The organism is Pseudomonas sp. Pmew2, from assembly GCF_058129885.1.
This window is the reverse complement of the sequence record NZ_CM176702.1, coordinates 689,354-745,929: the sequence shown is the minus strand read 5'-3', so window position 1 is coordinate 745,929 and position 56,576 is coordinate 689,354. Positions and strand designations below refer to the sequence as shown.

Sequence of the window (56,576 nt, the reverse complement as noted above, 5' to 3'; positions counted from 1 at the left end):
CGAATTGGCCAGACACACCAGCTTCAGCGCAGGGTCGATGCGCAGCAGCGCCTGAATGACCGCCGCTGCCTGGCGCTGATCGCCAGCGATGGTGTTGTACAGCGCGCCGTGGGGTTTGACGTATGTCACGCTGGTACCAGCGCTGCGCGCCAGCCCCTGAAGCGCGCCGATCTGGTAAATGACGTCGGCCGTCAGTTGGTCGCTTGGGATGTCCATGTTGCGGCGACCAAACCCGACGAGGTCCGGGTAAGCCACATGCGCACCAATGGCCACGCCCCGGGCCGCAGCGGCCTCGAGGGTGCGCAGGATGCCGACTGGATCACCAGCATGAAAACCGCAGGCCACATTGGCGCTGCTGACCACATCGAGAATCGCCTCGTCGTCGCCCATGCTCCAGGCGCCGAAGCTTTCACCGAGATCACTGTTGAGGTCTATTGCAGGCATTTTTATTCTCCGAAATCAGGCTGCATTGATGAAGGCAAAGATGGCTCCCGCCGATTTGAACGCCATGTACCACGACAGCAGACAGGTCAGCACGCCCAGCACCAATAGCCAGCGCGGGTAGTGGTAGCCGTCCATCATGTCGGACCGACGCCAGCCCACGTACATGAAAATGCTCAGGCCCAGTGGCAGAATCAAGCCGTTGAAGCCACCGGCAAACACCAGCAGCGCAGCCGGTGGTTTGCCCCACATGACGTATACGACCACGGTGATCAGGATAAAGCCGACAGTTGCCAGGTTACGCACGCGCTCGGTGATGCGTTTGGAAAATACCGTGATGAACGACATCGAAGTATAGGACGCGCCGATCACGCTGCTGATGCCAGCCGCCCAGAGCACCAGGCCGAACATGATCAGGCCGAAGTTGCCAGCGGCAGCGGTGAACGCCTGGGCCGCAGGGTTTGCGCCCTGGCCGGATACATCGATGACAACGCCGCTGGCGACCACGCCGAGGATTGCCAGAAAAAGTATGTAACGGACAACCCCTGTGACCAGAATACCGGTCAGCGCCGCCTTGGACACTACATCGATGTTCTCGACCCCGACGGTGCCGCGATCCAGCAAGCGGTGAGCACCGGCGTAAGTGATATAGCCACCGACCGTGCCGCCGACGATGGTGGTGATGGCGGCGAAATCGACCATGTCCGGCAGGATGGTCTGGCGCAGAGCCTCGCCCAGCGGCGGGTGCGAGGCAAAGGCGGCGAAGAGAATCAGGCAGACCTTCAAGGTGCCCAGCACCATCATGATGCGATCCATCGCAATACCCGCACGGTGCGACGAGAAGATCGCAATGGCGATCAGCGCACTCAAGGCGCCCCCCCATTTGGGGTCAAGACCGGTCAACGCATTCAAGCCCAGGCCCGCACCGGCGATGTTGCCCAGACTGAACACCAGGCCGCCGAAGATGACCAGTACCGCGAGCAGATAACCACTGCCCGGGATCGCTGCGTTGGCCAGATCGGCCGCGCGCATTCTGGTCAGCGTCACGATGCGCCAGACATTCAACTGCACCACGAAGTCGATCAGGATCGACGCCAGAATGCCGAAGGCAAACGCCGCCCCCAGGGTCGCGGTGAACGTGGCTGTCTGGGTCAGAAATCCTGGGCCGATGGCAGAGGTCGCCATCATGAAGATCGCGGCGATCAATGAGGCGCGACGCGCCTTGGTGAACTCATTGGCAGTCTGTGTCACGGCGGCATTCCTGAGATGAGAGGTAACCTGCCAGAGCAATGAGCATGCCAAAGGGCATTAAACAGCGCCAAGCTGTAGATATATAAAGATAATATTGTTGAACAATCCATATGTTATGGATCAACAATGCGCACCATATTGTTACGCTTGAACTCAAGTGTGCTACCTGATGAAGCATCGGATGGCCTTCGTCCTTGCCAGCCAATGAGCTGTCGTGGAATATCGACTCGGCTTTTCCTTATCCGGACCCTTTATGAACGACGCTGCTTCTCTCCTCCCTCGTACGCTTGGAGAATCCATCACCACAGAGCTTCGCAGAATGCTGGTCGAGGGTGAGCTGGTTCCCGGTCAACGCCTTTCGGAAGCGGCGCTGGCCGAAAGCCTGCAGATTTCCCGCAATACCTTGAGAGAAGCTTTCAGAATTCTGACCCGCGAGGGTTTGCTCACTCATGAACCCAACCGCGGCGTGACTGTGGCCAAGCCTGACATGGCTTCGATCATCGATATTTATCGCATCCGGCGCTTTATCGAATGCAGGGCGATTGCCCAGGCTTATCCACAGCATCCCGGTGTGCTGCACATGCGCAATGCGGTCGAGGCCGGCGTGCAGGCGCGTGAGGCCAAGGACTGGATTGCCGTGGGCACCGCCAACATGATGTTTCACAAGGCCATCGTCGAGCTGTCCGACAGCCCGCGACTGGCGGCGTTTTATGCGCAGATATCAGCAGAGTTGCGCCTGGCCTTCGGGCTGCTCAACGACCCGGAGCTTCTGCATTCGCCCTATCTGGACATGAATGCAGCGGTACTCGGGCGCCTTGACGCGGGCAAGACCGATGAGGCGACGCGCATGCTCGAGGATTATCTGGTGCAATCGGAACGAACGATTCTGGCCGCCTTCGAGCGAAGCCGGAACCGATAGTCCGGGCGCAGCCCCGATCACCAGAACTACCACCCAGGGACCCGGTCTACGGGTTCTGACCGTTGTAACACGCCCGACGAGCCAGGCAGGCCGCCGCTTCGTTGAAAGCCTGAAATTCCCCTCTGGAGGCGATACGCTTTGAAAGCACTCGACGAACTCACTTTCGACAACCGCTTTGCCCGACTGGGCGATGCGTTCTCCACTTCCGTGCTGCCTGAGCCCATCGATGCGCCGCGGCTTGTGGTTGCCAGCGAATCCGCGCTGGCGCTGCTGGACCTGGCCCCTGAACAAGCCGATCTGCCGCTGTTCGCGGAAATCTTCAGCGGCCACAAGCTGTGGTCAGAGGCCGAGCCGCGAGCGATGGTTTATTCCGGCCATCAGTTTGGTTCCTACAACCCGCGCCTGGGCGACGGCCGCGGGCTGTTGCTGGGCGAGGTGTATAACGACACAGGCGAACACTGGGACCTGCACCTCAAGGGCGCGGGCCGCACGCCGTACTCGCGGATGGGTGACGGGCGCGCCGTGCTGCGTTCGTCGATCCGCGAGTTTCTGGCTTCCGAAGCGTTGCACGCGCTGGGTATCCCCAGCAGCCGTGCAGGGTGCGTAGTCAGCTCCAGCACGCCGGTATGGCGCGAAACCCAGGAACACGCAGCGATGGTGCTGCGTCTGGCGCAGAGCCATGTGCGCTTCGGCAGTCTTGAATACTTCTTCTACACCAAACAGCCAGAGCAATTGAAGACACTGGCCGAACATGTACTGACGATGCATTACCCGCATTGTCAGGAGCAGCCAGAGCCGTATCTGGCGATGTTCCGCGAAATCGTCGAGCGCAACGCCGAGCTGATTGCCAAGTGGCAGGCCTACGGTTTCTGCCACGGCGTGATGAACACCGACAACATGTCGATTCTGGGCATTACCTTCGATTTCGGTCCGTTTGCGTTTCTGGATGATTTCGACGAGCACTTCATCTGCAATCACTCCGATCACGAGGGACGCTACTCCTTCAGCAATCAGGTGCCCATCGCGCAATGGAACCTGAGCGCACTGGCGCAGGCGCTGACGCCGTTCATCAGCGTGGAAGCGTTACGCGAGACTATCGGCTTGTTCCTGCCGCTTTATCAAGCGCACTACCTTGACCTGATGCGTCGTCGACTGGGCCTGACCATTGCCGAAGATCAGGACGAACAACTGGTCAGCCAATTGCTGAAGCTGATGCAGAACAGCGGCGTGGATTACACCCTGTTTTTCCGTCGTCTGGGCGATCAGCCCGCCGTAGAAGCGCTGCGCACATTGCGCGACGACTTTGTCGACATCAAGGGCTTCGATGGCTGGGCAGAAGCGTATCTGGCGCGTATTGCCGGCGAGGACAAAGGCACCGAGCAGGAGCGTCAAACCCGCATGCACGCGGTCAATCCGCTGTACATCCTGCGCAACTACCTGGCCCAGAACGCCATCGCCGCAGCGGAAAAAGGTGACTACGCAGAAGTCCGCCGCCTGCACCAAGTGCTCTGCACGCCCTTCACCGAACAACCCGGAATGGAAGGCTACGCCCAGCGACCACCGGACTGGGGCAAGCATCTGGAAATCAGCTGTTCGTCGTGAGGCTTTTGGTCCCCTATCGTGCCCATCCTCAGCGTGGGCGATAACCTCAACTATCGTGCTACGCGGCGCGGCGCAGATTTGTGACGCGGAGCGTCACGCACGGCATTCCCACGCTGGAGCGTGCGGAACGATAACCCTGTAACTATCGTGCGGCGCTCCGCGTCGCATGCAGTTCTGGACGCTCCGCGTCCTATCCGGAATGTGCGGTGCGGCACAGATCTGTGACGCGGAGCGTCACGCACGGCATTCCCACGCTGGAGCGTGCGGAACGATAACCTGACTATCGTGCCACGCTCCGCGTCGCATGCCGTTCTGGACGCTCCGCGTCCTATCCTGACTGTGCGACGCGGCGCAGATTTGTGACGCGGAGCATCACACCCGGCATTCCCACGCTGGAGCGTGCGGAACGATAACCTCAACTATGACTATCGTGCGACGCTCCGCGTCGCATGCCGTTCTGGACGCTCTGCGTCCTCTTTACCTATGACAGCCCTGCATCCACCAGCCACTGCTCCAGCCCTTCCAGGTCGGGGATGCGCGCGACGGTTTCGCCGATCTGTACGGCAGCCAGCTCCAGTTCGGCCAGTGGGACGTCGACGTAGCTCAACTGGCTGTCGACTTTGCACGAGCGCGGAATGCCTTGGGTGAGCAACGCGATGAACCTGACGTCGTTACGCCCGCCCAGTGCATTGAGCACTACAATCCGGGCCCGGCCACCCACGCGGGTGCGGCCTCCGCAGGCGGCTTCGAAACTGAGCAGCGGCAAGGTCAGCTCGCGCCAGCTGATCGGTCCCAGATACCACTCGGGAGCGCCCGGCTCCGCGCTGCAGTCCTGGTAGTCGATCAACTCGGCGACCGCGACGTTGGGCAGCAGCAAATGCCGGTCACTCAACGGCAGCAGCAGGCCGGTCAGGCGACTGGTCTGGAACGTACCTTCAGACATGGATCTGGCTCCAGTAAGCAATACTCTCCAGCAACACGGTTTCCTGATAAGGCTTGCTCAGGTACTCGTTGACGCCCACCGCCATGGCCCGATCCCGGTGCTTCTGGCCCGAGCGGGAAGTGATCATGATGATCGGCAGTTCCTTGAGCTGTTCGTCCTGGCGGATCTGGCTGGCCACTTCAAAGCCGTCCATGCGCGGCATTTCGATATCCAGCAGCATGATGTCAGGCGTGTGCTCCTGCAACAGGGTCATGGCGTCAATCCCGTCCTTGGCGGTCAGCACATGCATGCCGTGGCGCTCAAGCAACCGGCTGGTGACTTTGCGTACCGTCACCGAATCGTCCACCACCATCACCAGCAACGGCCTGGCGTGCTCGGCTTCGTGGTAGACAGGCGCCAACCCTCTGAAAGGCAAGCCCTGCAAGGTACGAATCTGCGCCATCAAGTCGAGAATCAGCACCACACGCCCATCACCCAGAATGGTCGCACCGGAAATGCCCTGCACCCTTGAGAACTGCGTACCAAGGCTCTTGACCACAATTTCGCGTGAACCTGCCAGCGCATCGACCTGCACCGCCACCCACTGATCCTGCAAATGCACCAGCAATACCGGCAGCGGCTGCAATTGCCCGGCAAGCCTGGGTGGACTGCTGCCCAGCAACTCGCCCAGATAACGCAGCTCGTAGCTGCGTCCGCCGTATTGATAGCGCGGCGGGCTGGTCTGGTAATAGCCGTCCAGCTCATTGGCCATGACGCGCACGATGCCATCAACGGTATTGAGCGGCACGGCGTATTGCTCTTCGCCGCAGGTCACCATCAACGCACGGTTAACCGACACCGAAATAGGCAGGCGAATACGGAAGCGCGTGCCCTTGCCAGGCACCGAGTCGATGACCATCGAGCCGCCCAGTTGTTTGACCTCGGCATGCACCACATCCATGCCGACGCCACGTCCGGAAATCTGGGTGATGATCTCGCTGGTGGAAAACCCCGCCTGCAGAATGAACGGCAAAACCTCATGGTCGGACAGATCGGCATCCGGATGGATCATGCCGCGTTTGATGGCCTTGCGGCGCACCGCTGCCAGGTCGACACCCGAGCCGTCATCGCTCAACTCGATCACCATATCGCCGCCTTCGTACATCAGCTCAAGGCTGATATGGCCCTGCTCCGGCTTACCGGCAGCGATGCGTTTTTCGGTGCTTTCCAAGCCATGATCAACAGCGTTGCGCAGCATGTGTTCCAGCGGCGCGACCATCCTTTCCAACACATTGCGGTCCATTTCACCGTCGGCATTACCGACCTCGAAATGGACCTTCTTGTGCAGCTCCGAGGCAACCTGGCGTACCACGCGACGCAAACGCGGCACCAGGCGCTCGAACGGCACCATGCGCGTACGCATCAGGCCTTCCTGCAACTGGGTGTTGACCCTGGCCTGTTGCGACAGCAGCGTTTCAGCGTCGCGGGCCCGCGCACCGAGGGTTTCCTTGAGGTCCATCAGGTCGGAGGCAGACTCGAAAAGCGCACGCGACAACTGTTGCAACTGCGAATGACGGTCCATTTCCAGCGGGTCGAATTCCTCATAACCCAGCCGCTCGGCCTGAACCTGCTCGCGACTGAGAATACGGCCTTGGGTTTCCATATCCAGGCGACGCAATTGATCGCGCATCCGCTCGATAGTGGTTTCAACTTCCAGCAGCGCGACCTGCGAATCCAGAATCTGCTGTTCGATCCGCCCACGGAAAATAGACGTTTCACCGGCCAGGTTGACCAGGTCTTCCAGTTGCTCGGCGGGCACCTTGACCATTTCCGGCCCACTGCGCTCGACCTCGCCGTCAGCAGCAGGCGCGACGGCCACCACCGATTCCGGGCCGGTTTCAAAGGCTTGCGCAACCACCGGCTCGCCCACCGGTTCATCGCTGGCCAGTCTGCGGATGCTTTCAATCAGCAGCGAGGCATCAGGCAGCGGCTTTTCGTTACGCACTGCGTCGAGCATATCGGCCAGCACATCGTGACCGCTCTGCAACAGGCTGATCGTCAATGGCGCAGGCTGCAGGTTGCCGGCAGAAAGCCCTTCGTAAAGCGTTTCCAGCTCGTGGGCGAGGTCGCCTATCGGGGCGATTTCGACCATCCGCGCACCGCCCTTGAGGGTGTGCAGGTCGCGCAACAGGTTTTCGACTTCCAGCAGGTTGTGCGGATCGGCCTGCCAGCGGGCCAGCGCAGCGCCCGAGCTTTCGATGATATCGAAACCCTCCTCAAGGAAGACTTCACGCAGCTCGGTGTCATGTTCGGGAAGATCTTCGCTGGCCGCTGGCGGTGCCTGCACATCAGACCCTGAGCTCTCGAGCGTACGACAGCGGCCCAGCGCTTCGATCAAGGCCGAGGGATCACTGAGCGCTTCCTGCCGATACAACTGCTCCAGCAGAATCGCCAGATGGTCGTGACTCTCGTGCAGCAGTTCGGCCAGCGCTGGCGAATGGTTGAAGCGCCGGTCGATCAAGCCTTCGTAGAGGTTTTCCAGTTCGTGGGCAAGGTCGCCCACCTCGGCCACCTCGGCCATCCGCGCGCCGCCCTTGAGGGTGTGCAGGTCGCGCTGCAGTGAGGCCAGCGGCGCAGAGTTTTCCGGATCAGCCAGCCAGCGCTGTAAGGCCTGACCGGCGCTGTCGAGGATATCGACGGCCTCTTCCAGAAATATCTCGACGATCTCGTCGTCCGGGCCGGCAGTTTCAGTGTGCTCGGCCTCACTGGCCAATTGCTCGGTGGCCGCGTTGAGCTCGGTAACGCTCAGGGTCCGGTGGCCATCGCTCTTGACCAGTCCGGTCGCTGAAGGGTCCAGCGCCTGATCCAGCAACTGGTTCAAGGCTCGCACGCACTCGGGACGTGGTTCGACGTCCTGACCGGCAGCCACCTGATCAAGCATATTGATCAACGCTTCGTGGGCGCTCTCTGCTGCATCGAAAAAGCGTTCGCTGACCGCCAGGCTGCTTTCCTCGACCGCCCCGTATAGGTCGAGCAAGGCTTCGCAGAGCTCATCGACCTGCGGCAGATCGGCCAGATGCGCGCCATGCCCCAGCGTGGTCAGTTCATCGAGCAACGCGCTCAGTTCCTGACGTTCGCCGGGGTGCTGACGCCAGCGCCGCAACAGGTTTTCCGCGTCCAGGACGATGTCCATGCCTTCGGCCAGAAAGCCGGCAAGCAGCGTGGGATTGCGCTTGATCCGCAGGCCACTGTCCGACTCGCGCAGCACCACGGTGAGGCGCTCGTTGAGCAGCGCCAGAGCCGCTTCGATCAGCTGCGCAGCACCCGCAATGGCTGCCAGCGGGGTTGTGTCGAGTTGCTTGAGCCCGCTGTGCAACAACGGTTCTGCGCTGCGCAGCAGGGCGAGTTCGGGCGCGCCGATGTCGATAAGGTTGGCTTTGTATTCACGCACCAACTGGTCGAGCGGGCTGGCCAGCTCGGCAATCGGCAACACGCCGGCCATGTGTGCGCTGCCTTTGAGGGTGTGCAGCGCACGCAGCACAGCGTCGCTGATCGAAGGCGATGCCGATTGTTCCGCGTTGTCGAGGAAGCGACCCAGGGTATTCAGATGCCCGAGCGCTTCCTGACGGAAAATTTCCAGCAATTGTGGATCAAGCGCTTCGCCTGGTACTGGGTCAGGGGCTGCAGGCAGTACCGGCAGCTCAAGCCCATTGGCCAGCGCATGGGCACGGGCCGCCAGCAGGTCGACATCGTTACGCTGGCGCTGCGCATCCTCGGCGAAATCGCGAATCACCGACGGCAGCAGCGTCAGCACTTCGCTCATCAATTGCTGAACTTCAAGGCCCGGCAGCACATCGCCTTCCAGCACCCGGTTGAGCAGGTTCTCCACCGACCAGGCCAGTTCGCTGAGAATCAGCGCACGCACCATCCGGCCGCTGCCCTTGAGGGTATGAAACGCCCGGCGCACTTCGGTCAGTGCGGTGCTGTCCCAATGGCCGCCGCTGCCCAGTGAAGCAAACCAGCGCGGCAGATACTCGCGCAATGCGTCGAGCACCTCGTCTGCCTCTTCCAGAAAGACTTCGCGCAACTCGTCGTCCACCGCCTCTTCGTCTGCCGAGGGCGGCAACAGGCTGGTGGGTACGTTGCGGGCAGGCGGATTGACTGCCGACACCGGGCTGGCAAGGACCTGAGCAATGGTTTGCGCAGGGCTGACCAGCGCCTTGCGATCATCCAGTTCCAGCAACTCATCCTGGGTGATGATTTCTTCCAGCAGCGGCACTTCAAGTGTGTCGGCAGCGGGCGTATAGCCCAGCCGCGCCAGGCTTTGCTGAGCCATGTCGAGGACCTGATCACCCGGCGCTTCATGGTCTTCGAGCATGCGCTCCAGGTAATACTCGATGCCAGTAATTGTATCGGCCAGGCAATCGAGCTGAACCCAGCTGGGACGGGTTTCGTCCACCAGCAGGTGTTCCTGAATGTATTCGTTGCAGGCGGCCAGCAGGCTGGCAGCACGGGCCAGCGGGATCATCGCCAGCGCACCGCGAACCTGCACGATCAGCGCGCAAAGCGGGTCGAGCCGCTGGCGGTCCCACTCACCGTCGATGTAATCGAGGATCACGTCCTTGGCCTGCTGCAACACCGTGCGGGCTTCGCGAATCACCAGTTGATGAATTTGCGTCAGGTCAGTGGTCGGCAGGCGGCTTTCTTCACGACTGGCCTGTTCGTTGCTCCCGGCCATGCCCGCAAGGGTCGATTCGACGTAGAGCAAGGCGCCCGCAACATCCATCAGCGCGCCGTCGCTGGGCTCGCGCTGCCCCTGCGCCAGCCCCAGAACGACAGAAAGCTGATCGATGATCACCTTGCGCGGCTGGCCGAAGCCAAGCACTGCAAGGGTATCGGCGATCTGCCGCAGCGGCGGCAGCAGCGCGTTGAGTTCACTGACATGCTGGCGGTCACCGCGCACGAACACATCGAGCCGTTCCTTGACCCGGACCAGCCCTTCGCACAGGGCTACGATTACCGAGCGCATGGCGTCGCGGTCCGGCCCGGCCATGCGTGCGCGCTCTTCGTTGACCACATCGTTGCCGGGCAAGGCATCGGCCAGCGCGTACTGGTCTTTGAGGTCGAGCATCTTCGGTGCCAGGCTGTCGGACTTGGCGATGTAGAACAGCAGGCTTTTCAGCAGCTCTTCGGGGGCCGGCTGATTGATGCCGGTCACGCCCTGCTCGGCCAGCCGCTTGAGTTCCTTGTCGGCATCCTTCAGCAGGCTGCGCAGGGCCGGGCTGTTGGTGAAGTTGCCGTTGAGCATGGTTTCGACCAGCGCCGAGGCGATTCGCCAGAGCGGACCGAGCGGCGCGTCCTCGCATAACTGCTCCAGCCGGGCAAACACCTTGGCCATGTAACCGAGCTGGGTCTGAACGCCCTGCTCGCGCATCAGGCCCGCCAGCGCCGCCTGCAAGGTCTGACGCAGCTTGCGCAGCAGGTTGGGCAATTCAGGGGTATTGCGCCGCGCCAGTTCCTGGTCATCGAGCGCAGGAACGACGACCAGTTGCGGGGCGAACAGGCTGGTTTCCGAGAGCAGACTTTCGCCCCGCGCACTGCGCAGGTCATTGAGCAACGGCAACACCACCAACGGCAGGTCCCGGCGCGCAGAGTGGATACGTTCCAGATAAACCGGCAACTGACTCATGGCCTGAATCAGCAGTTGCTCGGACTCCGCCGGATGGCTAACACGGTTCTGCTGGACCGCCAGCGCCAGTTGCTCGATTTCCTCGGCCAGCAACGCCGCGCCGTAAAACTCGATCATCTGCAGGCTGCCGTGAACCTGATGCACCAGGTTCAGACATTCGGCCATCGCCGCGCTGTTGGCCGGGTCTTCGATGAAGGCATCCAGCTCGTTGCGGGCCTGGCGCAGCGTTTCGGCGATTTCGCCCTTAAGCCATTCAAGGGCCACGTAATCGTGACGATCAGCCATGACGAGTACCGCCTGTTACCCAATCAAGGTTGTTCATTGGTTGTACATCATCCGGCTTTCTTCGATGACGGCAGGGCAAAACCCGATACCGAACGACGCATTTCGCTGGCCATTTTTGCCAGATTGCCGATGCTTTCGGCCGTGGCCGAGGTGCCCGAGGTGGTCTGCGAGGTGGTCTGCTGAATGACAGTCATGATCTGTGAAATCTGACCGGCCGACTCGGCCTGCTGGTGAGCGGCATCGGTGATACTTTCGATCAGTTCGGCCAGCACTCGGGAAACCCCTTCGATTTCCCCCAGCGCTACCCCGGCGTCCTGCGCCAGTCGTGCGCCGCGTACCACCTCGCTGGTGGTCTGCTCCATGGAGATGACCGCCTCGTTGGTGTCGTTCTGAATGGCCCGCACTAGCGTTTCGATCTGCTTGGTGGCAGACGACGAGCGCTCGGCCAGCCGCTGTACTTCGTCAGCCACCACGGCAAAGCCACGTCCGGCATCACCGGCCATCGAAGCCTGAATGGCCGCGTTGAGGGCCAGAATATTGGTCTGATCGGCAATATCGTCGATCAGACTGACAATATCGCCGATTTCCTGAGAAGACTCACCCAGGCGCTTAATACGCTTGGACGTGTCCTGAATCTGTTCGCGAATGTTGTCCATGCCGTGGATGGTGTTGTGTACGACCTCGTTGCCCTTGTTGGCAATCGCTACGGAGCGCTCTGCCACCGCCGAGGATTCCGATGCATTGGTCGACACCTGATCGATGGACGCTGCCATGTCGTTGATTGCCGTCGAAGCCGCGCTGATCTGCAGCGCCTGATGCTCGGAGGCGGCAGACAACTGCATGGCCGTGGCCTGAGTTTCGGTAACGGCAGCAGCAACCTGTTCGGCCGTCAGGTTGATGGTCACCACCAGCTCGCGCAACTGGTCGATGGAATAATTAATGGAATCGGCAATCGCGCCGGTGAAATCTTCGGTCACCGAGGCCGTCACCGTCAGATCACCGTCAGCGAGGTTCTCGATCTCGTCCAGCAAACGCATGATCGCCGTCTGGTTACGCTCGCTCTTCTGTGCGGTTTCGCGCAACTGGCGGTTGGTCTCGCGGACCATGACCAGACCGATAAGGATGATCGACATCAGCGCCAGCAAGCCCAGTACATAGCCACCGATGGTATTCACGGTACGGCGCTTGGCCATGTTTTCCAGGCTGTTGGTGAGTACCGAGGTTTCATCCAGCAGGGTCTGTGAGGTGTTGAAAATGTTTCCGGACGCCTCACGCACCTGATACAGCTCGGGCGAGGTTTCAAGAATCTCGTCTACCGAGCCGGACACAAACTCGAATAGCTCGGCAATTTCCGCCAGCCGTGCACGGGCATCGCGGTCTTCGACCTGGGAGATTCGCAGCGTGGCGTTGCCCTCCAGCATGCCGTTGAGCACACGACCAAACTGGCTGGCGTCGCGGCCAAACGCATCGGCTGCCTGCACCGCTGTTTCGTCACCGGCCAGCACGGTATTGACCGAGCCGAGGATTCGTTCTGCGAGCAGCGCCTGACGCTGCGCAACCACCACCTGCGCAGCCGGCGCACGGCTTTGCAGAAGGCTTTCCACGACTTTTTCGTATTCGGCCTGCAACTGCGGGATGGTTTCGGCCAGTGTCGCAGCCACCTGATGCAGAGACAAAACCGTCTGTTCGCTGGCCAGAATCACATCGGTACTTTTGCGCAGCCCTTCCCAGTCGCGCTGAACGGTGCGCAATTCGTCGCGTATCAGATCAGGAGCCGCAGGCAGCCCGGTGGCCGGATCGCCTTTTCTCAGGTAGCCCCAGCGCACGTCGAAATCGTTGCGCGCATCGGCCAGCAGCTTGAACGCCTGGGTTTTACCGGCGGCCGCTTCGGTGGCGTTTTTCGCGATGCGCTGGGATAACACGCGTAGCTCACCAGCATGCCCGATGTACTGTTTGTCGTAGTTCGATTGAGTGTTGAGATAGGCGAAGTTGGCGAACAGCAACATGATGAAAACGATAAGCGCGACAAACAGCAGAATAATCTGCGTCCGGCTGCGCGCGCCTTCCCTTGATCTGCCTGTATTACTCATTAATCAGGCCCCCGCCTGGATCAATTGTGAAACAAAACAAACCAGAGCCTAAGATGCCAGGTCCATGAAGTCTGCAGACTGCACCAGCGCCCACGGACTGAATATCTGCCACGCCTGCTCGCGAATGAACTGCCCGCGCAAGAACGGCGCGATACCTTGATCGATGTCTTGTGATGTCTGGGGTATGAGGCTCAACTGACTGAAACGTTGCATGCCGAACACCTCATCGACCAGCAGACCGGCGAACACATCGTTGTGCTCGACAACCAGCACCCGGCGCTGTTTGCGCGCGGGGGTCAGTTCGTGGCCGAAAAACCCGCATAAATCCATGAGTGGCAACAGTCGGCCGCGCAGATTGGCGATACCCGCCACCCAGAACTTCACGCCCGGCATCACCGCATGATGAGGCTCGTGAAGGATTTCGGCGATTTCGCCGATAGGTGCCACGAAGCGCTGCTCACCCATCCGGAAACCGATGCCGACCCAATCCTGCTGATGAGCTTCCTGCAGCGGCAGGCCCGCCGCCAGCGAACGACAGCGTCGATCCATATCAAGAAGCAGTTCAAAGGCAGTACGTGGCTCGGCCATGGCGATTCCGGCAATCAGCCGGCCAGCACCGCATTCAGGGTTTTCATCAGGGTTTCTTCATCCACCGGTTTGGTCAGGTAATCCCGCGCGCCCTGGCGTTTGCCCCAGACCTTGTCGGTCTCCTGATCCTTGGTGGTGATCATGATCACCGGGATCATGTTGGTGTCGGCATCCTTGGTCAGCTGACGCGTGGCCTGAAAGCCGTTGAGCCCGGGCATGACGATGTCCATCAGCACTGCATCGGGTTTTTCCTGACGGGCCAGAGCCACGCCATCAGCGCCATTTTCGGCCTTGAGCACTTCATGACCGTGCTTTTCCAGCATGCCGGTGAGTTTGTACATTTCAGTCGGCGAGTCATCGACGATCAATATTCGAGCCATGGGTGTTCCCCGTCAGATTACGAGCGCGCCACATCGGGCGTGGGCGTCATGATATGTGTTGTTCTGCTGCAACGAAGCCCGGCACATGAGCCTTGATCGCGCTGAGCAGTTCTTCCTTGCTGAAAGGCTTTGTCAAAAACTGATCGGAACCGACAATCCGCCCCTTGGCCTTGTCGAACAGACCATCCTTGGAGGACAGCATGATGACCGGCGTGGACTTGAATGCGCGGTTGTTCTTGATCAGCGCACACGTCTGATAACCGTCCAGACGCGGCATCATGATATCTACGAATATGATTCGTGGGTGGTTATCGGCAATCTTGGCCAGCGCGTCGAAACCGTCTATCGCAGTGATGACTTCACAACCTGCGTTTTTAAGCAGTGTTTCGGCGGTGCGGCGAATGGTCTTCGAGTCATCGATGACCATGACTTTCAAGGCGGAGGCGTGTTGTTCCATAGCTGCTCTTCCATCGCCGCAGCGAATTTTTGCGCATTCTGCGAGGCACTGGGAGCCTGACGGTATCGCTTCATTGATCCCCAAGGATCGAAAACCGGATGCCGAGCCTTTTTAGCATACTCTCCAGACTCAATCCATAAAGCGCACCGTGGCGGGCCTGCCCCTTGACCCGGAGCAAACGGAACGCCACCCTGATGCCAATTTTACGGCCGTTGCGGCCCTTACCGATCAGAGGATATTGCCCATGAGCGTTCGCCTAGGGATTGTCATGGACCCCATTGAGCGCATTTCCTATAAAAAGGACAGCTCGCTGGCCATGCTCCTTGCCGCACAGGAACGCGGCTGGTCGCTGTTCTATATGGAACAGAAAGACCTGTATCAGGACGCTGGCCAGGCCCGCGCGCGCATGAAGCCGCTCAAGGTGTTTGCCGATCCGGCCAAATGGTTCGAGTTCGAAGCCGAAGTCGACGCAGGTCTCGACGACCTGGACGTGATTCTGATGCGCAAGGACCCGCCGTTCGACATGGAATTCGTCTACGCCACCTATTTGCTGGAACAGGCCGAGCGTGCAGGCGTGCTGGTCGTCAACAAGCCGCAGAGCCTGCGTGACTGCAACGAGAAGCTGTTCGCCACGCTGTTCCCCCAATGCACCCCGCCGACCCTGGTCAGTCGCCGCGCAGATATCATTCGTGAATTCGCCGAAAAGCACGGCGACGTCATCCTCAAGCCGTTGGACGGCATGGGCGGCGCGTCGATCTTCCGCCATCGGGCGGGCGATCCGAACCTGTCGGTGATCCTTGAAACCCTGACCGCCCACGGCACACAGCAAATCATGGCGCAGGGCTACCTGCCCGCCATCAAGGACGGCGACAAGCGCATCCTGATGGTCGATGGCGAACCAGTCCCGTATTGCCTGGCGCGCATCCCTGCCGCAGGTGAAACACGTGGCAACCTGGCCGCAGGCGGGCGTGGCGAAGCCCGTCCGCTGAGCGACAAGGACCGCTGGATCGCCGAGCAGATCGGCCCCACCCTGCGCGAAAAAGGCTTGTTGTTCGTCGGCCTCGACGTGATCGGTGAGCACCTGACCGAAATCAACGTCACCAGCCCGACCTGCATCCGCGAAATCGACAATGCTTTCGGCACCAATATTGGTGGCCTTTTAATGGATGCGATCGATAAGAAGCTGCAGGCGCGCAAGGGCTGATCAACGACTGACGCCGCTGGCCACGGTTCACACCGTGCGCCGCGGCGTCCCTTCGTCTGATCCGCAACAGAGCTTCGCCGTACATTGCGTTATCATGCGCCACCTGTAACACGACACGGATTTTGACATGCAGGCTGACGAGATGCTGAACCGCCAATGACATCCATGGCCAGAAACGACCTTCCCCTGGAACTCGCCAATGGTGTGCGTCCTGCCGATCGCCTGGGCTTCACCATGATGATCGCGGCGCTGATCCACCTCGCGGTGATCCTTGGCGTGGGTTTCACCTATGTAAAGCCGGAGCAGATCTCGCAGACCCTGGAAATCACCCTCGCTACGTTCAAAAGTGAAGAAAAGCCTAAACAGGCGGATTTCCTGGCACAGGACGATCAGCAGGGCAGTGGCACGCTGGACAAGGCCGAAACGCTCAAGACCACCGAACTGGCGCCGTATCAGGACACCAAGGTCAACAAAGTCACCCCGCCTCCGGCCAGCAAGCCGGTGGTCAAGCAGGAAGCGCCAAAGACTGCCGTCGCGACCACCGCGCCCAGCCAGCAGAAAACCGTCGCCAAGCGCGATGAAGTCAAGCCCGAGCCAACCACCAAGGCCGCACCGACCTTTGACAGCTCGGAGCTGAGCAATGAAATTGCCAGCCTGGAAGCCGAACTGTCGACCGAGCAGCAGCTTTACGCCAAGCGTCCGAAGATCCACCGCCTCAATGCGGCCTCGACCATGCGCGACAAAGGTGCCTGGTACAAGGACGACTGGCGCAAGAAGGTCGAGCGGGTCGGAAACCTGAACTATCCTGAAGAAGCACGACGCAAGCAGATCTACGGCAATTTGCGACTTCTTGTGTCAATCAATCGCGACGGCTCGTTGTATGAAGTGCTGGTGCTTGAATCATCAGGGCAACCTTTGCTGGATCAGGCAGCACAACGAATCGTGCGTCTGGCGGCACCTTTTGCGCCGTTCACCGGCGATCTGGCCGACATCGACAGGCTGGAGATCATCCGCACCTGGAAATTTGCACGCGGCGACAAGCTGTCGAGTAATTGAATTTTTTGCAAACTGACACTCGACACGTACAAGTGTCAGTTGTCAGGCGCGCAAGGCAACGCCAAACTAGGACTCATGAAAAAAGTCTCCCCGAGTTATCTAAAGCACCAGTTCCTGATCGCCATGCCCCACATGCACGACGAGAACTTTGCTCAGACCTTGACCTACGTTGTCGAGCACAACGCCAATGGCGCAATGGGGCTGGTGATCAACCGCCCGCAAAGCCTGACCCTGGCAGATGTACTCGAACAACTGCGACCGGAGCTTCCTGCGCCCAAACGCTGCCAGGAAATCGCCATACATTCGGGCGGCCCGGTGCAGACCGATCGCGGCTTTGTCCTGCATCCCAGTGGCCAGACGTTTCAGGCCACAGTCAATCTTCCCGGCGGGATTTCGCTGTCGACCTCGCAGGACGTGCTGTTTTCAATCGCCGATGGCTACGGGCCTGATCAAAATGTGATCACCCTCGGCTACGCGGGGTGGGACGCCGGCCAACTGGATGCGGAAATGGCTGACAACGCCTGGCTGACCTGCTCGTTTGACCCGGCCATCCTGTTCGATGTCGACAGCGAGCAACGCCTGGATGCGGCAGCCAGACGCCTGGGCATCAATCTCAACCTCATATCGACCCAGGCAGGACATGCTTGATGGCCGCTTTACGGCTGCTGCTGGGGATTGATTACGGCACCAAACAGATCGGCGTTGCAGTCGGCCAGGCGATTACCGGCCAGGCACGTGAACTCTGCACGCTCAAGGCGCAGAATGGCGTGCCGGACTGGGACAAGGTCCAGGCGCTGATCAACGAGTGGAAACCTGATGCGATCGTGGTGGGTCTGCCGTTGAACATGGACGGCACGCCCAGCGACATGAGCGCGCGCGCGGAAAAGTTTTCGCGCAAGCTCAACGGACGCTTTGGTGTAACGGTCTACACCCATGATGAACGCCTGACCACCTTCGAAGCCAAGGGCGAGCGCATGGCGCGCGGCGGCCAGAAGGGCAGCTATCGCGACAATCCGGTGGATGCCATTGCCGCTGCGCTATTGCTGCAAGGCTGGCTGGATGAGCACCCCGAACTGTTGAATGTGTGACTTTTTCTGCCTTTATCGCTTCGAGATACCCGGATTCCACGTTATCGCTTGAGCATCGCGCCACGGACCGACGCTGCCCGAGCCTCTAAGGAGCAACCATGAGCCTGCCCGATCCCGCCGAACTGATTCGTCAGATGGCCACTGACCTGAACGCTCACCTGAGCAAGCGCGGCATCAGCGACCCTCGTTTCATTGGTATCCGCACTGGCGGTGTATGGGTTGCCCAGGCGCTGCTAAAGGCACTGAACAACCCCGCTCCGCTCGGCACCCTGGACGTTTCGTTCTATCGCGATGACTTCAGCCAGAACGGCCTGCACCCTCAAGTGCGACCTTCGGACCTGCCGTTCGAAATAGAAGGGCAGCATCTGGTGCTGATCGATGACGTGCTGATGAGTGGTCGTACTGTCCGCGCCGCCCTCAATGAACTGTTCGACTACGGCCGCCCGGCCAGCGTCACGCTGGTCTGCCTGCTGGACCTGGACGCCGGTGAACTGCCGATCCGCCCGAATGTGGTTGGCGCGACTCTGTCGCTGGCACCCGATGAACGCATCAAGCTGTCCGGCCCTGAGCCGCTGGCGCTCGAGCTTCAAGACCTCTCCACCGCCCTTTAAGAGTCCATTGCGATGACGCCTCTCGACGCCAAGCGCCCGCTGCAGCTCAACCACCAGGGCCAGCTGCGCCATTTTCTGTCTCTGGACGGCTTGCCCCGCGAGCTGCTTACCGAAATTCTCGACACCGCCGACTCGTTCCTTGAAGTCGGCGCCCGGGCGGTGAAGAAGGTCCCGCTGTTGCGCGGCAAAACGGTGTGCAACGTGTTCTTCGAGAACTCCACCCGTACCCGCACCACCTTTGAACTGGCTGCGCAGCGGCTGTCGGCCGACGTGATCACGCTGAACGTTTCGACCTCGTCCACCAGCAAAGGCGAAACGCTGTTCGATACCTTGCGCAACCTTGAGGCGATGGCCGCCGACATGTTCGTTGTGCGCCACGCCGACTCGGGTGCGGCGCACTTCATTGCCGAGCACGTATGCCCGGACGTCGCGATCATCAACGGCGGCGACGGACGCCATGCCCACCCGACCCAGGGCATGCTCGACATGCTGACCATCCGCCGTCACAAGGGCGGTTTCGAGAACCTGTCGGTGGCCATCGTCGGTGACATCCTGCATTCCCGGGTCGCACGCTCCAATATGCTTGCGCTCAAGGCGCTGGGCTGCCCGGACATCCGCGTGATAGGGCCGAAAACCCTGCTGCCGGTCGGCGTCGAACAATACGGGGTGAAGGTCTACACCGACCTCAACGAAGGTTTGAAGGACGTGGACGTGGTGATCATGCTGCGCCTGCAACGCGAACGCATGACCGGTGGACTGCTGCCCAGCGAAGGCGAGTTCTACCGTCTGTTCGGCCTGACCACCGCGCGCCTTGCGGCCGCGAAGCCGGATGCGATTGTCATGCACCCCGGCCCGATCAACCGCGGCGTGGAGATCGAATCGGCAGTGGCCGACGGCGCGCATTCGGTGATTCTCAATCAAGTGACCTACGGCATCGCAATCCGCATGGCAGTGCTGTCCATGGCCATGAGCGGGCAAAACGCACAACGTCAATTCGAACAGGAGAACGCCCAGTGAAGCTCAGCATCCTCGGCGCTCGCGTCATCGACCCGGTCAGCGGGATGGATCAGGTTACCGACCTGCATGTTGAAGCAGGCAAGCTCACCGCTATCGGTGCCGCCCCGGAGGGTTTCGAGCCCACCCAGATCATCGATGCTGCCGGACTGGTCGCAGCACCCGGTCTGGTCGACCTCAACGTGTCCCTGCGCGAGCCGGGCTACAGCCGCAAAGGCAGCATCGCCAGCGAAACCCGCGCGGCGGTGGCAGGCGGCGTGACCAGCCTGTGCTGCCCGCCGCAGACCAAACCGGTGCTCGACACCTCGGCGGTGGCCGAACTGATTCTGGACCGGGCCCGTGAAGCCGGTTTCAGCAAGGTGTTTCCTGTCGGCGCACTGAGCAAGGGCCTGGAAGGCGAACAACTGGCGGAGCTGATCGCCCTGCGCGACGCAGGCTGCGTGGCGTTCGGCAACGGCCTGAGCAGCTTCAGCAACACCCGTACGCTGTGCCGGGCGCTGGAATATGCGGCCACATTCGACCTGACGGTGATTTTCAATTCACAGGATCGTGATCTGGCCGAAGGCGGTCTGGCGCACGATGGCGCGACGGCGGCGTTTCTGGGCCTGGCGGGCATTCCCGAGACGGCCGAGACAGTGGCGCTGGCTCGCGACCTGTTGCTGGTCGAGCAAAGCGGTGCGCGCGCGCACTTCAGCCAGTTGACCAGTGCGCGTGGTGCGGCGCTGATTGCCCAGGCGCAGGCACGTGGTCTGCCAGTGACAGCGGATGTGGCGTTGTATCAGTTGATTCTGACTGACGAGGCGCTGATCGACTTCTCCAGCCTCTATCACGTCCAGCCGCCACTGCGCACTCGCGCAGACCGCGATGGTCTGCGTGAAGCGGTGAAGAGCGGTGTCATTCAGGCGATTTCCAGCCATCACCAGCCACATGAGCGTGACGCCAAGCTGGCGCCGTTCGGTGCCACGGAACCGGGAATCAGCAGCGTTGAGCTGCTGCTGCCGCTGGCCATGACGCTGGTGGATGACGGCCTGCTCGACCTGCCGACCCTGATCGCCCGCCTGAGCAGCGGCCCTGCCGCCGCCTTGCGCCTGCCAGCCGGCAAGCTAAGTGCCGGTGCGCCAGCGGATATCGTGCTGTTCGACCCTGCCGCCTCGACGGTTGCGGGCGAGACCTGGCTGTCAAAAGGCGAGAACTGCCCCTTCATCGGCCACTGCCTGCCCGGCTCGGTACGCTATACGCTGGTGGATGGACGGATCAGCTACAGCCGTTGAGGCACTACGCTCAGACCAGCGAAGGAGAGCGAGACCTCTGTAGAAGCGGACCGGGCGACGCTTCGCTTGTCCGCGAAGACAGTGTGTCAGTCGATGTATTCTCGGCGATCATAAAGCCCCCTTCGCGAACAAGTTCGCTCCCACGCCCTTCGGCCAGAGGCTTTAATGATGGGCCTTCTGTAGGAGCAGACTTGTCCGCGAAGACTGTAATTCAATCGATGAACTTTCGGTGAATGTAACGGCCCTTTCGCGAACAAGTTCGCTCCCACGCCTTTCGGCCAGAGGCTTTAATGAGGGGGCTTCTGCAGGAGCGGACTTGTCCGCGAAGACTGTAATTCAATCGGTGAACTTTCGGTGAATGTAACGGCCCTTTCGCGAACAAGTTCGCTCCCACGCCCTTCGGCCAGAGGCTTTAATGATGGGGCTTCTGTAGGAGCGGACTTGTCCGCGAAGACTGTGATTCAATCGATGAACTTTCGGTGAATGTAACGACCCTTTCGCGAACACGTTCGCTCCCACGCCCTGCGGGCAGAAGCCCTGACGCTCTGCGTCCGCCGCTGAGCAAGCCTCACCCGCGCTGGGCGTTCTTCATCGAGATCTGGTCATTCAGGGTCCAGAAGTCATACAGAATCCCCAAGAGAAACAACCCGCCCGTGCACAGGTAGATAATGCCGGTGATCCACTTGCCCTGATACATGCGGTGCACACCAAACAGGCCCAGGAAGGTCAGCAGGATCCACGCCAGGCTGTAATCGGTGGAACCTGAGGTAAAGCGCAGGTCGGCTTCGCGGTCCATCGAAGGGATCAGAAACAGGTCGATCAGCCAGCCGATACCAAACAGACCGAAGGTGAAGAACCAGATGGTCCCGGTCACCGGCTTGCCGTAGTAAAAGCGATGCGCCCCCAGGAACCCGAAAATCCACATCAGGTAGCCCATGACCTTGCTGTGCGTGTCCGAACGATAGGCGTTCATTTTTACCCTCTTTGCGCTGATAGAAAAAAATACATAACAAATTTGTGACTTGGTTTCCCTCTTCCGACGTATGGCACACGAGGCGGTTTTATGCCGCCAAGCCCTTGTCGTTAAAGGGATTAGCAAGAAAAAAGAAAGAGTCTGTCGCATAAAACGCAATGATACCAGTGTGATGCGCTCGACAAATGGGGTCAGATTTTCCGAAAAAGCTGTTATAAAGTTGCGCGCTGACCACTACGAGCCCTGCCGAATGCGTCCTTTTTTCAAGACATGGCTAACCATTTGCCTTTTTATGCCACTGGCCGCCCACGCCACCAATCGTGAGCAACAACTTCCTGCGAGCTTCACGGGCTACACCGCCAAAAGTCACTCTTCACCGGCACTCGCGACTCGCAATGCACCTCAGGAAGCCACACCAGTATCCGTTCACCCCAAAAACGCCCGCGCCTCCAAGCCTGTTTCACGCAAGAACGCCAGCAAGGCCACCTTGCAGGCGTCGGCTGCTGTCCCTGCCAAACAGGGCAATGCCGTCGTAAAACGCGCCCTGCAGGCTGTCGGTACGCCTTACCGCTGGGGCGGCACCACGCCCGGCAAGGGCCTGGACTGCAGCGGGCTGGTCAAATATGCCTACACGGATGTGCGTGAGGTCGACCTGCCACGCACCTCCAATGCCATGGCCCAGGGTCATGGTCAGACGGTGGATCGCAAGGATCTGAAACCCGGTGACCTGCTGTTCTTCAATATCAAGAGCCGCAACATCAACCACGTCGCCATTTACCTGGGCGACAACAAGTTCGTTCATGCGCCGCGCCGTGGCAAGGCGGTAACTGTCGATACGCTGAACAAACCGTATTGGAACAGTCACTACAAGATCGCCAAGCGCGTTCTGCCAAAACAGCCCGGCCAGATGCGCGTGGTTCAGCGCTGATCCTGGCGTGAATCTGCGGTCCGCAAGCCGCATCTGAAAAAAGGGGTCTTGAACGCGTTCAAGACCCCTTTTTCGTTCCTGCAGCATCCCTGCGATCAGAAGTTATCTGGCACCTTGGCCCGCTCACGAGCGCTTTCGCGGGTGATCAGGCCTTTCTTCACCAGATCAGCCAGGCACATATCCAGCGTCTGCATACCCAACGAACCGCCGGTCTGGATCGACGAATACATCTGCGCCACCTTGTCCTCGCGAATCAGGTTACGGATGGCTGGCGTGCCCATCATGATTTCATGCGCGGCCACACGTCCGCCGCCGACCTTCTTGAGCAACGCCTGCGAAACCACGGCGTGCAGCGATTCGGAGAGCATCGAGCGAATCATCGATTTTTCCTGAGCCGGAAACACATCGACGATCCGGTCGATGGTCTTGGCTGCTGACGTGGTGTGCAGCGTGCCGAATACCAGGTGGCCGGTTTCAGCCGCGGTGAGCGCCAGGCGGATGGTCTCCAGGTCACGCATCTCGCCGACCAGAATCACATCCGGGTCTTCGCGCAGGGCCGAGCGCAGTGCTTCCGAGAAGCCCAGCGTGTCGCGATGAACTTCGCGCTGGTTGACCAGGCACTTCTTCGACTCGTGAACGAATTCGATCGGGTCCTCGATGGTCAGGATGTGGTGATGCTTGTTGCAATTGAGGTAGTCAATCATCGCCGCCAGAGTAGTCGACTTGCCTGAGCCGGTCGGCCCGGTGACCAGAATCAGGCCGCGCGCCACATCCGTAATCTTCCGAAACACACTGCCCATCCCCAAGTCTTCCATGCTCAGGATTTTCGAGGGAATGGTACGAAACACCGCGCCTGCGCCGCGGTTCTGGTTGAAAGCGTTGACCCGAAACCGCGCCACGCCCGGCACTTCAAAGGAAAAGTCGGTTTCCAGACGCTCCTCGAAATCCTGCCGCTGCTTGTCGTTCATGATGTCGTAGATCAGCGCCTTGACCTCTTTGGCGTCCAGCGGGGGCAGGTTGATACGCCGCACATCGCCGTCGACGCGGATCATCGGTGGCAGACCTGCAGAGAGGTGCAAGTCCGACGCGCCCTGTTTGGCACTGAAGGCCAGCAGCTCGGTAATATCCATACAGCTCCTCAATCACATAGAATGCCGCAGACTTTAGCCCTGCTGGCGCAAATCAATGTCCACGATAGCAGCGAACATTTCAACGCTCGAACAACGAATTCGCGACGCAGCCCTCGCCGCCAACCGCGAACCGGCGTCCGTCGGCCTGCTGGCGGTGAGCAAAACCAAGCCCGCCGGCGACCTGCGTGAAGCTTACACCGCAGGCTTGCGCAACTTTGGCGAAAATTATTTACAGGAAGCACTGGGCAAACAACTCGAACTGAGCGACCTGCCCTTGTGCTGGCACTTCATCGGCCCCATTCAATCGAACAAGACGCGCGCTATCGCCGAGAACTTCGCCTGGGTACATTCCGTGGACCGCCTGAAAATCGCCCAACGCCTGTCCGAGCAACGCCCCGAGGCGCTTGAGCCACTGAACATCTGCATTCAGGTAAACGTCAGTGGCGAAGCCAGCAAGTCGGGCTGCACGCCTCAGGACCTGCCGGAGCTGGCCGCCGCCATCATCGCCCTGCCGCGACTGAAGCTGCGTGGCCTCATGGCGATCCCCGAGCCCACAGACGATCCTGCGGCTCAGCATGCCTCGTTCGCCGCTGTGCGCACGTTGCAGGAGCAATTGAACCTGGCGCTCGACACACTTTCCATGGGCATGAGCCACGACCTGGAAGCCGCCATTGCACAAGGCGCAACCTGGGTGCGTATCGGCACAGCTCTTTTTGGCGCCCGCGACTATGGCCAGCCATAACCTTCCCCACAAGGACCCCTTCATGAGCAAGACTCGTATTGCCTTCGTCGGTGCCGGAAACATGGCTGCCAGCCTGATCGGCGGCCTGCGCGCCCAAGGCGTGGACGCGGCACTGATCTGTGCCAGCGCGCCAGGTGCCGAAACCCGCGAACGCATCGCCAACGATCATGGCATCCAGGTATTTGCCGACAACGCCGAGGCGATCAAGGGCGCAGATGTCGTGGTGCTGGCGGTCAAGCCGCAGATGATGAAAAACGTCTGCCAGGCGTTGAAGTCCAGCCTTGAAGCCAATCAGTTGATTGTTTCGGTCGCAGCCGGCATTACCTGCGCCAGCCTGACTCAATGGCTTGGCGATCAGCCGGTGGTGCGCTGCATGCCCAATACCCCATCACTGCTGCGTCAGGGTGCCAGCGGGCTGTATGCGACCGACAAGGTCACTGCCGAACAACGCGAGCAGGCCGAGCAACTGCTGTCGGCCGTCGGTGTGGCAGTCTGGGTCGAGCAGGAAAAACACATGGACGCTGTAACGGCCGTGTCTGGCAGTGGCCCTGCGTACTTCTTTTTGATGATGGAAGCGATGACCGCGGCAGGTGTAAAACTGGGCCTGCCGGAAGACATCGCGAAAAAGCTGACTCTGCAAACCGCACTGGGCTCGGCACTGATCGCCACCGGCAGTGATGTGGGCGCGGGCGAGCTGCGTCGTCGTGTCGCCTCGCCAGGCGGGACCACCGAGGCGGCCATCAAGGCATTTCAGGCAGGCGGCTTCGAAGCACTGGTGGAAACGGCACTGACTGCCGCAGATCATCGTGCAGCCGAGCTGGCTGAGCAACTGGGCAAATAATTTTCGGGTTTTCTGGAGCAGATCGATGATCGGATTGAACACCGCTGCAATTTACGTCCTGCAAACGCTTGGCAGTCTTTACCTGCTGATCGTGCTGTTGCGCTTTGTGCTGCAACTGGTGCGGGCCAATTTCTACAACCCGCTGTGCCAGTTCATCGTGCGCGCCACCCAGCCGTTGCTCAAGCCGCTGCGGCGCATCATCCCGAGCCTGGGCGGGCTGGACATGTCTTCGCTGGTACTGGCGATCATCGTGCAGATGGTGCTGATGGCCCTGACCCTGCTGCTGATGTTCGGCACCACGGGCGATCCGCTGCACCTGCTGCTCTGGTCGATCATCGGCGTAACCGCACTGTTTCTGAAGATATTCTTCTTTGCCCTGATCATCAGCGTGATTCTGTCGTGGGTAGCACCGGGTAGCAGCAACCCCGGCGCAGAGCTGGTCAACCAGATCTGTGAACCCGCCCTGGCACCGTTCCGCAAGATCGTTCCGAACCTGGGCGGGCTGGATATCTCGCCGATCCTGGCGTTTCTGGTGCTCAAGCTGCTGGACATGCTGGTCATCAACAACCTCGCCGCCATGAGCAACATGCCGGATGTGCTGCGGTTGCTGATGTAAGCAATCTTGTTCCACGCTGGAGCGTGCGGAACGATCACCTCAACTATCGTGCGACGCTCCGCGTCGCATGCCGTTCTGGACGCTCTGCGTCCTGTCCCGAGGTGCAGCTGATTTGTGCCTCACAACATCGCTTATTGCCGCTGCACCCCGCGGTCTTTAGACTTACGCCTCATTTATGCGAGAGCAGGGTCGATGCCCACGGTATTCCCTCACGATTCTGTCGGACTGGTCACACCACAGACGGCGCACTTCAGCGAGCCTCTGGCGCTGGCCTGCGGTCGTTCGTTGCCGGCCTATGACCTGATTTACGAAACCTACGGTCAGCTCAACGCCGCACGCAGCAATGCCGTGCTGATCTGCCACGCGCTGTCCGGGCATCACCATGCCGCAGGCTTCCACAGCGCCGATGACCGCAAACCGGGCTGGTGGGACAGTTGCATCGGCCCTGGCAAGCCTATCGACACCAACACGTTCTTCGTCGTCAGCCTCAACAACCTGGGCGGCTGCAACGGCTCTACCGGCCCGAGCAGTATCGACCCGGACACCGGAAAGCCGTTCGGCGCCAACTTCCCGGTGGTGACCGTGGAAGACTGGGTCAACAGTCAGGCCCGGCTGGCGGATCTGCTCGGCATCGACACGTGGGCCGCGGTGATTGGCGGCAGTCTGGGTGGCATGCAGGCACTGCAATGGACCATCAGCTACCCGGATCGCGTGCGCCATTGCCTGGCAATCGCCTCGGCCCCCAAGCTGTCGGCACAGAACATCGCGTTCAACGAGGTGGCACGTCAGGCCATTCTCACCGACCCCGAATTCCACGGTGGTTCGTTCCAGGAACGCGGAGTGATCCCCAAACGCGGCCTGATGCTGGCACGGATGGTCGGGCACATCACCTACCTGTCGGATGACTCGATGGGCGAGAAATTCGGCCGTGGTCTGAAGAGCGAAAAACTCAACTACGACTTCCACAGCGTCGAGTTTCAGGTCGAAAGCTATCTGCGCTATCAGGGTGAAGAGTTTTCCGGGCGTTTCGACGCCAATACCTACCTGTTGATGACCAAGGCACTGGATTACTTCGACCCTGCCGCCAACTTCAACGACGATCTGGCCAAGACCTTCGCCAATGCCACCGCCAAATTCTGCGTGATGTCGTTTACTACCGACTGGCGCTTCTCGCCGGCCCGCTCGCGGGAACTGGTTGACGCACTGATGGCCGCGCGCAAGGACGTCTGCTATCTGGAAATCGACGCACCTCAAGGCCACGACGCCTTTCTGATCCCGATTCCGCGCTACTTGCAGGCTTTCGGTAATTACATGAACCGAATTTCGTTGTGAGGACGTCATGAGAGCCGATCTGGAAATCATTCAGGAATGGATTCCCGCGGGCAGCCGCGTGCTCGACCTGGGCTGCGGTGACGGCGAATTGCTGACCTGGCTGCGTGACCACAAGCAGGTCACCGGTTACGGGCTGGAAAACGACGCTGCCAACATCGCCGAGTGTGTCGCCAAGGGCATCAACGTCATCGAGCAGGACCTCGACAAGGGTCTGGGTAACTTTGCAAGCAACAGTTTCGATGTCGTGGTCATGACTCAGGCCCTGCAAGCGGTGCATTACCCGGACCGAATCCTCGACGAGATGCTGCGCGTCGGGCGCCAGTGCATCATCACCTTCCCGAACTTCGGTCACTGGCGCTGCCGCTGGTACCTGGCGAGCAAGGGCCGCATGCCGGTGTCCGAATTTCTGCCGTATACCTGGTACAACACGCCGAACATCCACTTCTGCACCTTCGGCGATTTCGAAGAACTGTGCCGTGAACGCGATGCAAAGGTGCTCGACAGGCTGGCCGTCGATCAACAGCATCGCCACGGCTGGGCCAGCAAACTCTGGCCCAATCTGCTCGGCGAGATCGGCATCTACCGCGTCACCAGCCCAGGGCTGACGGACCACAGGATTGCCGTTTAACCGACCGTTTTCAAGCACCACGACAGGCCAACCATGAACCTCACACAACTCGTACTGGCCAGCCACAATGGCGGCAAACTCAAGGAACTCCAGGCCATGCTCGGCGGCAGCGTAACGCTGCGCTCGGTCAGTGAGTTCAGCCTGGTAGAGCCGGAAGAAACCGGCCTGTCATTCGTCGAGAATGCAATCCTCAAGGCACGCAACGCCGCGCGTCTGTCCGGGCTGCCGGCGCTGGCCGACGACTCTGCGTTGGCGGTGGACTTTCTCGGCGGTGCGCCGGGTATCTATTCCGCGCGCTACGCCGATGGCCAAGGCGATGCCGCCAACAACGCCAAGCTGCTGGAAGCGCTCAAAGACGTGCCGGACGAGCAGCGTGGTGCACAGTTCGTCTGCGTATTGGCGCTGGTACGCCACGCCGACGATCCATTGCCGATCCTCTGTGAAGGGCTGTGGCACGGGCGCATCCTGCACGCCGCCAGCGGTGAACACGGCTTCGGCTATGACCCGCTGTTCTGGGTGCCGGAGCGCAACTGCTCGAGTGCCGAACTGGGCCCGACCGAGAAGAACCAGCTCAGCCACCGCGCCCGCGCCATGGTCCTGTTGCGGCAACGCCTGGGTCTGCAATGACCCACGATTCGCCTGCGCAGCCGCTGTTTCTCGGCGAGAGCGGCTTCTCGTCAGAGAGCCCGCGCCCTGCACTGCCGCACCTGCCGCCGTTGTCGCTGTACATCCATATTCCGTGGTGCGTGCGCAAATGCCCGTACTGCGACTTCAACTCGCACACTGCCAGCCCGGTGCTGCCGGAACAGGAATACGTCGACGCCCTGCTCGCCGACCTGGACCTGGACCTGCCGCACGTCTACGGCCGCGAGCTGCAATCGATCTTCTTTGGTGGCGGTACGCCGAGCCTGTTCAGCGCCGATGCGCTGGGGCGCCTGCTGCAGGGCGTCGAACAGCGCATCCGCTTTGCCAGCGATATCGAGATCACGCTGGAAGCCAACCCGGGCACCTTCGAGCAGGTCAAGTTCAGCGCCTATCGCGGCCTGGGCATCAATCGACTGTCGATCGGCATTCAGAGCTTTCAGGAATCCAAACTCAAGGCGCTGGGCCGCATTCACAACGGCGACGAAGCAATTCGTGCCGCCGATATGGCGCGTCAGGCCGGTTTCGACAACTTCAACCTGGACCTGATGCACGGCCTGCCGGATCAGTCCCAGGACGAGGCGCTGGCCGATCTACGCCAGGCCATTGCCCTCGCGCCGACCCACCTGTCCTGGTATCAACTGACCCTGGAGCCCAACACGGTGTTCTGGAATCAGCCACCGGTGCTGCCCGAAGACGACATTCTTTGGGACATTCAGGAAACCGGACAGCAGTTGCTGGCCACTCATGGCTACGCGCAATACGAAGTGTCGGCTTATGCACAGCCCGGAAAACCGGCGCGGCATAACCTCAACTATTGGGCGTTCGGTGATTTCATCGGCATCGGCGCAGGCGCACACGGCAAGCTGAGCAACCCGGACGGGCGCATCATGCGCACCTGGAAAACCCGGCTGCCCAAGGATTACCTGAACCCGGTCAAGCCGTTTCAGGCCGGTTCCAAGCTGTTGCCGCTGGATGAATTGCCGTTCGAATTCCTGATGAACGCACTGCGACTGACAAATGGTGTGGACGCTGCGTTATTTCGCGAAAGAACCGGTCTAAGCCTCGATTCGCTGGCCGAGGCGCGTCGACAGGCTGAACAAAAAGGGTTGCTGCACCAGGACCCGACACGCCTGATCGCCACGCCACAAGGCCAGCTGTTCCTCAACGACCTGCTGCAATACTTTCTGATCTAAGGACCCTGCATGGATTTCGTACTCGATTTGCTCGCCACCGTCTCGCGCTGGAGCCGCAGCAATCTCTCGGAAATCGCGCTCGCGCTGGTGGGCTGCCTGCTGGTGCTGTTCGGCTCGGACATCAAAGGCTGGCTGGAACAGCGAATCAGCGGCATCACAGGCGCTCTGCGCATCCCGCTCATCGCCCTGCTGTGCGCCGTGGGCAGCGGTGCGGCGCTGATCTATGCCACGCCTTGGGTAGTGCGCGGCCTGAGCCAGTTCAACAACTACAGCTTGGCACCGGTGCTGTTGGTGGTGCTGGTGCTGATCGGGGTAATTGCGGACCGCAAGTAAGCGCTGCTTTTTCAAACGCAGCAAAAAGCCCGGCATCTCTGCCGGGCTTTTTAGTGTTGCCGATGCAGATCAAGGCACCAGTTTGTCCAGCAACGCCTTGTCACGCACCGCGCCCTTGTCAGCGCTGGTCGCCAGCAGGGCGTAGGCCTTGAGGGCGGTGGTCACTTTGCGTGGACGCGACTCGACAGGTTTCCAGCCTTTCTTGTCCTGTTCAGTACGGCGCTCGGCCATCTCGGCATCGTCGATCAGCAGGTTGATCGAGCGGTTGGGGATGTCGATCAGCACTTTGTCGCCATCGCGCACCAGACCGATTGCACCGCCTGCCGCCGCTTCCGGGGAAGCGTGACCGATGGACAGGCCTGACGTACCGCCCGAGAAACGACCGTCGGTGAGCAACGCACAATCCTTGCCCAGCCCTTTGGACTTCAGGTACGACGTCGGGTAGAGCATTTCCTGCATGCCCGGACCGCCTTTCGGGCCTTCGTAACGGATGATGACGATGTCGCCAGCCTTCACTTCGTCAGCAAGAATCCCGCGTACTGCGCTGTCCTGGCTTTCGAAGATTTTGGCGTTGCCTTCGAAGACGTGAATCGACTCGTCGACACCGGCAGTTTTCACTACGCAGCCATCCAGCGCGATGTTGCCGTACAGCACGGCCAGGCCGCCTTCTTGCGAATAGGCGTGCTCTACGCTGCGGATGCAGCCGTTTTCGCGGTCGTCATCCAGGCTTTCCCAACGGGTCGACTGGCTGAACGCGGTCTGCGTCGGGATGCCTGCCGGGCCCGCCTTGAAGAAGGTGTGCACGGCTTCGTCGTCAGTCTGGGTGATGTCCCATTTGGCGATGCCTTCGGCCAGGGTCTTGCTGTGCACGGTCGGCAGGTCGGTGTGCAGCAGGCCGCCACGGGCCAGCTCGCCAAGGATGCTGAAGATCCCGCCCGCGCGGTGCACGTCTTCCATGTGGTACTTCTGGATGTTCGGCGCGACCTTGCACAGCTGCGGCACCTTGCGCGACAGACGGTCGATGTGGCGCAGGTCGAAATCGATCTCGGCTTCCTGAGCGGCGGCCAGCAAGTGCAGGATGGTGTTGGTCGAGCCGCCCATGGCGATGTCCAGCGTCATGGCGTTTTCGAACGCCTTGAAGTTGGCGATGTTGCGCGGCAACACCGAATCGTCGTTTTCCTTGTAGTACTGACGGCACAGGTCAACGATGGTGCGGCCAGCCTGCAGGAACAGTTGCTCGCGGTCGCTGTGGGTGGCGAGTGCGGAACCGTTGCCCGGCAGTGCAAGACCCAGTGCTTCGGTCAGGCAGTTCATCGAGTTGGCGGTGAACATGCCGGAACACGACCCGCAGGTCGGACAGGCGCTGCGCTCGTACTCGGCGACTTTTTCGTCACTGGCGGTCGAGTCAGCAGCGATGACCATCGCATCGACCAGATCCAGGCCGTGGCTGGCCAGTTTGGTCTTGCCCGCTTCCATTGGCCCGCCGGAGACGAAGATCACCGGAATGTTCAGGCGCAACGACGCCATCAGCATGCCCGGGGTGATCTTGTCGCAGTTGGAAATGCACACGATGGCGTCGGCGCAATGCGCATTGACCATGTACTCGACGGAGTCGGCAATGATCTCGCGGCTCGGCAGCGAATAGAGCATACCGTCGTGGCCCATGGCGATACCGTCATCGACCGCAATGGTGTTGAATTCCTTGGCCACGCCACCGGCGCGCTCGACTTCACGCGCGACCAGCTGGCCCATGTCCTTGAGGTGGACGTGGCCGGGTACGAACTGGGTGAAGGAGTTGGCGATGGCGATGATCGGTTTCTTGAAGTCTTCGTCCTTCATGCCCGTGGCGCGCCACAGGGCACGGGCGCCGGCCATGTTGCGGCCGTGGGTGGACGTTTTCGAGCGGTAATCAGGCATTGAAACACTCCGGCAAAAATAAGGCTGATCAGGAAGGGAGTGAGCTTCTATTGACGTCGCGAACGAGCGGCAGTGACCGCAGGCAGCGAAGAAACCGAACACCACGGGATCACCGTGTATTCGGCCTGAGCTCATAAACCCGCCGGGGATGACTGGCGATGAATAGCGCCGATTCTACACCGCCGGGTGGTTTGGTGGGGTCCGAATATCGGTCTTGGCACGGCGTTGCAAATCCCGATGGACAAAAGGCTGTCAGCCCATCTATCTTCCTCGGTAGGCCGCCTCATGTGGCCACGTCGCTCGGACGGTTCCGGGCGCTTACGTTTGCGAGATACTCATGGCTGACCAAGGTTCGCCGCGCCGCTTTGCGCGCATCGATCGACTCCCCCCTTATGTGTTCAACATCACCGCCGAGCTGAAAATGGCTGCTCGTCGTCGCGGTGAGGACATTATCGACCTGAGCATGGGCAACCCCGACGGGGCCACACCGCCGCACATTGTCGAAAAACTGATCACCGTCGCCCAGCGCGAAGACACCCACGGCTACTCCACCTCGCGGGGCATTCCGCGCCTGCGCCGGGCCATTTCCAACTGGTACAAGAAGCGCTACGAGGTCGACATCGACCCTGAAAGCGAAGCGATCGTGACCATTGGTTCCAAGGAAGGCCTGGCCCACCTGATGCTCGCCACGCTGGATCAGGGCGACACGGTGCTGGTGCCCAACCCCAGTTACCCGATTCACATCTACGGTGCCGTGATTGCCGGCGCCCAGGTGCGATCAGTGCCGCTGGTGCCAGGCGTGGACTTCTTCGACGAACTGGAAAAAGCCATTCGCGGCTCGATTCCCAAGTCGAAGATGATGATTCTGGGCTTCCCGTCCAACCCGACGGCGCAATGCGTGGAGCTGGATTTCTTCGAGCGCGTGGTGGCGCTGGCCAAGCAGTATGACGTGCTGGTGGTTCACGATCTGGCGTACGCCGACATCGTCTACGACGGCTGGAAAGCCCCGTCGATCATGCAGGTGCCGGGCGCCAAGGACATTGCAGTCGAGTTCTTCACCCTGTCCAAGAGCTACAACATGGCGGGCTGGCGGATTGGCTTCATGGTCGGCAACCCCGAACTGGTGAATGCACTGGCGCGGATCAAGAGTTACCACGACTACGGTACCTTCACGCCACTGCAGGTGGCGGCGATTGCCGCGCTGGAAGGCGATCAGCAGTGCGTGCTCGACATTGCCGAGCAGTATCGCCAGCGCCGCAACGTGCTGGTCAAAGGCTTGCACGAATTGGGTTGGATGGTCGAAAACCCCAAGGCGTCGATGTACGTCTGGGCGAAGATTCCAGAAGCCTACGCGCATCTGGGCTCGCTGGAGTTCGCCAAGAAGCTGCTGGCCGAAGCCAAGGTGTGTGTCTCGCCGGGCATCGGTTTCGGTGAGTACGGCGACGATCATGTGCGCTTCGCCCTGATCGAGAACCAGGACCGTATCCGCCAGGCCGTGCGCGGCATCCGCAGCATGTTCAGGGCTGACGACAAGCTCAAGTCCTGAGTTCGCCCTTTACGCCATGCCTGCTGACCGAATGCGCTCGGCAGGCATGCGCATCCCCACCGATTACGCCCCGCCCTGACTGACCGACAGTCGCCTCGGCAATTTTTACTTACTGCAAATGGCCGCGGACCGGTATGATCGCGCGCCCCGATACACCCGGAATTCTGAAATAAAATGAAACCCACCTTGATCGCCGCCGCAGAACTCGATCGCATCGACACCTGGGCCAAATACTCCAGCCACATGTGCGGGGGCTGCGTGTCCAGTTGCTGCACGTTGCCGGTAGAAGTGAAGATCAAGGACCTGATCCGCATCGGCATCGTCGATGAGTTCGAGCGCGGCGATCCGGCGAAGAACATCGCCAAACGTCTGCAGAAAGAAGGCATCGTCGAGCGTTACAACCAGAAGTCGGAAATCTTCACGTTGCAGCGCATGAGCAACAACGACTGCCTGTACCTGGACCGTAAAAGCCGCCTGTGCACCATCTATGACAAGCGCCCGGACACCTGCCGCAACCACCCGAAAGTCGGACCGCGTCCCGGTTATTGCGCGTACAAGCCCAAAGAAGTCGTGCGTCAGGAAAGCGGTTCTTTGAGAAACGCCACCAGCGCGCCAGTGCCGAAGTTCTGACCCCTTGAAGGGCTGCGCAACGCGCAGAATATTGGCTCACATCAATCAAGCCCCGCACAGGGGCTTTTTTGTGCGCGATGGAAAAAGCCTATCGATGTTAATTTTTGTGAAAAATAAAAATACTTCACATTATTTACTCATTGACTCACTATCCGATTCACAGATCAGAACAATAACGCTTGAATGCCAGCGACACAGGCATCGGCACTGACTTTGAGGATTACTGCATGACCAGCAAAAACGTTGGCGTTATCGGCCTCGGTGCGATGGGTCTGGGCATTGCCCGCTCGTTGCTGCGTAGCGGCTTCACTGTGCATGCCTGCGATGTGCGCAGCAGCGTGACCGAAGCGTTTGCCCAGGAAGGCGGCGTTGCCTGCCAATCCCCAGCCAGCATGGCCGCTGCCTGCGATGTGATCATTACCGTCGTGGTCAATGCCGAGCAGACCGAAACCGTCCTGTTTGGTGAAAACGGCGCGGTCGCGGCGCTGCGTCCGGGCAGTCTGGTCATCGGTTGCGCCACTGTCGCGCCAACCTTCGCCGTCGAACTGGGCGAGCGTCTGGCCGCACAGAACCTGCTGTACCTCGATGCACCGATCTGCCAAGGCCGCCGCTGGCCAGATGACCATGATGACCTCCGGCCCGGCCGAGACTTACGCCAAGGCCGAAGCCATCCTCAATGGCATGGCCGGCAAGGTCTATCGCCTGGGCGACGTCCACGGGCTGGGCTCGAAAGTCAAAATCATCAATCAGTTGCTCGCTGGCGTACACATCGCAGCCAGCGCCGAAGCCATGGCCCTCGGCCTGCGTGAAGGCGTCGATGCTGACGCGCTGTACGAAGTGATCACCAACAGTGCCGGTAACTCGTGGATGTTCGAGAACCGCGTGCCGCACATCCTCAACGCCGATTACACGCCGCTGTCGGCTGTGGATATCTTCGTCAAGGACCTCGGCCTGGTGCTGGATACCGCGCGCAGCAGCAAATTCCCGCTGCCGCTGTCGGCCACCGCGCACCAGATGTTCATGCAGGCCTCCAGCGCCGGTTTCGGCCGCGAGGATGACTCGGCGGTGATCAAGATTTTCCCGGGCATCGAATTGCCGAAAGCCAAGCCAGAAAAAGCCTGAGGAGCGACTGATGAGCCTGAACAACGCTCGCCCGCTGCTGGGCTGCATTGCCGATGACTTCACCGGCGCGACCGACCTGGCCAACATGCTGGTGCGCGGCGGTATGCGCACCGTGCAGAGCATCGGCATCCCCAGCGCCGAAATGGCTGCCGGCCTGGACGCCGACGCGATTGTCATCGCCCTGAAATCGCGTACCACACCAAGCGCCGACGCGGTGGCTGAATCCCTCGCTGCGCTGGAATGGCTGCGCGAGCGCGGCTGCGAGCAGATCTTCTTCAAATACTGCTCGACCTTCGATTCCACCGCCGCGGGTAACATCGGCCAGGTCAGCGAAGCACTGCTGGAGCAACTGGACAGCGACTTCACCCTCGCCTGCCCGGCCTTCCCGGAAAATGGCCGCACGATTTTCCGTGGCCATCTGTTCGTACAGGACCAGTTACTCAGCGAATCGGGCATGCAGAACCACCCGCTGACGCCCATGACCGACGCCAATCTGGTGCGTGTGCTGCAAGCGCAGACCCGCCACAAGGTCGGCCTATTGCGCTATGACAGCATTGCCCAGGGCGTCGAAGGCGTGCGCAACAGAATTGCCGAGCTGCGCGCCGAAGGTGTGAGCATGGCGATCGCCGATGCCCTGTCGGATGCCGATTTGTACACCCTGGGCGAAGCCTGCGCCGACTTGCCGCTGCTGACCGGTGGCTCGGGTCTGGCGCTGGGCCTGCCGGGTAACTTCCGCAAGGCAGGCAAGCTGCGCGATATCGATGCCGCCAAACAGGTCGCCATCAGTGGCGGCGAAGTGGTGTTGGCGGGCAGCGCTTCGGTTGCCACCAATGGCCAGGTCGCGGCCTGGCTGGAAGACAATCGCCCTGCACTGCGCATCAATCCGCTGGATCTGGCCGCAGGCAAGCCGGTGGTCGAGCAGGCGCTGGCCTTTGCCAGAGACGCCGGGCAAACCGTGTTGATCTACGCCACCAGTACGCCGGATGAAGTCAAAGCCGTGCAGAAAGAGCTGGGTGTTGAACGCTCCGGTGCAATGGTCGAAGCCGCGTTGGGCGAGATCGCCAAAGGGCTGCTGAACGCTGGTGTGCGCCGCTTTGTGGTCGCCGGTGGCGAAACCTCCGGTGCCGTGGTTCAGGCGCTGGGCGTGCAACTGTTGCAGATCGGCGCACAGATCGATCCGGGCGTTCCGGCCACAGTCAGCAGCGGCGTGCAACCGCTGGCACTGGCGCTCAAGTCCGGTAATTTCGGCGCTCGCGACTTCTTCGCCAAAGCCCTCAAGCAACTGGCGGGGGCGGCCTGATGATCGACGAAAACGCATTGCGTCAGGAAATCTGCGACGTCGGCCGTCTGCTGTATGGCCGTGGCTATACGGTGGGCAGCGCCGGCAACATCAGCGCACGACTCGACGACGGCTGGCTGATTACCCCGACCGATGCCTGCCTGGGCCGCATGGACCCGGCCGATATCGCCAAGGTCAATCTGGCCGGTGAATGGGTATCCGGTAGCAAGCCGTCCAAGACCCTGGCCCTGCACCGCGAAGTCTACGACCGCAACCCTGAGGTCGGCGGCGTGGTGCACACCCACTCGACGCATCTGGTGGCGCTGACCCTGGCGGGCGTATGGCGCGAAGACGACATTCTGCCGCCGCTGCCGCCGCTGACGCCGTATCAGGTCATGAAGGTCGGGCATATCCCGCTGATCCCTTACGAGCGTCCGGGCTCGCCGAAAGTCGCCGAGCGCGTGGCGGAACTGGCCAACAGTGTGCGCGGCGTGATGCTCGAGCGGCTCGGCCCGGTGGTCTGGGAAAGCTCGGTGGCCAAGGCCTGCTACGCCCTGGAAGAGCTGGAAGAAACAGCGCGTCTGTGGCTGATGAGCAACCCCAAACCTGCACCGCTGGACCCGACGGCGCTTGAAGAGCTGCGTCAGGTGTTCGGCGCCAGGTGGTAACGAGCACACGGTGATCGGGGGGCGCGCTGCACCTCCCGGTCGAAAAACAATAACAACAGGAATCGAGAGCATGACTCACCCCTCCCCCGCTGTTTCGTTGTCAGTCTTTACCACCATCGACCGGAGTGCACGGGCATGACGCCGCTCATGTTGATGGTCGTGGCCGGTGCGGGCATCGCACTGCTGTTGTTTCTGGTGCTCAAGTACAAATTCCAGCCCTTCGTCGCCCTGATGCTGGTCAGCATTATCGTGGCGCTGGTCGCCGGTGTTAAACCGGCCGATCTGGTTACCACCATTGAAGGCGGCATGGGCAAGACCCTTGGCCACATCGCGATCATCATCGCTTTGGGCGCGATGATCGGACGCATCATCGAGCTGTCGGGCGGGGCCGAGGCGCTGGCCAAAACCCTGATCAACCGCTTCGGCAACAAGCGCACGCCTCTGGCGCTGACCGTTGCGGGTTTCATGGTCGGTATTCCGGTGTTCTTCGAGGTCGGCGTGATCATCCTCATGCCGTTGGCATACGGCGTGGCACGGGCGGCACGCAAGCCGCTGCTGATTTTCGCGCTGCCAATGTGCGCAGCCTTGCTTGCCGTGCACGCGTTCCTGCCGCCGCACCCCGGCGCGGTAGCCGCTGCCAGCCAGTTGGGCGCGGACCTGGGCCGGGTGCTGATGCTGGGCATTCCGATCGTTGCTGTACTGTGCATGATCGGCTATTTCGTCGCGGGGCGCATGACCCGCAAGACCTACCCGATGACCGACGATATTCGCGCCGAAGTCTACGGCCCGCACGTTACCAACGAAGACCTGGAAGCCTGGGCGCGCAACGATTATTCCGCTGTGCGTGAAGCCACTGAAACCAGAACCCTGGGCGCAGAAGAGACCGCCAGCAGCCTGGCGAGCAAACTGCCGCCAGCACCTGCACCGGGTTTCGGGCTGATCATCGCGCTCATTCTGTTGCCGATCGTGCTGATTCTGATGGGCACCCTGGCCACCACCATGCTGCCAGCCACGTCCACGCTGCGTGCAGTGCTGACCGTTCTCGGTGCGCCGCTTGTGGCATTGCTGATAGATACCCTGCTGTGCGCCTGGTTGTTGGGCTCGCGTCGTGGCTGGAGCCGCACTCAGGTGTCCGATGTGATCGGCTCGGCCTTGCCGGGTGTGGCGATGGTGATTCTGATTGCCGGTGCCGGTGGCGTGTTTGGCAAGGTGCTGGTCGACACCGGCATTGGTGCGGTGGTCTCCGAGGCGCTGCGTAACACCGGTCTGCCGGTACTCGCGCTGGGCTTCCTGCTGACCCTGCTGCTGCGCGCTGTTCAGGGTTCGACCACCGTTGCACTGGTGACCACTGCAGGCATTCTCAGCCCGCTGATCGCCACGCTGGACCTGAGCGCCAACCACCTGGCTCTATTGTGCCTGGCGATGGGCGGTGGCGGTCTGGCCATGTCGCACATCAATGATGCCGGTTACTGGATGTTCACCAAGCTGGCAGGCCTCAACGTCGCCGACGGCTTGCGCACCTGGACCGTACTGGTCACGCTGCTGGGCACACTGGGCTTCGTGATCACCCTGCTGCTTTGGCCATTCGTCTGACCCTTTGAAGACTGGAGTTAACATGCCTCGTTTTGCCGCCAACCTCAGCATGCTGTACCCGCAGCATGATTTTCTTGAGCGCTTTGCCGCAGCCGCAGCCGATGGTTTCGGCGCGGTCGAGTACCTGTTCCCCTACGCCTATAGCCCTCAGGAACTCAAGCAGCGCCTGAGCGACAACGGTCTGGTGCAGGCGCTGTTCAACGCCCCGCCAGGCGACTGGGAAGCAGGCGAGCGAGGCATTGCCACGCTGCCGGGTCGTGAAGCGGAATTTCGCAGCGGTATCGAGCGGGCGCTGGAGTACGCACAGGTGCTGGGCAATGACCGAGTGCATGTCATGGCTGGCTTGCTGGCCGATGAAAGCTTGCGTGAGCGTCATCAGGCGGTCTATCTGGAAAACCTCGCGTTCGCGGCTGAGCAAGCCAAGGGCGCAGGCGTCACGATTCTGATCGAGCCGATCAACACCCGCGACATGCCGGGCTTCTTCCTCAATCGTCAGGATCAGGCACAGGAAATCTGCAGACTGGTGGGCGCTGACAATCTGAAGGTGCAGTTCGACTGCTACCACTGCCAGATCGTCGAAGGCGACCTGACCAGCAAACTGCGCCGGGACTTTGCGGGCATTGGCCATATTCAGATTGCAGGCGTCCCGGACCGCTATGAGCCGAACCTTGGCGAGCTGAACTACGAACACCTGTTCAATGTGATCGACGAGTTGGGCTACAGCGGCTGGATCGGCTGCGAATACCGTCCGAAAGGCGACACCAGCGTTGGTCTGGCGTGGTTGCGCGAGCTACAAGCCAAGGGCTGAAACACTCGGGATAGACGACGCGGAGCGTCGTGAACGGCATTCCCACGCGGAGCGTGAGGAACGATCATTCTGTAACTGTCGTGCCCGGGGGAACACTATCGTGCGACGCTCCGCGTCGCATGCCGTTCTGGACGCTCCGCGTCCGATCTTGAAGAGGTATCAATCCTCTACGTCGAACTGGTCCTTTATATAGCGGATTTCAGTCCGGCCATGCGGCGCTGGCTGGCCGTCTTCGTCGAGGTTGACGAAGACGATCTTCTCGACAGTCAAAATGCTTTTGCGGGTGATCTTGTTGCGCACCTGGCACTTGAGGGTGATCGAGGTGCGGCCGAATTCTGTGGCGGTGATGCCTAGCTCAATGATGTCGCCCTGACGCGAGGCGCTGACAAAGTTGATTTCAGAGATGTACTTGGTTACCACCCGCTGATTACCCAGTTGAACGATCGCGTAGATCGCCGCTTCTTCATCGATCCAGCGCAGCAGGCTACCGCCGAACAACGTGCCGTTGGGGTTGAGGTCTTCGGGCTTGACCCACTTGCGGGTGTGGAAATTCATGTTCACTCCTGAGCGTCTGGCCGGTAGAGACGTGCATGATGGCAGAGCCGACGGCCCGCGCCCATGCCTGTGTCATAGCGAATGTGCATCGACTCGATTACAGACAGATGGCAATTGTGTGGCCCTTAAACCGACAGAAAGCCTTGGGAAGAATCGCGAGCGCAGCTATACTGCCCAACGTTTCAAAACGGTCATCCACGCTTGATACCGTTCCCGCCACCTGTCCGAGGGGCGCTGCAGCAGGTTTTCCCTGTCAGGCTCGGATGGGGCGTTGTTTGCCAGGACGATCCTCGACCGGCAAACCTTAAACGCACAACGGCGCCCATTCGCATTTTTATGGAATGGAGACTCTCAATGAGTGCTGTAATCACGCCCGCAGAATTTAATGACTACAAGGTTGCCGACATTTCCCTGGCCGCCTGGGGTCGTCGCGAAACCATCATTGCCGAATCCGAAATGCCTGCCCTGATGGGTCTGCGCCGCAAATACGCCGGTGACCAGCCGCTCAAGGGCGCGAAAATTCTCGGCTGCATCCACATGACCATTCAGACCGCCGTGCTGATCGAAACCCTGGTTGCCCTGGGTGCCGAAGTTCGCTGGTCGTCGTGCAACATTTTCTCCACTCAGGACCAGGCTGCTGCGGCCATTGCCGCTGCCGGCATTCCTGTGTTCGCCTGGAAGGGCGAAACCGAAGAAGAATACGAGTGGTGCATCGAGCAGACCATCCTCAAGGATGGCCAGCCATGGGACGCCAACATGATCCTCGACGACGGCGGCGACCTGACCGAGATCATCCACAAGAAATACCCGGCGATGCTGGACAAGATCCACGGCGTCACCGAAGAAACCACCACGGGTGTTCACCGCCTGCTGGACATGCTGGCCAAGGGCGAGCTGAAAATCCCGGCCATCAACGTCAATGACTCGGTGACCAAGAGCAAGAACGACAACAAGTACGGCTGCCGTCACAGCCTGAACGACGCCATCAAGCGCGGCACCGACCACTTGCTGTCCGGCAAGCAGGCGCTGGTGATCGGCTACGGTGACGTGGGCAAGGGCTCGGCCCAGTCCCTGCATCAGGAAGGCATGATCGTCAAAGTGACCGAAGTCGACCCGATCTGCGCCATGCAGGCCTGCATGGACGGTTTCGAGCTGGTCTCGCCATTCATCGACGGCGAAAACGACGGCACCGAAGCAAGCATCGACAAGGCTCTGTTGGGCAAGATCGACCTGATCGTGACCACCACCGGTAACGTCAACGTTTGTGATTCGAACATGCTCAAAGCGCTGAAAAAACGCGCTGTGGTGTGCAACATCGGTCACTTCGACAACGAAATCGACACCGCTTTCATGCGCAAGAACTGGGCATGGGAAGAAGTGAAGCCACAGGTTCACAAGATCCATCGCACCGGCCCAGGCTCGTTCGACGCACAGAACGACGACTACCTGATCCTGCTGGCCGAAGGCCGTCTGGTCAACCTGGGTAACGCCACTGGCCACCCAAGCCGCATCATGGATGGCTCGTTCGCCAACCAGGTTCTGGCGCAGATCTTCCTCTTCGAGCAGAAATACGCTGACCTGGCTCCCGCCAAAAAGGCCGAGCGTCTGACCGTTGAAGTGCTGCCGAAGAAACTCGACGAAGAAGTGGCCCTGGAAATGGTCCGCGGCTTCGGCGGCGTTGTGACCAAGCTGACCAAGACTCAGGCCGATTACATCGGCGTGACCGTCGAAGGTCCGTTCAAGCCGCACGCGTATCGCTACTGATTGATATTCTGTGAAGAGTGCGCGGCGTTCCTGACGCCTCTCACTCTCTCAGTTGGCAATTATCTGTGGGAGCGGACTTGTCCGCGAAGGGGCCTGTGCATTCAATCAAGATGCAGCGTCTGAAATAAAGCCTTCGCGGACAAGTCCGCTCCTACAAAGTATGTGTTCGTTTCTATATCGAGATCGGCCTCCATGAGCCAAGAACGCCGCTTCAGCTTCGAGTTCTTTCCTACCAAGACCGACGCTGGACATGAAAAGCTGCTGACCGTTGCTCGTCAGCTCGCTACGTACAACCCCGATTTTTTCTCCTGCACCTATGGTGCCGGTGGCTCGACCCGCGACCGCACGCTCAATACCGTGCTGCAGCTGGAAAACGAGATCAAAGTCCCTGCTGCGCCGCATTTGTCCTGCGTGGGCGACAGCAAGGACGACCTGCGCAACCTGTTGGCGCAGTACAAGGATGCGGGCATCAAACGCATCGTGGCACTGCGCGGCGACCTGCCTTCCGGCATGGGCATGGCCAGCGGTGAGTTGCGTCACGCCAATGACCTGGTGAGCTTCATTCGCCAGGAAAGCGGCAGCCATTTCCACATCGAAGTCGCCGCCTACCCGGAAATGCATCCGCAGGCGCGCAATTTCGAGGACGACCTCAAGCACTTCGTCAACAAGGCCAACGCCGGCGCCGACAGTGCGATCACGCAATACTTCTTCAACGCCGACAGCTATTTCAACTTCGTCGAGCGGGTCGAGAAGATGGGCGTAAGCATTCCGATCGTGCCGGGCATCATGCCGATCACCAACTACAGCAAGCTCGCACGCTTTTCGGATGCGTGCGGTGCGGAAATCCCGCGCTGGATCCGCAAACAGCTGGAAGCCTATGGCGATGACGTGCAAAGCATTCAGGCGTTTGGCGAAGAAGTCATCACGCAGATGTGTGAACGACTGCTGCAAGGCGGCGCCCCTGGCCTGCACTTCTACACCCTGAACCAGGCAGAATCGAGCCTGGCCGTGTGGAATAACCTGCAATTGCCACGCTGATACCGCTGTAAAGCCGCGATCTGTCGGGCGAATCCCCGGAGATCGCGGCCTGATACACCGTTGGGCAGCAGGAAAGCGGCGTATTGCGTTCGCTCTGTTATACTCCAGCCTTCCCGCCAGGCTTACGCCCGGAGGCCCGGTCTTGCAATCGTCACTCGTTCACGCCAACAGCGCAATTTTCATCAAGCGCAGACGTCACGAGATGCACTGAAGACCCGGCAGGACCGGACGGGATCGCGTTGTCTTTACACGCCATTCGCGCCAGGCAAGACATCCCTTGAGCTTAAGCTCCAACAGAACAGGATTACTCATGTCCTTTGCTTCCCTCGGTCTCTCCGAGGCTTTAGTCCGCGCCATCGAGGCAGCGGGCTATACCCAGCCTACCCCAGTGCAACAGCGGGCCATTCCCGCCGTGTTGCAAGGTCGCGATCTGATGGTTGCGGCACAGACCGGTACTGGTAAAACCGGCGGTTTCGCCCTCCCTATTCTGGAGCGGCTGTTTCCCAATGGTGTTCCGGACAAATCCCAGCGTCATGGCCCGCGCCAACCGCGCGTTCTGGTCCTGACCCCCACCCGCGAACTGGCCGCACAAGTGCACGAGAGCTTCAAGCTCTATGCCCGCGACCTGAAGTTCGTCAGCGCCTGCATCTTCGGCGGCGTCGGCATGAACCCTCAGGTTCAGGCCATGTCCCGTGGCGTGGACGTCCTGGTGGCCTGCCCCGGCCGCCTGCTCGATCTGGCCGGTCAAGGCAGTGTCGATTTGTCCCACGTCGAAATCCTGGTGCTCGATGAAGCAGACCGGATGCTCGACATGGGCTTCGTCCATGACGTCAAGAAGGTCCTCGCGCGGCTGCCGGCCAAGCGCCAGAACCTGCTGTTCTCGGCTACCTTCTCCAATGACATCACGTCGTTGGCCGGCAAGCTGCTGCACAACCCAGAGCGCATCGAAGTCACGCCGCCGAACACCACGGTCGAACGTATCGAGCAACGGGTTTTCCGCCTTGCCGCCAACCACAAGCGTTCACTGCTGGCGCACCTGATTACCGTCGGTGCCTGGGAACAGGTGCTGGTCTTCACCCGCACCAAGCACGGTGCCAACCGTCTGGCCGAGTACCTGGACAAGCACGGCCTCGCGGCTGTCGCGATCCACGGCAACAAGAGCCAGAACGCCCGTACCAAGGCTCTGGCCGACTTCAAGGCAGGTGATGTACGCATCATGGTTGCGACCGATATCGCCGCACGCGGCCTGGATATCGACCAGCTGCCGCATGTCGTCAACTTCGAGCTGCCCAACGTCGACGAAGACTACGTTCACCGTATCGGTCGTACCGGCCGGGCCGGTCGTTCGGGCGAAGCCATTTCCCTGGTTGCGCCGGACGAAGAGAAGCTGCTCAAAAGCATCGAGCGCATGACTAAACAGAAGATCGCCGATGGCGACCTGATGGGCTTCGACATCACCGCAGTCGAGGCTGAAAAACCGGAAGTGCGTGAGCGTCCGGATGTTCGCAACTCTCGTGGTGCACGTCCTGCCGGCGACAAGAACAACGGCGGTCGTCGCGACAAGGGCAAGGACAAAGGCAAGGAAAAACCTGCCGCTGCAGCCGCCACTGGCGAACGCCCTGCAAGGCAGCCACGCGAAAAAAAACCTCGTGAGGGCACGCCTCGCAGCGAACAGCGTGCATCGCAGCCATCCATACCGCGCCCGGCAGCCGATCGTGCGCCGGACGAGTTCCGCGACGACGAAGTAGACAATTTCGGCAATCGTGCTGACTACGTCAGTCCTTATCAGGGCAAAGGCCAGAACCGTGGTCGTCGCCCTGCGGCCGCGCCCGGTGCAGCACCGGCTGCTGGCGGCGCAGCTCGCCCAGCCAATTCGGGTCGACCTGCGGGCGGCGCTCGTAACGGCTCCGGTACTGGCGCGCCAAAGCGCAACGGTTCGGGTTCGTCGGCTCCGCGTTCGCGTGATGGCCAGCCGCGCGGTCGTCGTCCGGCACGTGAAGACCAGCCTTTGCCACGTGAAGGTCAGGAGCCAGCCGTGCGTGCCCCGCGCGACGGTCAGCCTCAGCCGAAGATCGTGCACAAGGAATCCAAGATCGACCGTTTCCCGTCTGCCGAGCAACTGGACCAGTTGCCAACACGCCCACGCGGTGAAAAACCGGCGCTGCTGACCCGCAATCGCGACAGCTGATAGCCACGCAACACTAAAAACGCCCCGACTCGCTCGGGGCGTTTTTGTTTGTCGTGTCGTTCGTTGTGTCGATGATGATCATCGCTCCCACGCTCCGCGTGGTAGCGCAGTCCTGGACGCTCCGCGTCCGATCTTGAGACGGCAGCGCGGCGCCGATCTGTGACGCAAAGCGTCACGAACTGCATGTCAACGCGGAGCATTGACACGATAGTCATCTCAGGAAGTTTCATCGCACCCACAAAAACGCCGACCCAAGGGTCGGCGTTCTGTCGATCAAGCGTGCAATTACTTCTTCTGTACGCCTTCGAAGCTGATGTCCAGATCCAGCGTCTGCGACGTCGGGCCTGGGCCCTTGATGCCGAAGTCGTTCAGGTTCAGCGTCGAAGTACCGTTGAAGCCGGCACGGTAGCCGCCCCACGGATCCTTGCCTTCGCCGTTGAAGGTTGCCTTGATGACGATTGGCTTGGTCACGCCGTGCAGGGTCAGGTCGCCAGTGACGTCAGCCGTTTTCTCGCCAGTCGATTTGACTGCGGTGGAAACGAATTTGGCTTCCGGGTATTTGGCAACGTCCAGGAAATCCTTGCTGGAGATGTGTTTGTCGCGCTCGGCGTGGTTGGTGAACAGGCTGGCGGTTTTCAGCTCGACATTGATTTTGCTGGCTTCAGGCTTGGCAGCGTCGAAGCTGAACGTGCCGTCCCAGTCCTTGAAGGTACCGTGAATGAAGCTGTAGCCCAGGTGGCTGATCTTGAAGTCAACGAATGCGTGTTGACCTTCCTTGTCGATAACGTAGTCGGCGGCCATGGCCTGGCCAGCAGACAACAGTGCGGTACCCAGAGCCAGAGCGGCGAGAGACTTCTTCAACATGCTTTTATTCCCGTTTTGGTTGAACAATCAATTACGACCCAGCATGCGCTTGAGGGTCACATCGCGATCGATGAAGTGGTGCTTCAATGCAGCAAGACCATGGAGCCCCGCGAATATCACGATGACCCATGCCAGATACAGGTGAATCCAGCCCGCCGTTTCTGCCTGATCAGGAAGGCCCGAAACCAGCGCGGGCACATCGAACAGGCCGAATACCGGAATCCCCACGCCGTCGGCGGTGGAAATGAGATACCCGGCGAACATCACGGCAAACAGTGCGACGTACAAAAACAGATGGCCGAATGCAGCACCGATGCGCGTCAACTTACTGTAGCTGGTCAACGGCGGCGGTGGCGGACTGAGCAGACGCCAGACCACGCGGATCAGCATGATCGCAAACAGCGTGATGCCGATGCTCTTGTGCAGATCAGGGCCCGCCTTGCGCCACGTATCGTAGTAATCCAGCCCGACCATCCACAGCCCCAGCGCAAACATTCCAAACACGACAGCAGCCACACCCCAGTGCAGCACCATGCTGACCAGACCGTAGCGAGAGGATGAATTACGTAGCTGCATTACCAGTACCTTGTCAGAAGTGTTACCAGACTAGCTTTTTATCTATCGAATGAAAGCGCAAAATTTCGCTCGGACGTATCGAACAATACGATAGGTCTGCTTGACCTTTCGTACGCCGGTTCTGCTGGTTACACCAACACCTGACAGGCTTTACAGCATCTCAGGCTGTCCTCGCTGCGGCAGCATCTCGATAATTTGCTGTCAGTAATACTTTGCAATGACCATCGGCCGTTCGATACCGATGAACGGCATGATCCGCTCAGATATCCCCAGCCCACATAGACAGAACGAATTCAGCGCGCATAAAAAAAGGACGCGGTATACACCGCGTCCTCTTTCGCTCAGCTATTGCCCGGTCAGTTGTTAACGTCTGCGGGCGCTGTTTCAGCAGGGGTTTTGGCAGGAGCCGGCTTGCTCTGAGCCTTTTTCGCTGCCTCTTTTTTCGCAGCTTCCTTTTTTGCTGCTTCTTTCTTCGCCGCTTCTTTTTTGGCGGCTTCCTTGCTCTGCGGCTTTTTCGCAGGTTCAGCCTTGGTCGCCGGTTTCTTCGCAGGCTCGGCTTTAACCGGCGGCTTGGCAGGCTGAACAACCGGTGCAACCACGGGCGCCGGAGCAACAGCCGGTGCAGGCGCTGGAGCAAGCTCTACAGCCTTCTCTACCGGAGCAGGTGCCGGGGCCGGTTCTTCAGCACCACCAAACATGCGCGAGAAGAAGCCTGGCTTGTCGGCCTGCGGCTTGGCAGGTTCAGCCGGTTTGTCGGACGAACCGCCAAACATGTTGCTGAAGAAATTGCCTTCGGACTTCTGCGAAGCCGGGGCCGGCGCTTTCGGCGGTGCAACCTTGACCGGTTCGAACGACTTGCCAGCCGCCAGATCCTGGACTTGACCAGCCGCACGCTGACCGCTGCGCAAGGCACCTTCCAGAGTGCCGGGGTACAAGGTGTCGGTGTGCTCGCCAGCGAAGGCTACGCGCAGAATCGGCCGCTCCCACAGACGCCAGTATTTACTGATCTGGCCGGGACCGAATGCCAGGTAGGAACCACCCGTGGACGGGTCGACGCTGTAACGGCGAATTTCATAGCCGGTGTAGGCGCCACGTGCTTCAGGGTAGAACGCATGCAGACGGATCAATACCTGATCAACCATCTGCTTGTCGCCGAAGGCCTGCATGATGCGTGCGTTGTCGCCGGACAGGTTGATCACCACGTTGGCGCCGCCCTTGAGCGCGGGCTCTACCCACAGCATGCCCAGACCGGTGTTGCTGAACACTTCACCGGACATGCGTGCCTTGCTGTCCCAGACCGGAGTCTTGAACTTGAGCATGATCTGGTCGCGCCAGCCGTAGTTGGTGCTCTTGATCGCACCCATGTGCTGAGCGTCCAGCGCAGGTGTCATCTGGATCTTGCCCAGCGAGCGCAGCGGTACGGCCATAACCACGTAATCTGCGGTGTAGCTGGTTGCGCCAGCCTTGACGGTGACCTTGTCCTTTTCCTGAACGACTGCCGTCACCGGCGAGTTGGTCTTGACGGTCTTGAGCTGCTTGACGAACGCCTGGGTCAGCACCGCACTGCCACCGGGCAGGCGCGCAGCACGCAAGTCACGCTCGTCGACCGAGCGATAAACCCGCGATTGCTGGGCGAGGTACAGCAACGACAGGCGCGAAGGCTCGTCGTAGCGGGTACGGATCTGCTGGTTGATCAACTGACGCGCCGTGGCCGGCAGGTTCAGGCGGTCCAGCCAGTTGGCGACGTTGATCTGGTCCAGCGCGAACAAGGTGCTGTTGGACGCCGGGTTTTCCGGGTCGTCAACCGAGCGCGCGAGGTTATCCAGCGTGTCGTTGTAGCGCTTGATGGCTTCGGCGGTCGCAGGCTGTTTGATGGCCAGGTCAGCCTGGGTGAAGTACACACCGTCGATCAGGTAGCCGGGCGTGCGCACGAATTCAGGCGCGGGCACGGTCGTCAGCTTGAAGCTGTCCAGGTAGCGGTTCAGCACCGGCTGAGCCTTGGTGTTGCCGATCCACTCGCTGGGCGCCAGACCGGAACGTCCGCCCAGGCTGGGCTTGGCTTCCAGTAGCGTCACCTGCCAGCCTTTGGCCTGCAGTTCATAGGCAGCGGTCAAGCCTGCCAGACCACCACCGACGACAATGGCGGTTCGTTGTTTTTCATCGGCGAGCGTCGAAACGCTGACCAACCCTGCCACTATCAGCGCACAGGCGCGCAGCCACCCAGAAAGCATTCGGCGAACTCCAGAAAACATAGGGAAGATTGGGCAAGTCAGCCCGGCACATCGACTTGCTGCGCAGGATACGCGAGCCATCAAATAGCCGCCAGCAATGTCCATCAGCCGTTAAAACTGCATCAAAGGTTGTTCCGCAGCCGGGCATTGCATAGGCTTGCGCGATTGTTCGTCCTCGCATCAGGCGAGTCGCTACCCGGAGATTGAAAATGGGCCTCAATGACCAGTGGATGCAACGTGACCTGAAGGTCCTGTGGCACCCCTGCACCCAGATGAAAGACCACGAAAATCTGCCGTTGATACCGATCAAGCGCGGTGAAGGCGTATGGCTTGAAGACTTCGAAGGCAAGCGTTATCTGGACGCTGTCAGTTCCTGGTGGGTCAACGTTTTCGGGCACGCCAACCCGCGCATCAACCAGCGCATCAAGGATCAGGTCGACCAGCTGGAGCACGTGATTCTTGCCGGTTTCAGTCACCAGCCGGTCATCGAGCTGTCCGAGCGGCTGGTTAAACTCACGCCCGAAGGCCTGACCCGCTGCTTCTACGCCGACAATGGCTCATCGTGCATTGAAGTCGCGCTGAAGATGAGCTTTCACTACTGGCTCAATCGCGGCCAGCCGGACAAGAAACGCTTCGTCACCCTGACCAACAGCTACCACGGCGAGACTATGGCGGCGATGTCGGTGGGCGACGTGCCGCTGTTTACCGAAACCTACAAGGCGCTGCTGCTCGACACCATCAAGGTACCGAGCCCCGACTGCTATCACCGCCCGGACGGCATGAGCTGGGAAGAGCATTCGCGCAACATGTTCGCCGCCATGGAACAGACCCTCGCCGAACACCATGCCAGCGTTGCAGCAGTAATCGTCGAACCGCTGATTCAGGGCGCAGGCGGCATGCGCATGTATCACCCGGTCTACCTCAAGCTGCTGCGCGAAGCCTGCGACCGCTACGGCGTGCACCTGATCCACGATGAAATCGCCGTGGGTTTCGGCCGCACCGGCACCATGTTCGCCTGTGAACAAGCGGGTATCCGCCCGGATTTCCTCTGCCTGTCCAAGGCCCTGACCGGTGGTTACCTGCCGCTGGCAGCCTGTCTGACCACCGACGATGTGTACGACGCGTTCTACGACGACTACCCGACCCTGCGCGCGTTTCTGCACTCACACAGTTACACCGGCAACCCGCTGGCCTGTGCTGCGGCGCTGGCGACACTGGATATCTTCGAGCAGGACAACGTCATCGAGAACAACAAGGCCCTGGCGCAGCGTATGGCGACAGCCACGGCGCATCTGGCCGATCATCCGCACGTCGCGGAAGTGCGTCAGACCGGCATGGCCATCGCTATCGAAATGGTTCAGGACAAAGCCACCAAGACCGCCTACCCGTGGCAGGAACGACGTGGCATGAAGGTCTTTCAGCATGCGCTGGAGCGCGGTGCATTGCTGCGACCACTGGGCAGTGTGGTGTATTTTCTGCCGCCGTACGTGATTACCCCGGAGCAGATCGACTTTCTGGCCGAGGTGGCCACCGAGGGCATTGATATCGCTACGCGCAGCAGTGTCAGTGTTGCCGTGCGCGAGAACTTTCATCCGGATTTCAGAGATCCGGGCTAGGGCTGGAATTTGCGGCGCCGCGAAAGGGCCATCACAAAACAACACCGGAACCGAGACACACCATGAGACTCTCCCGCTTTTTTACTGAAGCGCCGCTTAGCCTGGGCGAGCACGAACTGCCTGAGGCCCAGGCGCATTACATCAGCCGCGTGCTGCGCATGACCGAAGGTGACGCGCTGCAACTGTTCGACGGATCGGGCCAGGAGTTTCGCGGCACCTTGCTGGAAGTCGGCAAGAAGCGCGTGCATGTGCAACTGACCGAAAGCTTTGCCGGGCAAGTCGAGTCAGGGCTGCGCATTCATCTGGGCCAGGGCCTGTCGCGTGGTGAACGCATGGACTGGGCTATTCAGAAGGCTACCGAGCTGGGCGTCGGCGAAATTACCCCGATTGTCAGCGAGCGCTGTGAGGTGCGTCTCAAGGACGAGCGCGCCGAGAAGCGCCAGGCGCATTGGCAACAGATCGCAATCAGCGCCTGCGAGCAGTGCGGTCGCTCGGTGGTGCCGGTAATTCATGCGCCGATGCCGCTGGCCGAGTGGATCAAGCATACCGAGGCCGACCTGAAACTGGTCCTGCACCCGGTGGCCGAGCCGCTGACCAGCCATGACAAGCCAGCCAGCCTGGCCTTCCTGATTGGTCCGGAAGGCGGCTTGAACGACGCAGAAGTCGATCAGGCGCAAGCCGCTGGCTTCCACGCCGCGCGCCTCGGCCCGCGCGTTCTGCGCACTGAAACCGCCCCGGTGGTCGCGCTCAGCGTGGCGCAACAGCTGTGGGGCGATTTTTGATCATTTGATGCGTCCTCAAACGCGCTGCACGCTCAGAATCAGACACCGGCTCGCTCCCACAAGGATTTGCATTTACCCAGCCATTGAGGCCTGAACCTGGCCATTTTCACAGCACATAAAAACAAATCGCCACGAAGTGCATCAAACTGCCGCCAATGACGAACAGGTGCCAGATGCCGTGAAAGTGGCGGATCTGGTCGTAGGCGAAGAACAGAATGCCGACGGTGTACAGCACACCGCCGCCGGCCAGCCAGATGAAGCCCGCCAGGCCGAGCGCAGCAATCAGTGGTTTGACCGCCACGAGGACGATCCAGCCCATCACGGCGTAGATCACGATGGACATGATTCGCGCTTCAGAGCGGGGTTTTATCTCCTGCACAATGCCGATCAGCGCCAGCCCCCAGACAATTCCGAACAGGGTCCAGCCCCATGCGCCGCGCAATGTCACTAGACAGAACGGCGTGTAACTGCCCGCAATCATCAGGTAGATCGAAAAGTGATCGACCTTCTGCATGATCGATTTCGAACGGCCCTTGACGCTGTGGTAGATCGTCGAAACGCTGTACAGCGTGACCAGACAGGCGCCATAGATCGCAATGCTGACCACCTTCCAGACATCGCCGTGCAGACTCGCCATCACCAATAGCCAGATTGCGCCGACACCGGCCAGTACTGCGCCCACCAGGTGGGACCAGGCGTTGAATTTTTCTCCGTAATACATCCGCTCAATACCCTCTTGTGGCAAAACACTGGGAGCAGAGGCTCGCGGTTATTGAAACAAATCGCAACACCCTGTTTCAGTGACGGATATTTTAAGCAGCTATCGGCGCACGACTTGTGCACAATCAGCGCACATCAATAACCAGCGCCACGACATGCAGATCGATGACGAACTGACGCTCAAGAAACTGGAAATATTCCTGGCCTTCATGCGCACCGGCAATCTGGCGCGGGCGGCGGAGGAGTTGCAGACCAGCAACGTCAGCGTGCACCGCGCCATTCACTCGTTGGAAAGCGCCCTGCGTTGCCCGCTGTTCAAACACGAAGGCCGCAACCTTACGCCGCTGGAAAGCGCGTATGTGCTGGAAGAGCGTGCGCAGAAGCTGGTGCAGGATGTGCTCGCCACCGTAGAGCTGACCCGTCAGGCGGCAGGCTTTTCGGCGGCACGCTTCCGCCTTGGGGCTTTGTATTCACTGACCGTCAAGACGGTGCCGCAGCTGATCATGGGCCTGAAAATCCGCCGCAGCGAGCTGAATATCGATCTGATTCTGGGTTCGAACATGGACCTGCTGTACAAGCTCAAGAACATGGAAGTCGACGCCATGCTGGTGTCGCTTGATGAAAGCACCCATGACCCGGACTGCGAGCAGCTGGCGTTGTTTTCCGACGATATCTTCCTGGCTGTGCCCACCGATTCGCCGTTTGCCGAGCACAGCGAGGTGGATCTCAGCGACCTGCGTGAAGCGACATTTATCACCCTCACCCAAGGCTTTGCCACTCATCGCGATGGCATACGGGTGTTTCAGCAGGCCGGGTTCGAGCCCAAAGTAGCGATGCAGGTCAATGACATCTTCACCCTGCTGAGCATGGTCAGTTCCGGCGTCGGCTATGCGCTGCTGCCGGGGCGCATAGCCGCAGTGTATGAAAACCGCGTGCGGCTGATTCCATTGCAGAGCCGCTACCGGATGCAGCAACACATCGGCATGGTCTTTCTCAAGTCCAGAGAGCGAGACCCTAACCTGCTGGCGCTGCTGGCCGAGTGTCGGATGTATGCGAATCGCCTGCTGGAGCAGGCGACCTGATCGAAGGGATCTAACCGACGATTGCGCGCACGATGAAATACAGCACCGACGGCCCCAACAGACAGCCCAGTCCGGTATGAAAAGTGGCGGTCAGCGCGCCATAAGGCACCAGACGCCGATCCGTTGCCGCCAGCCCTGCGGTAACGCCGCTGACAGTACCCGCCAGACCACCGAAAACCATCGCCGAACGCGGGTTGTCCAGCCCCATCCAGCGCGCCGCCACGGGCGTACCGACCATCACCAGAATCGCCTTGATCAGGCCGGTGGCAATCGACAGGGCCATCACGTCGGAGGTCGCACCCAACGCAGCACCGGTCACCGGGCCGACGATGTAGGTCACAGCACCCGCGCCAATGGTGGTCATGCTGATTGCATCGCGGTAGCCAAACACCCAGGCAATGCTCGCGCCCACGATAAACGGCAGAATCGTGCCCAACAGCAAGGCAATTGCTCCGATCAGCCCGGCCTTGCGTGCCTCGGTTGCCTGCACTTCAAAGGCAGTCGCCACGATGGCGAAGTCACGCAACATCGCCCCGCCCATCAGGCCGATGCCTGAGAACAGCGCCATATCGGCAAGCCCCTTCTGGCCGCCGGTCAACGTGCCGCCGACCCAGGCCAGAATCAGCCCGATGACAATCGCGATGGCCGAGCCATGCACCCGGCCGAACGTCAGGCGCTTTGAAAGCACCACCGAGACCCACATGATGATACCGACGAAGGCAAATGCGGTGATCAGCCCGTTGTGTTCAAGTCCTTTCTCGATGAGGTCCCACATATCAGCGACCTCCAGCCGGGGCTATTTCAGGCTTGATCACAGGCGTCAGCAGCGGCTCTTCCTTGGGTAAAGGCTCGCCGCGATTGGTGCGGCTGATCACTGCGATGGTGCAGGCGCAGAGCACCACAGAACCGACAGCGGCCAATACCGCCACCGGCCCGCCCTTGAGTGCGGTCACAACGTTTTGTTGCGCGGCCATCGCCACCACGACCGGTATGTACAGCGCGCCCCAGAAACCCACGCCCATTTCGCAGTCCTTGGTCATGCCGCCGTGTTTCTGCATCCACAGACGTGCGCAGATCAACAGGATCATGGCGATCCCGACCCCGCCCACATTGGATTTCACGCCCAGCAGAACGCCGAGCATGTCACCGAGAATCACGCCCGCGAGCGTGCAGATAGCCAGTAGTGCAACACCATAGATAATCATTGTTGTTATTCCTCTGTTTGCATTGCTGAAGTTGTTGTTTTTGTCCTTCGTAGCAGCTGCACGGCGGCTCTATGGAGTGCGGCGAACCTCCTCGTGCGACAGCGCGATCAGGCTGTCCAGACGCGCAGCCTGAAAGGCCAGCGCTGTTCCTTGCTGGAAGACTTTGCGCGCCAGCCCGGTCAACACGGCACCGGGCGGCAATTCGATGTGCAGGCGCACGCCTCGCTCCCAGGCAGTTTCCACGGTGCTGCGCCAGTCGATGACCCGGCACATGTTGAAGGCCAGGTCATCACGCAGTTTTTCGGCATTCAGCAGCGGACGCGCCGTGCTGCCGCTGAGGTAACGTATCTTCGGCGCCTGCAACGCAACCCTTGAAAAGGCTTCTGCCAGTTGCTGCGCGGGAGCTTCCAGCAAGGCGCAATGCGACGGCACGCTGACCGCAAGACGCTTGACCGCCGCGGCCCCCGACGCCTTGGCCAAATGACTGACCTGCTGCATCGCCTCGACGCTGCCCGAGATCACCATCTGGTTGTCGGCGTTGATATTGGCGAGAAACACCGGCATTTGCGGGCTGTGTACTTGCCTGATCAGCGCCTCGACCTGTGTCTGGTCCAGACCGATCACCGCAGTCATGCCATAACCTTCGGGCCAGGCGTTCTGCATCAACTCGCCGCGCAACGCGACCAGGCGCACGGCATCGTCAAAGGCCAGCGCCCCGGAGATCACCGCTGCCGGATAAGCGCCGATGGACAACCCTGCAACGTAATCCGGCACACAGTCACGCGCCTGCAACAGACGGGCGCAGGCGACACCGGCGATCAACAGGCAAAGCTGGACGGCGCGGGTCGCTTGCAGCGCCTGAGTGCTGTCCAGCGCCAGTACGTCTTCGCCAAGAGCATCGGCAGCTTCCTGCAGGCAATCGTGGACGACAGGGGCGTCGGGTAATTGATGCAGCATGCCGGCCTGCTGCGCGCCCTGACCGGGAAACACCCACAGGCTGCTCATGCGCACGCCCCGATCAGATGCCACGGATCTGCAACCAGCCGCGCCCCTGCTGCGGTCTTGAGCAACACCCGCCCCGCCGGGCGCGCCCATTCACGCAGCGCCACAGCGCCATGATCGAGTTGCAGCTGCACATCGACCCGGCAGACCGATGTTTCCAGCGCCTCGACCAATTCGGCTGCGCAACTGCGACTTAACGGCTCAGACGTACGCAAAATCAGGTCCAGATCGCTGTCCTGATTCAACGCCGCAATACCACTGGCCAATTCGAACCCGGCGCTGCCACCGACACCCCAGACCAGTTCCAGCGCATCCATCACCGGGCGGACCTGGCGCAAGGCACGCAATGCGGGCCAGTCCTGAGTATTCTCGGTCGGGCACAAGACCAGTTGCTCGGGGATTACCCGCCGATAGACATCAGCCAGCAGCATGCTCGCGGCATAGCGCTGCTCACGACCGTAGCCGCGCAACCCTACGGCCACCTGACCGGCTGGCATGGCCTGCCGACGCACCACGACCGGCTGCCCGGCCAACACCGTTTCAACCGCCCATTTGGGCGCATCGTCCGGCAAGGCAGACAGTGGCATGCCCCACAGCAAATCATGGGGCAGTACTGCGCAAGCGCTGTCGATCACCATTGCGCCCGCAGCAACTGGCGTACGGTGGCCGATGCCGCACGATTGCTCGCGCCCAGGCGGCTGCTCAGGTCGACCCCGCTGGCCCGTACGTCTCTGATCGCACTGCTGAGGACATTGCGAACCTGAGTCAGGTCATCCGCAGTGGGCTGCTCGATCTGGCTGACCGAGAGGGTTTCCCACAGCAGACCAAGGCTGGCATAGCTGTCGATGTCGTAGGCCATTGGCGGGATGCTGGCGGCGAGCTTTTCCAGGTCTTCGACACTGCGCAGCGTTACCCGAGCGGCGGAAGCCTTGCCCATCGCATGCACCATCACGCCGGGATCACGCAGTGCGATCAACCGATTGGCCTGATACCCGTGGGCCAGAAATGCGCCGGACATAGCCTTGCCGACCAGCAGACCAATCACCGCATGCCCAGCAAGACGCGCCCGCGCATAGCTGTCCACCGCACCGGCCAGCGCCTGATGAATGCCCAGCGCTTCTTCGCGGCGACCATAGGCCTGGCTCGGCACATCGACAATCG

The 56,576-nt window shown here is 60.6% G+C and carries 51 protein-coding genes, 1 pseudogene and 1 riboswitch (2 of these 53 running past the window's edge); of the genes and pseudogenes, 31 read left to right on the top strand and 21 right to left on the bottom strand.

Annotated elements, in window-relative coordinates; all coding sequences use genetic code 11:
* Both AC4ANK_RS03430 and AC4ANK_RS03425 read right to left on the bottom strand, forming a co-directional pair.
* Positions 1 to 444 carry the 5' portion of a LamB/YcsF family protein gene (locus tag AC4ANK_RS03430; protein ID WP_460384203.1) on the bottom strand. Its footprint begins 321 nt before the window's first position, so 444 of the gene's 765 nt are visible here — the first part of the coding sequence; it begins with the start codon at positions 442 to 444; its stop codon lies off the left edge, out of view.
* Positions 445 to 459: 15 nt separating this feature from the next.
* Entirely contained in the window at positions 460 to 1,692 is a 1,233-nt protein-coding gene (locus AC4ANK_RS03425; RefSeq protein WP_002551747.1) for an NRAMP family divalent metal transporter, read from the bottom strand.
* 253 nt (positions 1,693 to 1,945) lie between these two features.
* Between AC4ANK_RS03425 and AC4ANK_RS03420 the strand changes: the two genes are divergently transcribed.
* The gene (locus AC4ANK_RS03420) at positions 1,946 to 2,611 is read left to right on the top strand and encodes a GntR family transcriptional regulator (protein ID WP_002551746.1); all 666 of its coding nucleotides are present in this window, start codon (positions 1,946 to 1,948) and stop codon (positions 2,609 to 2,611) included.
* Between the two features lie 138 nt (positions 2,612 to 2,749).
* The gene (gene selO, locus AC4ANK_RS03415) at positions 2,750 to 4,213 is read left to right on the top strand and encodes a protein adenylyltransferase SelO (protein WP_002551745.1); all 1,464 of its coding nucleotides are present in this window, start codon (positions 2,750 to 2,752) and stop codon (positions 4,211 to 4,213) included.
* A gap of 481 nt (positions 4,214 to 4,694) precedes the next feature.
* Here the strand turns inward: selO and AC4ANK_RS03410 are convergent, their stop codons facing one another.
* From AC4ANK_RS03410 to pilG, 6 genes are read right to left on the bottom strand one after another with little or no spacing between them, the layout of a single operon-like run.
* Positions 4,695 to 5,156, bottom strand: a complete 462-nt coding sequence (locus AC4ANK_RS03410) for a chemotaxis protein CheW (protein WP_005731062.1) — start codon at positions 5,154 to 5,156, stop codon at positions 4,695 to 4,697.
* On the bottom strand, positions 5,149 to 11,109 hold the full coding sequence (locus tag AC4ANK_RS03405) for an Hpt domain-containing protein (protein ID WP_002551742.1): 5,961 nt from the start codon (positions 11,107 to 11,109) through the stop codon (positions 5,149 to 5,151). Before AC4ANK_RS03405 ends, AC4ANK_RS03410 begins: the two co-directional genes overlap by 8 nt.
* 47 nt (positions 11,110 to 11,156) lie before the next feature.
* Positions 11,157 to 13,199 (bottom strand): methyl-accepting chemotaxis protein, encoded by a 2,043-nt coding sequence (locus AC4ANK_RS03400; protein WP_002551741.1) that lies wholly within the window; start codon positions 13,197 to 13,199, stop codon positions 11,157 to 11,159.
* Positions 13,200 to 13,247: 48 nt separating this feature from the next.
* Positions 13,248 to 13,787: a chemotaxis protein CheW gene (locus tag AC4ANK_RS03395; protein ID WP_002551740.1), complete on the bottom strand. Its 540-nt coding sequence runs from the start codon at positions 13,785 to 13,787 to the stop codon at positions 13,248 to 13,250.
* 14 nt (positions 13,788 to 13,801) lie between these two features.
* Positions 13,802 to 14,167 (bottom strand): twitching motility response regulator PilH, encoded by a 366-nt coding sequence (gene pilH, locus AC4ANK_RS03390; protein WP_002551739.1) that lies wholly within the window; start codon positions 14,165 to 14,167, stop codon positions 13,802 to 13,804.
* A gap of 46 nt (positions 14,168 to 14,213) precedes the next feature.
* On the bottom strand, positions 14,214 to 14,624 hold the full coding sequence (pilG, locus tag AC4ANK_RS03385) for a twitching motility response regulator PilG (RefSeq protein WP_002551738.1): 411 nt from the start codon (positions 14,622 to 14,624) through the stop codon (positions 14,214 to 14,216).
* A gap of 244 nt (positions 14,625 to 14,868) precedes the next feature.
* On the opposite strand from pilG, the gene gshB reads away from it, so the two are divergent.
* The 7 genes from gshB (at position 14,869) to AC4ANK_RS03350 (ending at position 20,868) form a co-directional block, all read left to right on the top strand.
* On the top strand, positions 14,869 to 15,828 hold the full coding sequence (gene gshB / locus AC4ANK_RS03380; RefSeq protein ID WP_002551737.1) for a glutathione synthase: 960 nt from the start codon (positions 14,869 to 14,871) through the stop codon (positions 15,826 to 15,828).
* 156 nt (positions 15,829 to 15,984) lie between these two features.
* Entirely contained in the window at positions 15,985 to 16,884 is a 900-nt protein-coding gene (locus tag AC4ANK_RS03375; protein ID WP_002551736.1) for an energy transducer TonB, read from the top strand.
* 75 nt (positions 16,885 to 16,959) lie between these two features.
* The gene (locus tag AC4ANK_RS03370) at positions 16,960 to 17,532 is read left to right on the top strand and encodes a YqgE/AlgH family protein (RefSeq protein ID WP_002551735.1); all 573 of its coding nucleotides are present in this window, start codon (positions 16,960 to 16,962) and stop codon (positions 17,530 to 17,532) included.
* Positions 17,532 to 17,972: a Holliday junction resolvase RuvX gene (gene ruvX, locus AC4ANK_RS03365; RefSeq protein WP_002551734.1), complete on the top strand. Its 441-nt coding sequence runs from the start codon at positions 17,532 to 17,534 to the stop codon at positions 17,970 to 17,972. The genes AC4ANK_RS03370 and ruvX overlap by 1 nt, the downstream gene beginning before the upstream one ends.
* A 98-nt stretch (positions 17,973 to 18,070) precedes the next feature.
* Positions 18,071 to 18,583, top strand: coding sequence for a bifunctional pyr operon transcriptional regulator/uracil phosphoribosyltransferase PyrR (pyrR, locus tag AC4ANK_RS03360; protein ID WP_002551733.1), 513 nt, complete (start codon positions 18,071 to 18,073; stop codon positions 18,581 to 18,583).
* Positions 18,584 to 18,595: 12 nt separating this feature from the next.
* Positions 18,596 to 19,600 carry an aspartate carbamoyltransferase catalytic subunit gene (locus AC4ANK_RS03355; RefSeq protein ID WP_002551732.1) on the top strand — a complete coding sequence of 335 codons (1,005 nt, stop codon included), beginning with the start codon at positions 18,596 to 18,598 and terminating at the stop codon, positions 19,598 to 19,600.
* Positions 19,597 to 20,868 (top strand): dihydroorotase, encoded by a 1,272-nt coding sequence (locus AC4ANK_RS03350; RefSeq protein ID WP_031595014.1) that lies wholly within the window; start codon positions 19,597 to 19,599, stop codon positions 20,866 to 20,868. Before AC4ANK_RS03355 ends, AC4ANK_RS03350 begins: the two co-directional genes overlap by 4 nt.
* 568 nt (positions 20,869 to 21,436) lie before the next feature.
* Here the strand turns inward: AC4ANK_RS03350 and AC4ANK_RS03345 are convergent.
* On the bottom strand, positions 21,437 to 21,841 hold the full coding sequence (locus tag AC4ANK_RS03345) for an NINE protein (RefSeq protein WP_002551730.1): 405 nt from the start codon (positions 21,839 to 21,841) through the stop codon (positions 21,437 to 21,439).
* 250 nt (positions 21,842 to 22,091) lie between these two features.
* Here AC4ANK_RS03345 and AC4ANK_RS03340 point away from each other — a divergent pair, with 250 nt between their 5' ends.
* The gene (locus AC4ANK_RS03340) at positions 22,092 to 22,769 is read left to right on the top strand and encodes a C40 family peptidase (protein ID WP_002551729.1); all 678 of its coding nucleotides are present in this window, start codon (positions 22,092 to 22,094) and stop codon (positions 22,767 to 22,769) included.
* 95 nt (positions 22,770 to 22,864) lie between these two features.
* Here AC4ANK_RS03340 and AC4ANK_RS03335 read toward each other — a convergent pair whose 3' ends face one another.
* The gene (locus AC4ANK_RS03335) at positions 22,865 to 23,899 is read right to left on the bottom strand and encodes a type IV pilus twitching motility protein PilT (RefSeq protein ID WP_002551728.1); all 1,035 of its coding nucleotides are present in this window, start codon (positions 23,897 to 23,899) and stop codon (positions 22,865 to 22,867) included.
* Positions 23,900 to 23,954: 55 nt separating this feature from the next.
* On the opposite strand from AC4ANK_RS03335, the gene AC4ANK_RS03330 reads away from it, so the two are divergent.
* From AC4ANK_RS03330 to AC4ANK_RS03295, 8 genes are all read left to right on the top strand, one after another.
* On the top strand, positions 23,955 to 24,641 hold the full coding sequence (locus tag AC4ANK_RS03330) for a YggS family pyridoxal phosphate-dependent enzyme (protein ID WP_002551727.1): 687 nt from the start codon (positions 23,955 to 23,957) through the stop codon (positions 24,639 to 24,641).
* 22 nt (positions 24,642 to 24,663) lie between these two features.
* Positions 24,664 to 25,482: a pyrroline-5-carboxylate reductase gene (gene proC, locus AC4ANK_RS03325; RefSeq protein WP_002551726.1), complete on the top strand. Its 819-nt coding sequence runs from the start codon at positions 24,664 to 24,666 to the stop codon at positions 25,480 to 25,482.
* 25 nt (positions 25,483 to 25,507) lie between these two features.
* Positions 25,508 to 26,098 carry a YggT family protein gene (locus AC4ANK_RS03320; protein ID WP_002551725.1) on the top strand — a complete coding sequence of 197 codons (591 nt, stop codon included), beginning with the start codon at positions 25,508 to 25,510 and terminating at the stop codon, positions 26,096 to 26,098.
* Positions 26,099 to 26,290: 192 nt separating this feature from the next.
* Positions 26,291 to 27,430, top strand: a complete 1,140-nt coding sequence (gene metX / locus AC4ANK_RS03315; protein ID WP_002551724.1) for a homoserine O-succinyltransferase MetX — start codon at positions 26,291 to 26,293, stop codon at positions 27,428 to 27,430.
* Between the two features lie 7 nt (positions 27,431 to 27,437).
* The gene (gene metW / locus AC4ANK_RS03310) at positions 27,438 to 28,058 is read left to right on the top strand and encodes a methionine biosynthesis protein MetW (RefSeq protein ID WP_002551723.1); all 621 of its coding nucleotides are present in this window, start codon (positions 27,438 to 27,440) and stop codon (positions 28,056 to 28,058) included.
* A 33-nt stretch (positions 28,059 to 28,091) separates the two neighbouring features.
* The gene (gene rdgB, locus AC4ANK_RS03305) at positions 28,092 to 28,685 is read left to right on the top strand and encodes an RdgB/HAM1 family non-canonical purine NTP pyrophosphatase (protein WP_002551722.1); all 594 of its coding nucleotides are present in this window, start codon (positions 28,092 to 28,094) and stop codon (positions 28,683 to 28,685) included.
* Positions 28,682 to 29,896 carry a radical SAM family heme chaperone HemW gene (hemW, locus tag AC4ANK_RS03300; RefSeq protein WP_002551721.1) on the top strand — a complete coding sequence of 405 codons (1,215 nt, stop codon included), beginning with the start codon at positions 28,682 to 28,684 and terminating at the stop codon, positions 29,894 to 29,896. Before rdgB ends, hemW begins: the two co-directional genes overlap by 4 nt.
* 9 nt (positions 29,897 to 29,905) lie before the next feature.
* Positions 29,906 to 30,229 carry a DUF3392 domain-containing protein gene (locus AC4ANK_RS03295; protein ID WP_002551720.1) on the top strand — a complete coding sequence of 108 codons (324 nt, stop codon included), beginning with the start codon at positions 29,906 to 29,908 and terminating at the stop codon, positions 30,227 to 30,229.
* A 69-nt stretch (positions 30,230 to 30,298) separates the two neighbouring features.
* Here AC4ANK_RS03295 and ilvD read toward each other — a convergent pair whose 3' ends face one another.
* Positions 30,299 to 32,146 carry a dihydroxy-acid dehydratase gene (gene ilvD, locus AC4ANK_RS03290; protein ID WP_031595017.1) on the bottom strand — a complete coding sequence of 616 codons (1,848 nt, stop codon included), beginning with the start codon at positions 32,144 to 32,146 and terminating at the stop codon, positions 30,299 to 30,301.
* A 337-nt stretch (positions 32,147 to 32,483) separates the two neighbouring features.
* Between ilvD and alaC the strand changes: the two genes are divergently transcribed.
* From alaC to otnI, 7 genes and pseudogenes are all read left to right on the top strand, one after another.
* Positions 32,484 to 33,692: an alanine transaminase gene (gene alaC / locus AC4ANK_RS03285; protein WP_460384192.1), complete on the top strand. Its 1,209-nt coding sequence runs from the start codon at positions 32,484 to 32,486 to the stop codon at positions 33,690 to 33,692.
* Between the two features lie 174 nt (positions 33,693 to 33,866).
* Positions 33,867 to 34,322, top strand: coding sequence for a YkgJ family cysteine cluster protein (locus AC4ANK_RS03280; protein WP_002551717.1), 456 nt, complete (start codon positions 33,867 to 33,869; stop codon positions 34,320 to 34,322).
* Between the two features lie 227 nt (positions 34,323 to 34,549).
* Positions 34,550 to 35,444, top strand: a pseudogene (gene ltnD / locus AC4ANK_RS03275) (L-threonate dehydrogenase).
* 10 nt (positions 35,445 to 35,454) lie between these two features.
* Positions 35,455 to 36,744, top strand: coding sequence for a 3-oxo-tetronate kinase (gene otnK / locus AC4ANK_RS03270; protein ID WP_002551715.1), 1,290 nt, complete (start codon positions 35,455 to 35,457; stop codon positions 36,742 to 36,744).
* Entirely contained in the window at positions 36,744 to 37,391 is a 648-nt protein-coding gene (otnC, locus tag AC4ANK_RS03265) for a 3-oxo-tetronate 4-phosphate decarboxylase (protein ID WP_460384190.1), read from the top strand. Before otnK ends, otnC begins: the two co-directional genes overlap by 1 nt.
* A gap of 135 nt (positions 37,392 to 37,526) precedes the next feature.
* Positions 37,527 to 38,984 carry a GntP family transporter gene (locus AC4ANK_RS03260; RefSeq protein ID WP_002551713.1) on the top strand — a complete coding sequence of 486 codons (1,458 nt, stop codon included), beginning with the start codon at positions 37,527 to 37,529 and terminating at the stop codon, positions 38,982 to 38,984.
* A 22-nt stretch (positions 38,985 to 39,006) separates the two neighbouring features.
* Positions 39,007 to 39,792, top strand: a complete 786-nt coding sequence (gene otnI, locus AC4ANK_RS03255; protein ID WP_031595023.1) for a 2-oxo-tetronate isomerase — start codon at positions 39,007 to 39,009, stop codon at positions 39,790 to 39,792.
* A gap of 159 nt (positions 39,793 to 39,951) precedes the next feature.
* Here the strand turns inward: otnI and AC4ANK_RS03250 are convergent, their stop codons facing one another.
* Positions 39,952 to 40,347, bottom strand: coding sequence for an acyl-CoA thioesterase (locus tag AC4ANK_RS03250; RefSeq protein ID WP_002551711.1), 396 nt, complete (start codon positions 40,345 to 40,347; stop codon positions 39,952 to 39,954).
* 220 nt (positions 40,348 to 40,567) lie between these two features.
* Positions 40,568 to 40,678: riboswitch (S-adenosyl-L-homocysteine riboswitch) on the top strand.
* A 23-nt stretch (positions 40,679 to 40,701) separates the two neighbouring features.
* On the opposite strand from AC4ANK_RS03250, the gene ahcY reads away from it, so the two are divergent.
* From ahcY to rhlE2, 3 genes are all read left to right on the top strand, one after another.
* Positions 40,702 to 42,111, top strand: a complete 1,410-nt coding sequence (gene ahcY, locus AC4ANK_RS03245) for an adenosylhomocysteinase (RefSeq protein ID WP_031595025.1) — start codon at positions 40,702 to 40,704, stop codon at positions 42,109 to 42,111.
* Positions 42,112 to 42,303: 192 nt separating this feature from the next.
* Complete coding sequence (metF, locus tag AC4ANK_RS03240; protein WP_002551709.1) at positions 42,304 to 43,149, top strand: methylenetetrahydrofolate reductase [NAD(P)H]; 846 nt, start codon at positions 42,304 to 42,306, stop codon at positions 43,147 to 43,149.
* A gap of 310 nt (positions 43,150 to 43,459) precedes the next feature.
* Positions 43,460 to 45,337: an RNA helicase RhlE2 gene (gene rhlE2 / locus AC4ANK_RS03235; protein ID WP_002551708.1), complete on the top strand. Its 1,878-nt coding sequence runs from the start codon at positions 43,460 to 43,462 to the stop codon at positions 45,335 to 45,337.
* Positions 45,338 to 45,622: 285 nt separating this feature from the next.
* Here rhlE2 and AC4ANK_RS03230 read toward each other — a convergent pair whose 3' ends face one another.
* From AC4ANK_RS03230 to AC4ANK_RS03220, 3 genes are all read right to left on the bottom strand, one after another.
* Positions 45,623 to 46,201, bottom strand: a complete 579-nt coding sequence (locus AC4ANK_RS03230; RefSeq protein WP_002551707.1) for a YceI family protein — start codon at positions 46,199 to 46,201, stop codon at positions 45,623 to 45,625.
* A 27-nt stretch (positions 46,202 to 46,228) separates the two neighbouring features.
* Positions 46,229 to 46,777 carry a cytochrome b gene (locus AC4ANK_RS03225; RefSeq protein WP_002551706.1) on the bottom strand — a complete coding sequence of 183 codons (549 nt, stop codon included), beginning with the start codon at positions 46,775 to 46,777 and terminating at the stop codon, positions 46,229 to 46,231.
* Positions 46,778 to 47,133: 356 nt separating this feature from the next.
* Positions 47,134 to 49,008, bottom strand: coding sequence for a flavin monoamine oxidase family protein (locus tag AC4ANK_RS03220; protein ID WP_002551705.1), 1,875 nt, complete (start codon positions 49,006 to 49,008; stop codon positions 47,134 to 47,136).
* 209 nt (positions 49,009 to 49,217) lie between these two features.
* On the opposite strand from AC4ANK_RS03220, the gene AC4ANK_RS03215 reads away from it, so the two are divergent.
* The gene (locus tag AC4ANK_RS03215; protein WP_002551704.1) at positions 49,218 to 50,624 is read left to right on the top strand and encodes an adenosylmethionine--8-amino-7-oxononanoate transaminase; all 1,407 of its coding nucleotides are present in this window, start codon (positions 49,218 to 49,220) and stop codon (positions 50,622 to 50,624) included.
* A 62-nt stretch (positions 50,625 to 50,686) separates the two neighbouring features.
* Positions 50,687 to 51,406: a 16S rRNA (uracil(1498)-N(3))-methyltransferase gene (locus AC4ANK_RS03210; RefSeq protein WP_002551703.1), complete on the top strand. Its 720-nt coding sequence runs from the start codon at positions 50,687 to 50,689 to the stop codon at positions 51,404 to 51,406.
* Between the two features lie 106 nt (positions 51,407 to 51,512).
* Here the strand turns inward: AC4ANK_RS03210 and trhA are convergent, their stop codons facing one another.
* Complete coding sequence (gene trhA / locus AC4ANK_RS03205) at positions 51,513 to 52,127, bottom strand: PAQR family membrane homeostasis protein TrhA (protein ID WP_002551702.1); 615 nt, start codon at positions 52,125 to 52,127, stop codon at positions 51,513 to 51,515.
* 154 nt (positions 52,128 to 52,281) lie between these two features.
* On the opposite strand from trhA, the gene AC4ANK_RS03200 reads away from it, so the two are divergent.
* On the top strand, positions 52,282 to 53,208 hold the full coding sequence (locus AC4ANK_RS03200) for a LysR family transcriptional regulator (protein WP_005731031.1): 927 nt from the start codon (positions 52,282 to 52,284) through the stop codon (positions 53,206 to 53,208).
* Between the two features lie 10 nt (positions 53,209 to 53,218).
* Here AC4ANK_RS03200 and madM read toward each other — a convergent pair whose 3' ends face one another.
* From madM to mdcE, 5 genes are all read right to left on the bottom strand, one after another.
* The gene (madM, locus tag AC4ANK_RS03195) at positions 53,219 to 53,983 is read right to left on the bottom strand and encodes a malonate transporter subunit MadM (RefSeq protein WP_002551700.1); all 765 of its coding nucleotides are present in this window, start codon (positions 53,981 to 53,983) and stop codon (positions 53,219 to 53,221) included.
* 1 nt (position 53,984) lies between these two features.
* The gene (gene madL, locus AC4ANK_RS03190; RefSeq protein ID WP_002551699.1) at positions 53,985 to 54,413 is read right to left on the bottom strand and encodes a malonate transporter subunit MadL; all 429 of its coding nucleotides are present in this window, start codon (positions 54,411 to 54,413) and stop codon (positions 53,985 to 53,987) included.
* A 69-nt stretch (positions 54,414 to 54,482) separates the two neighbouring features.
* Positions 54,483 to 55,418 carry a malonate decarboxylase subunit epsilon gene (gene mdcH / locus AC4ANK_RS03185; RefSeq protein WP_002551698.1) on the bottom strand — a complete coding sequence of 312 codons (936 nt, stop codon included), beginning with the start codon at positions 55,416 to 55,418 and terminating at the stop codon, positions 54,483 to 54,485.
* Positions 55,415 to 56,053 carry a malonate decarboxylase holo-ACP synthase gene (locus AC4ANK_RS03180; protein WP_031594996.1) on the bottom strand — a complete coding sequence of 213 codons (639 nt, stop codon included), beginning with the start codon at positions 56,051 to 56,053 and terminating at the stop codon, positions 55,415 to 55,417. The genes mdcH and AC4ANK_RS03180 overlap by 4 nt, the downstream gene beginning before the upstream one ends.
* Positions 56,047 to 56,576: the 3' portion of a biotin-independent malonate decarboxylase subunit gamma gene (mdcE, locus tag AC4ANK_RS03175; RefSeq protein ID WP_002551696.1), read on the bottom strand. It continues 271 nt past the right edge of the window; only the last 530 of its 801 coding nucleotides appear in the window; the start codon falls outside the window, past its right edge; the stop codon is at positions 56,047 to 56,049. Before mdcE ends, AC4ANK_RS03180 begins: the two co-directional genes overlap by 7 nt.

What these genes read in the sequence shown, in the direction of transcription:
- AC4ANK_RS03420 (WP_002551746.1), top strand. Translation starts at nt 1,946, where the DNA reads ATGAACGACGCTGCTTCTCTCCTCCCTCGTACGCTTGGAGAATCCATC.
- AC4ANK_RS03410 (WP_005731062.1), bottom strand. Translation starts at nt 5,156, where the DNA reads ATGTCTGAAGGTACGTTCCAGACCAGTCGCCTGACCGGCCTGCTGCTG.
- AC4ANK_RS03405 (WP_002551742.1), bottom strand. Translation starts at nt 11,109, where the DNA reads ATGGCTGATCGTCACGATTACGTGGCCCTTGAATGGCTTAAGGGCGAA.
- AC4ANK_RS03400 (WP_002551741.1), bottom strand. Translation starts at nt 13,199, where the DNA reads ATGAGTAATACAGGCAGATCAAGGGAAGGCGCGCGCAGCCGGACGCAG.
- AC4ANK_RS03395 (WP_002551740.1), bottom strand. Translation starts at nt 13,787, where the DNA reads ATGGCCGAGCCACGTACTGCCTTTGAACTGCTTCTTGATATGGATCGA.
- pilH (WP_002551739.1), bottom strand. Translation starts at nt 14,167, where the DNA reads ATGGCTCGAATATTGATCGTCGATGACTCGCCGACTGAAATGTACAAA.
- pilG (WP_002551738.1), bottom strand. Translation starts at nt 14,624, where the DNA reads ATGGAACAACACGCCTCCGCCTTGAAAGTCATGGTCATCGATGACTCG.
- gshB (WP_002551737.1), top strand. Translation starts at nt 14,869, where the DNA reads ATGAGCGTTCGCCTAGGGATTGTCATGGACCCCATTGAGCGCATTTCC.
- AC4ANK_RS03375 (WP_002551736.1), top strand. Translation starts at nt 15,985, where the DNA reads ATGACATCCATGGCCAGAAACGACCTTCCCCTGGAACTCGCCAATGGT.
- AC4ANK_RS03370 (WP_002551735.1), top strand. Translation starts at nt 16,960, where the DNA reads ATGAAAAAAGTCTCCCCGAGTTATCTAAAGCACCAGTTCCTGATCGCC.
- ruvX (WP_002551734.1), top strand. Translation starts at nt 17,532, where the DNA reads ATGGCCGCTTTACGGCTGCTGCTGGGGATTGATTACGGCACCAAACAG.
- pyrR (WP_002551733.1), top strand. Translation starts at nt 18,071, where the DNA reads ATGAGCCTGCCCGATCCCGCCGAACTGATTCGTCAGATGGCCACTGAC.
- AC4ANK_RS03355 (WP_002551732.1), top strand. Translation starts at nt 18,596, where the DNA reads ATGACGCCTCTCGACGCCAAGCGCCCGCTGCAGCTCAACCACCAGGGC.
- AC4ANK_RS03345 (WP_002551730.1), bottom strand. Translation starts at nt 21,841, where the DNA reads ATGAACGCCTATCGTTCGGACACGCACAGCAAGGTCATGGGCTACCTG.
- AC4ANK_RS03340 (WP_002551729.1), top strand. Translation starts at nt 22,092, where the DNA reads ATGCGTCCTTTTTTCAAGACATGGCTAACCATTTGCCTTTTTATGCCA.
- AC4ANK_RS03335 (WP_002551728.1), bottom strand. Translation starts at nt 23,899, where the DNA reads ATGGATATTACCGAGCTGCTGGCCTTCAGTGCCAAACAGGGCGCGTCG.
- AC4ANK_RS03330 (WP_002551727.1), top strand. Translation starts at nt 23,955, where the DNA reads ATGTCCACGATAGCAGCGAACATTTCAACGCTCGAACAACGAATTCGC.
- proC (WP_002551726.1), top strand. Translation starts at nt 24,664, where the DNA reads ATGAGCAAGACTCGTATTGCCTTCGTCGGTGCCGGAAACATGGCTGCC.
- AC4ANK_RS03320 (WP_002551725.1), top strand. Translation starts at nt 25,508, where the DNA reads ATGATCGGATTGAACACCGCTGCAATTTACGTCCTGCAAACGCTTGGC.
- metX (WP_002551724.1), top strand. Translation starts at nt 26,291, where the DNA reads ATGCCCACGGTATTCCCTCACGATTCTGTCGGACTGGTCACACCACAG.
- metW (WP_002551723.1), top strand. Translation starts at nt 27,438, where the DNA reads ATGAGAGCCGATCTGGAAATCATTCAGGAATGGATTCCCGCGGGCAGC.
- rdgB (WP_002551722.1), top strand. Translation starts at nt 28,092, where the DNA reads ATGAACCTCACACAACTCGTACTGGCCAGCCACAATGGCGGCAAACTC.
- hemW (WP_002551721.1), top strand. Translation starts at nt 28,682, where the DNA reads ATGACCCACGATTCGCCTGCGCAGCCGCTGTTTCTCGGCGAGAGCGGC.
- AC4ANK_RS03295 (WP_002551720.1), top strand. Translation starts at nt 29,906, where the DNA reads ATGGATTTCGTACTCGATTTGCTCGCCACCGTCTCGCGCTGGAGCCGC.
- ilvD (WP_031595017.1), bottom strand. Translation starts at nt 32,146, where the DNA reads ATGCCTGATTACCGCTCGAAAACGTCCACCCACGGCCGCAACATGGCC.
- alaC (WP_460384192.1), top strand. Translation starts at nt 32,484, where the DNA reads ATGGCTGACCAAGGTTCGCCGCGCCGCTTTGCGCGCATCGATCGACTC.
- AC4ANK_RS03280 (WP_002551717.1), top strand. Translation starts at nt 33,867, where the DNA reads ATGAAACCCACCTTGATCGCCGCCGCAGAACTCGATCGCATCGACACC.
- otnK (WP_002551715.1), top strand. Translation starts at nt 35,455, where the DNA reads ATGAGCCTGAACAACGCTCGCCCGCTGCTGGGCTGCATTGCCGATGAC.
- otnC (WP_460384190.1), top strand. Translation starts at nt 36,744, where the DNA reads ATGATCGACGAAAACGCATTGCGTCAGGAAATCTGCGACGTCGGCCGT.
- AC4ANK_RS03260 (WP_002551713.1), top strand. Translation starts at nt 37,527, where the DNA reads ATGACGCCGCTCATGTTGATGGTCGTGGCCGGTGCGGGCATCGCACTG.
- otnI (WP_031595023.1), top strand. Translation starts at nt 39,007, where the DNA reads ATGCCTCGTTTTGCCGCCAACCTCAGCATGCTGTACCCGCAGCATGAT.
- AC4ANK_RS03250 (WP_002551711.1), bottom strand. Translation starts at nt 40,347, where the DNA reads ATGAATTTCCACACCCGCAAGTGGGTCAAGCCCGAAGACCTCAACCCC.
- ahcY (WP_031595025.1), top strand. Translation starts at nt 40,702, where the DNA reads ATGAGTGCTGTAATCACGCCCGCAGAATTTAATGACTACAAGGTTGCC.
- metF (WP_002551709.1), top strand. Translation starts at nt 42,304, where the DNA reads ATGAGCCAAGAACGCCGCTTCAGCTTCGAGTTCTTTCCTACCAAGACC.
- rhlE2 (WP_002551708.1), top strand. Translation starts at nt 43,460, where the DNA reads ATGTCCTTTGCTTCCCTCGGTCTCTCCGAGGCTTTAGTCCGCGCCATC.
- AC4ANK_RS03230 (WP_002551707.1), bottom strand. Translation starts at nt 46,201, where the DNA reads ATGTTGAAGAAGTCTCTCGCCGCTCTGGCTCTGGGTACCGCACTGTTG.
- AC4ANK_RS03225 (WP_002551706.1), bottom strand. Translation starts at nt 46,777, where the DNA reads ATGCAGCTACGTAATTCATCCTCTCGCTACGGTCTGGTCAGCATGGTG.
- AC4ANK_RS03220 (WP_002551705.1), bottom strand. Translation starts at nt 49,008, where the DNA reads ATGCTTTCTGGGTGGCTGCGCGCCTGTGCGCTGATAGTGGCAGGGTTG.
- AC4ANK_RS03215 (WP_002551704.1), top strand. Translation starts at nt 49,218, where the DNA reads ATGGGCCTCAATGACCAGTGGATGCAACGTGACCTGAAGGTCCTGTGG.
- AC4ANK_RS03210 (WP_002551703.1), top strand. Translation starts at nt 50,687, where the DNA reads ATGAGACTCTCCCGCTTTTTTACTGAAGCGCCGCTTAGCCTGGGCGAG.
- trhA (WP_002551702.1), bottom strand. Translation starts at nt 52,127, where the DNA reads ATGTATTACGGAGAAAAATTCAACGCCTGGTCCCACCTGGTGGGCGCA.
- AC4ANK_RS03200 (WP_005731031.1), top strand. Translation starts at nt 52,282, where the DNA reads ATGCAGATCGATGACGAACTGACGCTCAAGAAACTGGAAATATTCCTG.
- madM (WP_002551700.1), bottom strand. Translation starts at nt 53,983, where the DNA reads ATGTGGGACCTCATCGAGAAAGGACTTGAACACAACGGGCTGATCACC.
- madL (WP_002551699.1), bottom strand. Translation starts at nt 54,413, where the DNA reads ATGATTATCTATGGTGTTGCACTACTGGCTATCTGCACGCTCGCGGGC.
- mdcH (WP_002551698.1), bottom strand. Translation starts at nt 55,418, where the DNA reads ATGAGCAGCCTGTGGGTGTTTCCCGGTCAGGGCGCGCAGCAGGCCGGC.
- AC4ANK_RS03180 (WP_031594996.1), bottom strand. Translation starts at nt 56,053, where the DNA reads ATGGTGATCGACAGCGCTTGCGCAGTACTGCCCCATGATTTGCTGTGG.